Origin of the sequence: Shewanella livingstonensis (assembly GCF_003855395.1) — a bacterium.
Classification (GTDB): domain Bacteria; phylum Pseudomonadota; class Gammaproteobacteria; order Enterobacterales; family Shewanellaceae; genus Shewanella; species Shewanella livingstonensis.
This window is the reverse complement of record NZ_CP034015.1, coordinates 918,358-976,028: the sequence shown is the minus strand read 5'-3', so window position 1 is coordinate 976,028 and position 57,671 is coordinate 918,358. Positions and strand designations below refer to the sequence as shown.

47 protein-coding genes and 1 riboswitch (2 of these 48 only partly in view) are annotated in these 57,671 nt (G+C 41.0%); of the genes, 21 read left to right on the top strand and 26 right to left on the bottom strand.

Features of this window, described 5'->3' with window-relative positions; translation table 11 throughout:
* Positions 1-303 carry the start of an ATP-binding protein gene (locus EGC82_RS04280; protein WP_124729658.1) on the bottom strand. The gene continues 4,251 nt to the left of window position 1, outside the view, so 303 of the gene's 4,554 nt are visible here — the first part of the coding sequence; it begins with the start codon at positions 301-303; its stop codon lies beyond the left edge, outside the window.
* Between the two features lie 129 nt (positions 304-432).
* Here EGC82_RS04280 and EGC82_RS04275 point away from each other — a divergent pair, with 129 nt between their 5' ends.
* On the top strand, positions 433-1,344 hold the full coding sequence (locus EGC82_RS04275; protein ID WP_124729657.1) for a LysR substrate-binding domain-containing protein: 912 nt from the start codon (positions 433-435) through the stop codon (positions 1,342-1,344).
* 113 nt (positions 1,345-1,457) lie between these two features.
* Here the strand turns inward: EGC82_RS04275 and EGC82_RS04270 are convergent, their stop codons facing one another.
* From EGC82_RS04270 to EGC82_RS04245, 6 genes are all read right to left on the bottom strand, one after another.
* Complete coding sequence (locus EGC82_RS04270) at positions 1,458-2,777, bottom strand: transporter (RefSeq protein WP_208646924.1); 1,320 nt, start codon at positions 2,775-2,777, stop codon at positions 1,458-1,460.
* A gap of 29 nt (positions 2,778-2,806) precedes the next feature.
* The gene (locus tag EGC82_RS04265; RefSeq protein WP_124729656.1) at positions 2,807-3,520 is read right to left on the bottom strand and encodes a hypothetical protein; all 714 of its coding nucleotides are present in this window, start codon (positions 3,518-3,520) and stop codon (positions 2,807-2,809) included.
* Positions 3,521-3,530: 10 nt separating this feature from the next.
* Positions 3,531-4,235, bottom strand: a complete 705-nt coding sequence (locus EGC82_RS04260) for a C39 family peptidase (protein WP_244212533.1) — start codon at positions 4,233-4,235, stop codon at positions 3,531-3,533.
* A 55-nt stretch (positions 4,236-4,290) separates the two neighbouring features.
* The gene (locus EGC82_RS04255) at positions 4,291-5,361 is read right to left on the bottom strand and encodes a hypothetical protein (RefSeq protein WP_124729655.1); all 1,071 of its coding nucleotides are present in this window, start codon (positions 5,359-5,361) and stop codon (positions 4,291-4,293) included.
* Positions 5,362-5,386: 25 nt separating this feature from the next.
* Positions 5,387-6,004, bottom strand: a complete 618-nt coding sequence (locus EGC82_RS04250) for a hypothetical protein (protein ID WP_124729654.1) — start codon at positions 6,002-6,004, stop codon at positions 5,387-5,389.
* Between the two features lie 222 nt (positions 6,005-6,226).
* Positions 6,227-7,552, bottom strand: coding sequence for a sigma-54 dependent transcriptional regulator (locus EGC82_RS04245; RefSeq protein ID WP_124729653.1), 1,326 nt, complete (start codon positions 7,550-7,552; stop codon positions 6,227-6,229).
* 623 nt (positions 7,553-8,175) lie between these two features.
* On the opposite strand from EGC82_RS04245, the gene EGC82_RS04240 reads away from it, so the two are divergent.
* From EGC82_RS04240 to EGC82_RS04195, 10 genes are all read left to right on the top strand, one after another.
* The gene (locus tag EGC82_RS04240; RefSeq protein ID WP_124729652.1) at positions 8,176-9,360 is read left to right on the top strand and encodes a C15 family peptidase; all 1,185 of its coding nucleotides are present in this window, start codon (positions 8,176-8,178) and stop codon (positions 9,358-9,360) included.
* Positions 9,361-9,442: 82 nt separating this feature from the next.
* Positions 9,443-10,054 (top strand): SprT family zinc-dependent metalloprotease, encoded by a 612-nt coding sequence (locus EGC82_RS04235; protein ID WP_124729651.1) that lies wholly within the window; start codon positions 9,443-9,445, stop codon positions 10,052-10,054.
* A gap of 90 nt (positions 10,055-10,144) precedes the next feature.
* A complete protein-coding gene (locus EGC82_RS04230; RefSeq protein WP_415837664.1) occupies positions 10,145-10,912 on the top strand; it encodes an endonuclease in 768 nt (255 codons plus the stop codon).
* A 49-nt stretch (positions 10,913-10,961) separates the two neighbouring features.
* On the top strand, positions 10,962-11,702 hold the full coding sequence (gene rsmE, locus EGC82_RS04225) for a 16S rRNA (uracil(1498)-N(3))-methyltransferase (protein WP_124729650.1): 741 nt from the start codon (positions 10,962-10,964) through the stop codon (positions 11,700-11,702).
* Positions 11,703-11,745: 43 nt separating this feature from the next.
* Complete coding sequence (gshB, locus tag EGC82_RS04220) at positions 11,746-12,699, top strand: glutathione synthase (protein ID WP_124729649.1); 954 nt, start codon at positions 11,746-11,748, stop codon at positions 12,697-12,699.
* A 101-nt stretch (positions 12,700-12,800) separates the two neighbouring features.
* Positions 12,801-14,060, top strand: a complete 1,260-nt coding sequence (locus EGC82_RS04215; RefSeq protein ID WP_415837666.1) for an alkaline phosphatase — start codon at positions 12,801-12,803, stop codon at positions 14,058-14,060.
* Between the two features lie 118 nt (positions 14,061-14,178).
* Positions 14,179-15,216, top strand: a complete 1,038-nt coding sequence (locus EGC82_RS04210; protein WP_124729647.1) for a class I SAM-dependent methyltransferase — start codon at positions 14,179-14,181, stop codon at positions 15,214-15,216.
* A gap of 186 nt (positions 15,217-15,402) precedes the next feature.
* Positions 15,403-17,070 (top strand): DUF342 domain-containing protein, encoded by a 1,668-nt coding sequence (locus EGC82_RS04205; protein ID WP_124729646.1) that lies wholly within the window; start codon positions 15,403-15,405, stop codon positions 17,068-17,070.
* Between the two features lie 38 nt (positions 17,071-17,108).
* On the top strand, positions 17,109-17,477 hold the full coding sequence (locus EGC82_RS04200; RefSeq protein ID WP_124729645.1) for a DUF4144 domain-containing protein: 369 nt from the start codon (positions 17,109-17,111) through the stop codon (positions 17,475-17,477).
* Between the two features lie 217 nt (positions 17,478-17,694).
* Complete coding sequence (locus EGC82_RS04195; RefSeq protein ID WP_124729644.1) at positions 17,695-18,831, top strand: site-2 protease family protein; 1,137 nt, start codon at positions 17,695-17,697, stop codon at positions 18,829-18,831.
* A 93-nt stretch (positions 18,832-18,924) separates the two neighbouring features.
* Here the strand turns inward: EGC82_RS04195 and EGC82_RS04190 are convergent, their stop codons facing one another.
* From EGC82_RS04190 to EGC82_RS04180, 3 genes are all read right to left on the bottom strand, one after another.
* The gene (locus EGC82_RS04190; protein ID WP_124729643.1) at positions 18,925-20,043 is read right to left on the bottom strand and encodes a succinylglutamate desuccinylase/aspartoacylase family protein; all 1,119 of its coding nucleotides are present in this window, start codon (positions 20,041-20,043) and stop codon (positions 18,925-18,927) included.
* A 4-nt stretch (positions 20,044-20,047) separates the two neighbouring features.
* On the bottom strand, positions 20,048-21,343 hold the full coding sequence (gene lysC / locus EGC82_RS04185; RefSeq protein ID WP_244212571.1) for a lysine-sensitive aspartokinase 3: 1,296 nt from the start codon (positions 21,341-21,343) through the stop codon (positions 20,048-20,050).
* 257 nt (positions 21,344-21,600) lie between these two features.
* Positions 21,601-21,775: riboswitch (Lysine riboswitch) on the bottom strand.
* Between the two features lie 275 nt (positions 21,776-22,050).
* Positions 22,051-22,494: a DUF3293 domain-containing protein gene (locus EGC82_RS04180; RefSeq protein WP_124729642.1), complete on the bottom strand. Its 444-nt coding sequence runs from the start codon at positions 22,492-22,494 to the stop codon at positions 22,051-22,053.
* Between the two features lie 676 nt (positions 22,495-23,170).
* On the opposite strand from EGC82_RS04180, the gene arcA reads away from it, so the two are divergent.
* On the top strand, positions 23,171-23,887 hold the full coding sequence (gene arcA, locus EGC82_RS04175) for a two-component system response regulator ArcA (protein WP_124729641.1): 717 nt from the start codon (positions 23,171-23,173) through the stop codon (positions 23,885-23,887).
* 90 nt (positions 23,888-23,977) lie between these two features.
* Here the strand turns inward: arcA and EGC82_RS04170 are convergent, their stop codons facing one another.
* Positions 23,978-26,275, bottom strand: coding sequence for a S9 family peptidase (locus EGC82_RS04170; protein WP_124729640.1), 2,298 nt, complete (start codon positions 26,273-26,275; stop codon positions 23,978-23,980).
* A 174-nt stretch (positions 26,276-26,449) separates the two neighbouring features.
* On the opposite strand from EGC82_RS04170, the gene EGC82_RS04165 reads away from it, so the two are divergent.
* Both EGC82_RS04165 and EGC82_RS04160 read left to right on the top strand, forming a co-directional pair.
* Positions 26,450-27,442 carry a class 1 fructose-bisphosphatase gene (locus EGC82_RS04165; protein ID WP_124729639.1) on the top strand — a complete coding sequence of 331 codons (993 nt, stop codon included), beginning with the start codon at positions 26,450-26,452 and terminating at the stop codon, positions 27,440-27,442.
* Between the two features lie 206 nt (positions 27,443-27,648).
* Positions 27,649-28,833, top strand: a complete 1,185-nt coding sequence (locus EGC82_RS04160) for a tetratricopeptide repeat protein (protein WP_124729638.1) — start codon at positions 27,649-27,651, stop codon at positions 28,831-28,833.
* Positions 28,834-28,947: 114 nt separating this feature from the next.
* Here EGC82_RS04160 and EGC82_RS04155 read toward each other — a convergent pair whose 3' ends face one another.
* The 9 genes from EGC82_RS04155 to EGC82_RS04115 form a co-directional block, all read right to left on the bottom strand.
* A complete protein-coding gene (locus tag EGC82_RS04155; protein ID WP_124729637.1) occupies positions 28,948-30,207 on the bottom strand; it encodes a dicarboxylate/amino acid:cation symporter in 1,260 nt (419 codons plus the stop codon).
* A 425-nt stretch (positions 30,208-30,632) separates the two neighbouring features.
* Positions 30,633-31,637, bottom strand: a complete 1,005-nt coding sequence (locus EGC82_RS04150; protein ID WP_124729636.1) for a DUF7281 domain-containing protein — start codon at positions 31,635-31,637, stop codon at positions 30,633-30,635.
* Positions 31,625-32,845: a phosphoenolpyruvate carboxylase gene (locus EGC82_RS04145; protein ID WP_124729635.1), complete on the bottom strand. Its 1,221-nt coding sequence runs from the start codon at positions 32,843-32,845 to the stop codon at positions 31,625-31,627. Before EGC82_RS04145 ends, EGC82_RS04150 begins: the two co-directional genes overlap by 13 nt.
* A complete protein-coding gene (locus EGC82_RS04140; protein WP_124729634.1) occupies positions 32,842-33,495 on the bottom strand; it encodes a hypothetical protein in 654 nt (217 codons plus the stop codon). The genes EGC82_RS04145 and EGC82_RS04140 overlap by 4 nt, the downstream gene beginning before the upstream one ends.
* Positions 33,495-37,214, bottom strand: a complete 3,720-nt coding sequence (locus EGC82_RS04135) for an ATP-binding protein (protein WP_124729633.1) — start codon at positions 37,212-37,214, stop codon at positions 33,495-33,497. Before EGC82_RS04135 ends, EGC82_RS04140 begins: the two co-directional genes overlap by 1 nt.
* 349 nt (positions 37,215-37,563) lie before the next feature.
* Complete coding sequence (locus EGC82_RS04130) at positions 37,564-39,183, bottom strand: methyl-accepting chemotaxis protein (protein WP_124729632.1); 1,620 nt, start codon at positions 39,181-39,183, stop codon at positions 37,564-37,566.
* A 501-nt stretch (positions 39,184-39,684) separates the two neighbouring features.
* Positions 39,685-41,250: an alkyl hydroperoxide reductase subunit F gene (gene ahpF, locus EGC82_RS04125; RefSeq protein ID WP_124729631.1), complete on the bottom strand. Its 1,566-nt coding sequence runs from the start codon at positions 41,248-41,250 to the stop codon at positions 39,685-39,687.
* Positions 41,251-41,360: 110 nt separating this feature from the next.
* Positions 41,361-41,930, bottom strand: coding sequence for an alkyl hydroperoxide reductase subunit C (ahpC, locus tag EGC82_RS04120; RefSeq protein ID WP_124729630.1), 570 nt, complete (start codon positions 41,928-41,930; stop codon positions 41,361-41,363).
* Between the two features lie 255 nt (positions 41,931-42,185).
* On the bottom strand, positions 42,186-42,929 hold the full coding sequence (locus EGC82_RS04115) for a spermidine synthase (RefSeq protein ID WP_124729629.1): 744 nt from the start codon (positions 42,927-42,929) through the stop codon (positions 42,186-42,188).
* 311 nt (positions 42,930-43,240) lie between these two features.
* Here EGC82_RS04115 and EGC82_RS04110 point away from each other — a divergent pair, with 311 nt between their 5' ends.
* A complete protein-coding gene (locus EGC82_RS04110; RefSeq protein WP_124729628.1) occupies positions 43,241-43,798 on the top strand; it encodes a mechanosensitive ion channel family protein in 558 nt (185 codons plus the stop codon).
* Positions 43,799-44,352: 554 nt separating this feature from the next.
* On the opposite strand, the gene EGC82_RS04105 is transcribed toward EGC82_RS04110, so the two are convergent.
* Positions 44,353-45,090, bottom strand: coding sequence for a dienelactone hydrolase family protein (locus EGC82_RS04105; RefSeq protein WP_124729627.1), 738 nt, complete (start codon positions 45,088-45,090; stop codon positions 44,353-44,355).
* Between the two features lie 112 nt (positions 45,091-45,202).
* The gene (locus EGC82_RS04100) at positions 45,203-46,192 is read right to left on the bottom strand and encodes a 2-hydroxyacid dehydrogenase (RefSeq protein WP_124729626.1); all 990 of its coding nucleotides are present in this window, start codon (positions 46,190-46,192) and stop codon (positions 45,203-45,205) included.
* Positions 46,193-46,775: 583 nt separating this feature from the next.
* On the opposite strand from EGC82_RS04100, the gene EGC82_RS04095 reads away from it, so the two are divergent.
* The 5 genes from EGC82_RS04095 (at position 46,776) to EGC82_RS04075 (ending at position 52,769) form a co-directional block, all read left to right on the top strand.
* On the top strand, positions 46,776-47,195 hold the full coding sequence (locus EGC82_RS04095) for a hypothetical protein (protein ID WP_124729625.1): 420 nt from the start codon (positions 46,776-46,778) through the stop codon (positions 47,193-47,195).
* Positions 47,196-47,227: 32 nt separating this feature from the next.
* A complete protein-coding gene (locus EGC82_RS04090) occupies positions 47,228-47,518 on the top strand; it encodes a hypothetical protein (RefSeq protein ID WP_124729624.1) in 291 nt (96 codons plus the stop codon).
* Between the two features lie 94 nt (positions 47,519-47,612).
* The gene (gene rluA, locus EGC82_RS04085; protein WP_124729623.1) at positions 47,613-48,290 is read left to right on the top strand and encodes a bifunctional tRNA pseudouridine(32) synthase/23S rRNA pseudouridine(746) synthase RluA; all 678 of its coding nucleotides are present in this window, start codon (positions 47,613-47,615) and stop codon (positions 48,288-48,290) included.
* A 101-nt stretch (positions 48,291-48,391) separates the two neighbouring features.
* Positions 48,392-48,853, top strand: a complete 462-nt coding sequence (gene asnC / locus EGC82_RS04080) for a transcriptional regulator AsnC (RefSeq protein WP_124729622.1) — start codon at positions 48,392-48,394, stop codon at positions 48,851-48,853.
* 289 nt (positions 48,854-49,142) lie between these two features.
* The gene (locus EGC82_RS04075) at positions 49,143-52,769 is read left to right on the top strand and encodes a S8 family serine peptidase (protein ID WP_124729621.1); all 3,627 of its coding nucleotides are present in this window, start codon (positions 49,143-49,145) and stop codon (positions 52,767-52,769) included.
* 106 nt (positions 52,770-52,875) lie between these two features.
* On the opposite strand, the gene EGC82_RS04070 is transcribed toward EGC82_RS04075, so the two are convergent.
* Positions 52,876-53,574, bottom strand: coding sequence for a hypothetical protein (locus tag EGC82_RS04070; RefSeq protein WP_124729620.1), 699 nt, complete (start codon positions 53,572-53,574; stop codon positions 52,876-52,878).
* Between the two features lie 225 nt (positions 53,575-53,799).
* Complete coding sequence (locus EGC82_RS04065; protein WP_124729619.1) at positions 53,800-54,744, bottom strand: IS1595 family transposase; 945 nt, start codon at positions 54,742-54,744, stop codon at positions 53,800-53,802.
* A gap of 587 nt (positions 54,745-55,331) precedes the next feature.
* Here EGC82_RS04065 and EGC82_RS04060 point away from each other — a divergent pair.
* The gene (locus tag EGC82_RS04060; protein ID WP_164839086.1) at positions 55,332-56,615 is read left to right on the top strand and encodes a tyrosine-type recombinase/integrase; all 1,284 of its coding nucleotides are present in this window, start codon (positions 55,332-55,334) and stop codon (positions 56,613-56,615) included.
* A 583-nt stretch (positions 56,616-57,198) separates the two neighbouring features.
* On the opposite strand, the gene EGC82_RS04055 is transcribed toward EGC82_RS04060, so the two are convergent.
* Complete coding sequence (locus EGC82_RS04055; protein ID WP_124729617.1) at positions 57,199-57,447, bottom strand: hypothetical protein; 249 nt, start codon at positions 57,445-57,447, stop codon at positions 57,199-57,201.
* Positions 57,434-57,671, bottom strand: the 3' portion of a protein-coding gene (locus EGC82_RS04050) for a hypothetical protein (RefSeq protein ID WP_124729616.1). It continues 80 nt past the right edge of the window; 238 of the gene's 318 nt are visible here — the last part of the coding sequence; its start codon lies off the right edge, out of view; its stop codon occupies positions 57,434-57,436. The genes EGC82_RS04055 and EGC82_RS04050 overlap by 14 nt, the downstream gene beginning before the upstream one ends.

The window sequence follows — 57,671 nt, the reverse complement described above, 5'->3', positions numbered from 1 at the left end:
ATGACTTTCGGCAATAATTTTGCCTTTTAAGTCAGCTATCATTCGCTTCGCGCCGGGGCGATTTTTATCCAAGGTTGGTTGGATAACTTTATTGACATAACCGTCAACGTCTAAAGATGCCAAACTTTTCAAGTTTGATTGAATTGCATCTTCTGTTAATAATCCTTTTACTTCCCCAGATAAACTCTGTTTGTTATGAGCAGGAAATAATGAAAAATCTTTAGCCAAGTGTTCAGCTTGTAAGAAAAGTGGGTCAGCCGATAGTGCTTGAGTCTTGTTAGCGGGCTGCTTTTTGCTGGTCATCCTTAGATCCTCTGCTTTTATAGCCTCTGAAAAAATTTTTTAGCTCGTAAATATAACTTTGTTAATGGGTAAATTACCATATAAACTAGCTTGGACGCTTTGTTCCATAAATGAGACAGTGAGGTTTTAATGCCCGATTTGAACGGTATGATGCTGTTTGCGGCCGTTGTTAGGGCAAAAGGATTCTCTCAGGCAGCACGAGAGATCGGACAACCTAAATCAACTATTAGTCGTAAAGTAGCTCAATTAGAAGAACAACTCGGAGTGCGATTACTCCAAAGAGATACCAGAAATTTAAGTCTGACTCAAGTTGGAGCATTATTTTATCAGCACTGTGATTCCATTAGCCATGAAATTGAAGCTGCAAAAGCGACCATAGAAAATACTCATAATGATATTTCAGGATCGCTACGAATAGCCATTCCAGTGTCATTTTCGCAAGATGTTATCGGTCATTTATGCTCAAGTTTTATGCGTCTTTATCCCAATATAGAACTGGATATTCAATTTACTGACAATGATGTAGGTCTTGTAGGTGAAGGTTATGATATTGCCATTAAATACGGGCCATTACAGTCGTCTGATCTGGTAGCTAGATTATTGTTTGAACGTCAGCCTATTTTGGTCGCAAGCCCTGGTTATATTAAAAAATTCAGTAGCCCTGCAACACCACAAGAATTAGCCCAGCATAGCGGTATTTTACTCGGCACTACCTTATCGGCACCTATTTGGCCATTAGGAAAGGGGAACCGTAAAATAATGACAACCTTTAAACGCAAAGTCCGGGTTAATAGTGCCAGTATGGTAAAACGCTTAGCGATGGATGATTATGGAATTGCCATGTTGTCTAACACCAGTTGCAAGCAAGAACTCGCAAACGGAAGCTTGGTGCCTATTTTACAAGAATGGCCAATGGAAACCTTTAAAGTTTATGGGGTTTATTCAAGTAGACGCCAGTTAGCCAGTAATATTAGTGCATTTTTAGACTTCTTTACCAAGCGCTATACCAGCCAAGAATCATTGCATTCAATGATGGGCTAATGACCGTATCTACAGAAACTCATTGATTATCGGTTTGGTAAATACAGTCCCCCTCAAACAGCCTAAAATACATCAAGACTTAAACAGTTTGAGAGGAATAGCAAAACGTTGCTCTAAAAACGGTAAGGAAAACGTAAGCTAATTTGATAGTCTGGAGAGTCTTCCGTCAATCCTGCACCTATAGAGGTCACCATCGATAAATTAGGTGATAGCGCTAACGTAGCACCAATACCTAAACTCGCGGTATTGGTGTCAGTACGAGGGATTTTCTCCCACTCCCCACCTTCTGGTCTTTGTTTTGTTTTACTGTAAAACCGCTGATTAAAGCTCATGCTCAAACTCATTCGTTCTGAAACCGCAAAAGCCAATCCCACGCTGTAATCGAGGTAATTACCTAAATCAATTTCACCAGGACTTAACCCGCTCGAACCGGACAAGTCATCAAAGCTTTCTTTAAAACTAGCACCGTAATTTAAATTAAAAAATACAATCGCAGGATCAAAAGTTTTTGCTAAACTAAACCCTGTCGATACCCCCCAAACACCTGATCCCGTAGCCATTTCTGTAGGGTAGGTTAAATTACCTGTAGCGGATGTTTCAAGCGGGATCCCAAAAGGATTCTTTCCAGTTGGCGCGCGAACCCTAAAGTTCCACACCCAATCGGGCCAGTCTACAGATTCAGTATTAATGCGGTAATAAACAGCACCACTAACATCACCAATTTGACCACCACTAATTTTAGCCGTTTCATATCGCTGACTAGAGTTCCCCTCTCCCACTGAGTCATACTGAGTCCAGCGATACAGGTACGGTAAACCAAGCTCAAACTGCCAGTTTTCATTTAATGTGTAGCGGGTAGTAAGATCGAGTCTAGTCGTATTAGTGCGGATACGGTCTAGGTTTAAATTACCCAGAAAAATAGCATCAAGCGCTAAGAACCCTCTAAGAATTAGATCTTTACGGCTGTAATAGCTATAGGTAAATGAGGGTTCTACGGTGAACTTCCGAGAAAAGACGTTATGTGCTTCTTGCAAAACATCATCAGTACTTCTTGCTCTATCTGGGGCTTTTTTCCGTTTCGTTGTATCACTCGCGATTGCAGCTTGTTGAGTTGATTGTACCTGGGGTCTTTCTACTGGTTGTTGAGTTGTTGGTTGAGTAGTTTGTTGAGTTGAAGATGCGACATTTTCCGGACTACTTTGCCGGTTTAACGCCTCTTGCTTAAGCACCTGTTGTGCCATCTGATTAATAGTTTGTTGCTGTAACTTAATTTGTTGGTTTAACTGAATCAACTTTTGTTTAAGTTCTGTAATATCTTGTTCAGATAGCGTCGATTGAGAGGTTAGTTGAGAATCAGTCTCTGCAGCATACGCAGGTACAGCCAATATTCCAGGCAGTATTACTGCGACAGCTGAGGTCCATTTCTTATTCATATATACATCCTTGGCTTGTACAGAATGAATTAAAATCCTATTGCGGTTAAATCACTGATTTGCCTTCCAAGTATATTTGACTGTATTGGTCCAACAGGCATACCGTCATACCTTATTGTAGACTGGTTTATTACTCCGTGACTGAGTCCATTAATAAAAATGCTCTGCACCAACTGGCCATTGCCATCTTGGTAGCTAATACCCTGGCTTGCCTTACCCGAAGCCAACTGAACCTGATAACCAATAGTGTTAGCGTTAGCCGAAAACGTAGTGTTGCTATTATCACTAACGAGTGTTGTTCCCACTGCAATATTAATACCCTGTAACATGGGAGTTAATCGGCCTTGGGCCATATCAAATTCATTAACGGCCAGGTTCTCATCTCCGGCAATTTGAATTCGTTGTTGTAATCCTGCCGCTTGTCCTAAGGTATCCAGCTGAAAGCCATTTTGACTATCTATAACATTGGGATCGCTAATGGTAATACTTATCAAAGGTTGATTATCAACTTGAGCAAATTCGATTTGCATACCAACTTGTTGTTGAGTGCCATTGTCTTGAATAAACTGAGTTTGCATTTGTAAGCCGAAATAATAATCTTGGCCATTATTAGTGTATTTACCTTTCATGGACTCAAGTTCAAAGTCTGTCAGTATTTGGCTGTGTTGAAATACAGACAGTGAGGGTGAACTAGCCATCACTGGTGTAGTGATAGTTAGCAATAGCATCATGCTTAATTTCATACCTTCCTCCTTAAAGCATATCTGAATAAGAGAAACCAAATTCGAGTAGCTCGGCATCGGTCATTGGTGAAAGCGGATCGAGTGCTTTAAACGTTAGTTTTGCTCTTGGATGTAGTAATGGATTATCACGTTGATACTCTTGTCCAATAACCACAAATACAACGCCATTCCACTTCTGATTAAACTCATCCATTGTCATAATCCGGTTACCCAAAGCAGGATCGCCTAAATAAACTTCTCCGCGCTCATGACGACGAAAAACCACAAAGTGGCTATAGCCACCATCATTAAGTAACACAATGGCAGGAATTTTAAGCAACAACATTTCGGCTTCGCCCACTTTATATCCTCGACCTCTTAACCCTTGAGATTGTAGATACCGTTTCATATTAAGCAGCGAAAATCCTTGCTCTTGTACTAATGTCAGATCGGCATGTTCTAACATGCCAATTAATACTTTTTGCTCATTCATCTCATGTCGGTCATAAGCAAATTTCAGCAGACTAGCCAAACTGGCAGCACCACATGAAAAATCAGTTTTTTGTTCGATAACGTGTTCAAATTTACGTTCACGAATACTTTGAATCGACTTAGAGTATGTGCCCATTCCTGGTACGACACCGGTTAAGGGAATATCTGCTGCGTAGCAATAATAAGTGAGACTAAAACTGGACATGATCAGCAGTGCGATCATTAAATTGGTTATGTCGCGCATAAGATGAATCAGGGGGGTTGCCCCCCTGCCTTATTCAGAACGTATCATTAGGTCTTTATTCACCAGAAATGATATCTGCAGGACCCGTAATGCTTGTTAAAGCAAGGTTATTTGACTGAAGGTTACCCGTACCACTTGCTAAGTTAACACCAATGTTACCCGATGCATTTTGGAAAGCGCTACCTGCTAATAATGAAGTGTTATTAGACTTCTGAACCACCGTTTGTATAAAGAATGGCAATTGGCCACTCACGGTGCCATTAAGCGCTAAATCGCCTTCTTCATCAAAGGTCATTACTTCAGCACCAGATGGGTTTTCTGTATCAAAATCAACATGACCCACTACAGTTCCTGTCCCTGAATTATGCTCCCCATCCCCTTCTAAAATAATTTCAGGATAATAAGCATCATTTAACGCAGACGTACCTTCATAAGTTCCTCCGCCATTAAGGGCAAGATTCACATCGATGTATTCAACATCATTTTGAACGACACCTATATTCATAGTGCCGTTATGTCCAGTACTTTGCACATTAGACACACTTGCTTCGCCTAAACGTCCATTGTACGAAGACGCAGCCATATTATTAGCTTGAATATTGTTGTTACCAGCAGCAACATTGACACCAATATTACCTGTGGCATTCATAAATGAAGCACCATCAATAGTTGATGTGTTAGTTGATGCCTCATTCCACACACCATTAAACCCACCCATTTGAGTACTAAAGATTTCAGCATCACCAGAGCCGAAGGCAAAACCGGCATCAATAGAGGCTAACGCAGCAGAATTACTTTGAGCATTAAAATCACCTGCCGCTTGGTTAACACCAATGTTACCGCTAGAGTTCTCAAATGCGTTACCAGATATCTTAGCGTCATTATCGTGATAGTAGTTTTCAACCATATTCGCGCTAGTTTCCTGCACGTTTTCAACTACAGCCATGCCTAAACCATTTGCAGTGATATTACCTTCAATGGTCACTTTACCTTTATATTTTAGTTCTTTCGATACATCTATTTTTTTGTCTAGTTCGACACTACTGTCTGTATCTGACATTCCATTTGCATATGCAGAACCACTCATTATTGCTGCAATGCTTAGCACTAAAGTTAGCTTTTTCATCTTCCATTCCTCCGATCGATGATTATTAATTCCCGCTTGGTAACTGCAACGAGAACTGGTTAATGGCAACATTGTTATCGCCAGAAATTTGATTAACTTGCATCACGCCTTGTGCATCCAAAAAACTGTCTGGAGCAATTTCGGCCTGATAGTGTGATAATTGATAAGATGATGGCGCCAACTGACTCGATACTTGAGTTAACGCTTGATCATTTAGCCCCAGGCCCATAATGGTTTCGAGGGTCGAGTCCATGGCAATACTGCCAATATTGGCTTGCATGTTTAGCTCACCACTCACTTGGTTAATACTCGCTAGCCCCTGAAATAACGCAAAAGCTTGACTGTCTATTACCGTAAGGCGTTGCTTATTGGGCTCTGATGGTGAGGCCGATTGAGGTAACTGACTATAATTAATAGTTTCTATGGATGTGCTGTAACCTAAAGCGTGACTATTAGACTGAATATTAAAATCGCCAGCGGCTTGATTGATACTTGCTCGACCTGCTCCTTGCATTACATGTGAGCCAATCACACTCGAATCATCAGCGTAAGAATGGGTAGCCAGCAATAACACACTTAGCTGTATTCCTCGTTTCAATGACAATTGCAATAAGTTGCAATATGGTCTGCTAATGATATCCATAAGATGTTCCTTTCATACTTGATACAAGGGTGTAGCAACCCTTATGCCAACAATGAAAGTTTATATATTTCAAATAGATAGTTTTTTTGATGATTTGATATTCTTAAAATTAAGAATATAAATGACTAGGATATTGATATACATATTAATTTTAAATATCAGCTTAATCTTAATATTAAGACTCGATAAGTAAACGGAGTGGGGAACACCATATTAACAAGATTAGATTAGTGGTAAGTCATGCTTATCCATGAGCCGATAAAAGGTTGCTCTAGAAATATCTAAATAACTTGCTGCTAGCTCAACTTGACCGTCGGCAATCATGATGGCTTGTTGTAATGCTTGTTTTTCAGCATTGTCTTTTAAGGTTTTCAGCGACAGAGCGATATGACGTTTTTTATCGATATTAGCGAGCTCTAGGTTTTGCGCACTTATTTGCTGCGTATCGCACAATACAACAGCACGACGAACACGATTAATTAACTCGCGCACATTGCCAGGCCATGGATAATTTAACAATGCATGGCAAGCAGATTGCGACAACGGCTTAATAGCAAGTCCATATTCATTGGAATACACCCGCACAAATCGATTAGCTAAACTGATAATATCATCACGTCTTGTTTTTAAACGTGGGGTTTCAATGGTAATGCCATTTAAACGATAATAGAGATCTAACCTAAAATTACCCTGATCGATGGCATTTTCTAAGTCAACATGAGTTGCGGCTAAAATACGAACATCAGCAGATTGTGGTGTACCACCACCAACAGAGTCGTACAAGCCTTCTTGTAAAAAACGCAGTAAATTAACTTGCAGTTCAGCGGGTAAATCGCCAATTTCATCTAAAAATAATGTGCCACCATCTGCCAATGCAATTTTGCCTTTTCTGGTACTAGTCGCCCCAGTAAAAGCTCCTTTCTGATGACCAAATAAATCTGACTGAATCAATCCTGCCGCCATAGCGCCACAATTAACGGTAATAAAAGGGCCATCTTTTCTAGCAGACAGTTGGTGTAGTTTGGTAGCGACTAATTCTTTACCTGTGCCAGATTCACCTCGGATAAGCACTGGGATATCAGTAGGAGCAACTCGATCAACTTGACGGAATAACTGTTGCATTACATCCGATTGGTACGCAGGTTGTTCGGGGTCTTTATTCGATGGCTCAAGCTGTGGAGCGTGATGCTGTTGCTTTAATTTAGATAAGCCGATGCCATGACCCAAGCACTTATCTAATCTTTCAGGATCAATTGGGCTAGTGCAAAAGTCCCAAGCAAATTGGGCAATAAAAGTGGTAATGTCGGTATTGTCCAGCTGAGCTTTATTGATAAGTACAATAATATGGATCCCCTGGTCTAACTCTCTAGCCAGGTAATTGATTTCATTAATAGTATTTTCTTTTCGTAGATCGATTAAGCATAGAGCACAATTGATGGGTATTTTATTTTTATCATATTTGTCAATATAGTGAAGCTCAAAGTGTAATCGAGAAAGTACATCATTTAGCTCATTACACTGAGAACCTGCCATTAATAATGGTTCCATGTTGATATCCTTTCAATATAGTGAACACAATAGCGCCAACACCAGCGTGCTAACACAAGAATAGCCTGTGCATCTTATCTATAGGTATAACTGGATAATGTGACTTAAATATAAACCCCGAATAACTTAACTATCAATCCAGAGTATTGCCTAATTGCTCATATCATCGGTAACTAAGTACATAGAAGGAAGCGATTACTTACAACAATATTATTATTTGACTCAATATCAATATACAAGCAGAACCACACTTCGCTCACCTTCAATCATCTTTGCATTCGTTTCTAAGCCTAGATTAACCGCAACAATGACCAAATTCAGTATATCTGTTATCTCAGCTATATCTTTTTATGGTCTTAGTATGGTTGAGAAGCATCAATAGTATAGAAAAAATCAGTAATTAAATTAACATCACGATAAAGTTTAACCGCCCAAACACATTATCTAAATAAATTCATCACTCAAAAAAAACTTACTAATATACAAGTATTAAAAGGGTTATTAAATCGGCTAAACATCTGTGTTATAACTGTAACTTAGACTTACCTAGAGTCAGTCTAGTGGGCAATAAAGTTGTTAAACTCGACCCCAAGATGGGTATTTAGGGTCCTAAAGGAACCGTTATGATTAAACACAGTGCTTTTATAATGTTAAGTTCATTGGCATTAGTCACGTTATCGAATGCAGTTATTGCAGGGCAACTCCCAAAAAACGTCGAAGAGATGCGTGTATCGAAGGCTGGGCAAACAATGCCTCATGTAGTTAATCGCTATCAAGCTATCAGTGATACTCTGGAGGTTGAGTTAAGCCACTCCACAGATGAATTAGCTGTGACTGAAATGGCGGCGCATCAAGGGCATAGGTTATGGCAGCAAGCTGTGCGAGATGTACAATCTGGTCACAGTGACGATCGCTCCTTATACTGGAGTCGTTTAAGTATGCGTAACGTCTTAAAACAAGAACGAGCTGGATTTAATCTGGCCGACTGGCAACGAGATATCTTGGTCAAAGCGGTAGAGAAATCCTCTCGTGGTTTTAGCGATATTGAATTCTCACCCGACAGCCAAATTAATATTTTAGTAACCGGTTTTGACCCGTTTTTTCTTGATAGAAATATTGGCCAAAGTAACCCGTCAGGTTTAGCCGCGCTAGCATTAGACGGGTATCGTTTTAAAGTGAATGGCAAAATGGCTCAAATTGAAACGGTAATGATCCCAGTTAGATATAGCGATTTCGACAATGGCATTATTGAATCATTACTGACGCCTTTTTATCGAGACCACAGTGTCGACATGGTATTTACCATTAGCATGGGTCGTGACAATTTCGACATTGAGCGTTTTCCTGGACGTAACCGCAGTGCAGAAGCTCCAGACAATTTAAATGTATTAACCGGCGCCAGTCATAGCAACCCTAAAGCACCATTATTTAACGGTGGCACCTCAAGTGATGGTAAATTAAATGGTCCAGAGTTCGTGCAATTTTCGCTGCCGGTTGAAGCTATGGCAGCAGTAAAAGGCCACTGGAGTGTTAATGATAATAACCAGATTAACACGTTATCTAGAGGGCAATTTAAGGCGTCATCACTGGCTGAATTACAAAATGAAATTTCAGTAGAAGGTTCTGGTGGCGGTTATTTATCTAATGAAATTTCCTATCGCAGTATTTTACTTCGTGACCAATTTAACTTGAATTTACCGGTAGGGCACATTCATACTCCACGCATTAAAGGCTACGATTCACAAGTAGAATCGGATATAGTTGAACAAATAAGAGCCATGATAGCCGCAGCGGCCAGCACACTGTAATGCCAATAGACTAATATAAAATGTCTATGCTTTACTTGCTTGAGTCTGTTATTGAATATTCCTGTAAGTGAAGCATTTCAGCATGTTTAAAAGTATTTCTAATCTCACCCAGCGCGCGCACCGAGCGCTAACGCAAAACGTTGACACAAATAGTTCCTCGTTATCAACGCCACCACAGTCGAACCGAGCGCTTAATGTCACCATCAATAATCCACTTCAATTACAAATTTTAGCCAAAATAGAAACCGACTATCAATTAGCCGAACACTATTTTAAACGCCCATTCTCACGCCCTAGCGTTCATTTTAGCTTGCGTGGTAAAAGTGCCGGCACAGCCCATTTACAGGCCAATAAATTACGCTTTAATCCTGTATTACTGGCCGAAAACCCAGAAGTGTTTGTAAATGAAGTGGTACCACATGAAATCAGCCATTTATTATGTTTTCATCTATTTGGTAAAGTAAAACCTCATGGTAAAGAATGGCAAAGCGTGATGCTAACAACATTTAATATTGCTCCAAAAACTACTCACCAGCTCAATACTCAGTCTGTCAGCGGCCAACAATTTGAATATTTTTGTGGCTGTGGCAGCATCCACTTAACCATAAGACGTCACAACAGAGTTGTCCGCGGCCAAACCCAATATCGCTGTCGCCGCTGTCAACAAACATTAAGCCCTTTTAACCCTAAATAATCTTTGCTTGGAATAATAAACGGTATCAATTGCGTCATCGCATTCGATGGCTTAACATCAGCCAAAATGACAGGCTAAGCCTGCGCTGTAATGATATTTTTATTAATTTTAGGGTTTATTTTGCGCTTATCATCCACACACTCTTGGCTATTTGGGGTGTCGCTTTTTTGCGGCATTTTTTCATCAACACTTATTGCTGCAGAACATCCCAGCAGCTTTGGTAAAGCAAAAACAATTGCCAAAAAGATTTACCAACAATACTTACCTCTCAATACTTTTTATTGTGGTTGCGATATCGCTATAGCAGGCAAATTATGGCAAGCAGACCATGCTAGCTGTGGTTATAAAGTCAGAAAACAAATTATTAGGGCTAACCGTATTGAGTGGGAGCACGTTGTACCCGCATGGGAATTTGGCCATCAATTACAATGCTGGCAAGACGGTGGCCGAAAAAACTGTGGTAAAAACAACAAACAATTTAAAAAAATGGAAGCCGATTTACACAATCTGGTTCCTGCTGTCGGTGAAGTAAACGGGGATCGCAGTAACTTTCGTTTCAGTGATTGGGGCGGAAAAGCCAATCAATACGGACAATGTGAGATGATTGTCGACTTTAAAGGCCGTAAAGCACAACCACCACAACGTGCAAGAGGTCCTATTGCTCGAACTTATCTGTATATGCAACAAACATATGGTTTGCAAATCAGTAATAGCCAACAAAAACTGTTTGCTGCCTGGAATAAAATGCAGCCGGTTAGCACCACAGAATGTCAACGTGATACCTTAATCGCAGCTAACCAAGGTAATCATAATGATTTTGTATTCAAACAATGCCAAAATAACGGCTTAGTTCGTTAATTAGCGATCTAGCAACCCTTGAATAATTGGTTAAAAAAGGTCAACACTGATGAGAGTACCACGCATTTTTCAGCCCCTAGACAATTTACAACAAGGGCAAACGCTTCAATTAGATGAAGATGGTGTTGCCCACATTGGCCGAGTATTGCGAATGGGAATGGGTGACCACATCATCTTGTTTAACGGTGATGGTAATGATTATTTAGCCGAAATAATTGAAACCAGTAAGAAATCTATTTCTGTCACGGTCCTAAGTTGTGAAGCTAACAATAGTGAATCGCCATTAAACTTGCATTTAGGTCAGGTGATTTCACGCGGTGACCGAATGGAGTTTACGGTTCAAAAGTCCGTAGAGCTTGGCGTAACCACCATTACACCGTTATTTTCTGATCGTTGTGGTGTCAAACTCAATGGTGAGCGCTTAGAAAAAAAACTGCAACAATGGCAAAAAATTGTGATTAGTGCCTGTGAACAATCTGGCCGCAGTATCGTACCGGTTGTCCGCCCAGCAATGACATTAGCTCAGTGGTGTGAAGAATCAACCGAAGCGTTAAAACTCAATTTACATCCAAGAGCTTCACACGGCATTAATGGCTTGCAGTTAACCGGTCAACACCACAAAGTAAGATTACTCATAGGCCCTGAAGGCGGTTTATCCGACGAAGAAATTGCCATGACCGAAACCCAGCATTTTACCGATATATTATTAGGGCCAAGGGTGCTACGTACAGAAACGGCATCGTTGACAGCCATTACCGCATTACAAGTTAAATTTGGCGATATTGGTTAATTAAAACTAATATTTTCTCTACACATTATTTAAGGATATACACATGATTAAGCTCGGTATTGTTATGGACCCTATTAGCGACATTAACATCAAAAAAGATTCGAGCTTTGCGATGTTATTAGACGCACAAGCACGTGGCTACCAATTGTTTTATATGGAAATGCATGACCTTGCGATGGTTAACGGCAAAGCCATGGCCACTATGCGTGAATTATCGGTTAAGCAAGATGCTGATCAATGGTTTACCTTAGGCGAGTCTGTTGATACTCCTTTGGCCGAACTTGACGTGATATTAATGCGTAAAGACCCACCATTTGATACCGAGTTCATCTATGCCACTTATATGCTTGAACGTGCCGAAGAAGAAGGCGTATTAATTGTTAACAAGCCGCAAAGTTTGCGTGATGCCAATGAAAAATTGTTTACTGCATGGTTTTCTGAGTTCACTCCAGACACCATAGTGACTCGCGATGCTAAACGTATCCGAGCCTTCCACCAGCTAAAACAAGACATTATTTTAAAACCATTAGATGGCATGGGCGGCACTTCTATTTTCCGAGTGAAAAAAGATGACCCTAATGTTGGGGTTATTATCGAAACCTTAACCAGTTATGGCCAACAATACGCTATGGCTCAAGCATTTATTCCTGAAATTACTCAAGGCGATAAGCGTATTTTAGTGATTGACGGTGAACCAGTACCTTACGCACTCGCGCGTATTCCAATGAAAGGTGAAACCCGTGGTAACCTGGCCGCTGGCGGCAGCGGTGTGGCACAGCCATTGTCAGAAAGTGATTGGAAAATTGCCCGCGCAATTGGACCTGAATTAAAAAAGCGTGGCCTTATTTTTGTCGGCTTAGATGTGATTGGCGATAAGTTAACCGAAATCAATGTAACTAGCCCAACTTGCATTAAAGAAATTGAAGCAGCATTTGACGTTAACATTACGGGCATGCTCATGGATGCCATCGAAGCCCGTATAAGCCAGAAAAAATAGGATTATTCATGCATTATTTATCGACCTGCCAACAAATAATCAGCAGATTAGTATTGGTATCTAGCTTAGTCGTAACAGGTGCAATGGCCGATGAAGTCATTATGTCTCCTGTAGTAGACAACACCACTAGCAATAATGTACCAACAATTGGTCCATCAAGGCCGACAAACATTATCATTATGATTGGTGATGGTATGGGACCCGCCTACACCACAGCCTACCGTTATTATAAAGATAACCCTGAGACCGAAGAGATTGAGCAAACGGTTTTTGACCGCTTACTCGTTGGTATGGCAAGTACCTACCCGGCTTCTGTCAGTGGTTATGTTACCGACTCTGCGGCATCGGCAACTGCATTATCTACTGGGGTTAAAAGCTATAATGGTGCAATTGCAGTCGACACTGAAAAGCGTCCATTAACGACCTTAATGGAGAAAGCTAAAGCATTAGGCTTATCAACAGGCGTTGCGGTGACCTCTCAGGTAAACCATGCTACACCGGCTGCATTTCTCGCTCATAATGAAAGCCGCAGTAATTATATTGATATTGCAGAGGCTTATTTAACGTCCGATGCGGATGTAATTCTTGGTGGTGGTCAGCAATATTTCACCCCAACATTACTTGAGCAGTTCAGCGCGAAAGGTTACCAACACATTACTGAGTTCTCCCAGCTTGAATCGGTTACTAACCCAAAAGTATTGGGACTATTTGCAGATGTGCAGCTGCCTTGGGTCATTAACGACAAAAAGGCGCATAAGCTTAGTCATATGACCCAAAAGGCATTAGATTTGCTATCGCAAAATAAGCAAGGTTTTGTGTTACTAGTGGAAGGCAGCTTAATTGATTGGGCTGGCCACAGTAACGATATTGCTACTGCGATGAGTGAAATGGATGAATTTGCTTCTGCTATTGAAGTGGTTGAACAATTTGTTCGTCAAAGTAAAGACACACTTATGATTGTAACAGCAGATCATAATACTGGTGGCTTATCCGTTGGCGCAAACAACAAGTACGAGTGGAACCCACAGGTTCTGCATAAGGTTAAAGCCAGTCCAGATGTTATTGCAACTCGTGCTATTGCAGAAGATAATTGGCAGCCTTTAACGGCAACATTATTAGGTTTTACCCCAAACGAAGCACAATACAGTCAATTACAAACGGCTCGTATGCAAGGCAATGAACCATTGTCTGTTGCACTGCGTAAATTAATTGATATTCAGTCAAATACCGGTTGGACAAGTGGCGGTCATACCGCTATGGATGTTCAGGTATTTGCAGCAGGTCCTGGCGCCAGATTATTTAGCGGCCATCAAGACAATATTGATATTGCGATTAAAATGTTCAGTTTATTACCTGAATAGGTAAAAACGCCTTAATTAATACCTGCGACTATAACGACACAATCCCTACCCTTATGAAGGTGGGGATTGTGTTAATATCAGCGTGTTTATCTTACCTCTAGCATTATGAGCATCCAACGTGTTAACAAATCCTTCTCAAGCCTTAATCAGAAACAGCCAATATTTTGATCAGCAGAATGTATTAGTGCTTAATTATGAAGCAGATATTTTTGCACATCATTGTCTTGATTTTGCTCACAATGTCACCGCCCTAGCACTTGATTTTAATCATCACCTTATATTGTCATCTTATGCCAATGACAAACTCCAGTGCCACTTTGGTCATCAGCTGCCAGAGTCATTTGCGGAGACAAAATTTGATACTGTCATTATTTACTTTCCAAAAGCAAAGCCGTTAATGGGTTATTTATTACAACTCGCCGCGCAACATTTATCTATTGATGGTCAATTAATCATTGTTGGTGAAAATAAAGGGGGAATTAAATCGATTGCCAAACTAACACCAGATTATTATTCAGTCCCCATAAAACAAGATAATGCCCGTCATTGTTTAGTGTATATCAGTTATTTAACGCAAGTAGCACCAGCATTAACCCTCAGCGATTGGGTAAGCCAATACCCACTAGAGACTCCACAAGGACAATTACAGATTTGTAATATTGTTGGCGTCTTTAGCGAAAAACGTCTCGATCAGGGAACGGAATTATTACTGTCGCATTTACCTACTAACTTACACGGCAGAGTACTCGATTTTGGTTGTGGCGCGGGAGTCATTAGCGCAGCATTACTCAAAGCCAATCCAGAGTTAACCATTGAATGTATTGATATCAATGCAATGGCTTTACTTTCATGCGAATTAACCCTCGCAGCCAATAATATGCACGCTAAGGTCTACCCTTCTGACGGGTTTAACCAAATTAACGGTAAATTCGATGGCATTATTTCCAACCCTCCATTTCATGATGGGTTAACCAGCACCACCGATATTGCTACACAATTTGTTCAACAAAGCGCAACACGACTAACATCACATGGCATATGGCAAATTGTTGCTAATCGCCACTTACCTTACTCAGAGACTATTGCGGCTCATTTTGGCAAAGTGAATGTGTTAGCTGAAAACAATAAGTATAAGTTGTACCTTCATCAACGCTAACCTTAATAATGCTCTTCATATTATGCCGCTTCACTTATGAATGACAAAGCTAGCTTACTGCTGGAAATGCAGATAAATATCAGCTAAATTGGCTTAAAGGTAAAATAACGCACATTTTCGGATTCATTTGATTGGTATTCTATTTGCCTGTTATAAGCTGATATAAAAATAAAAACAAAGGATGTTATGTTAGAGCCTTCATTAGCCGCACTAAGCGCAGATAAAAATAAAGTGGAATTACGTATAATTCCCAATACCCATGGTCCGGTGTCAGCAGAGGATATCAACGCCTTACTAACACAGTCCGCCTTCGCCATGTTGTTTCCTATTGCACCGGCTATTAATAAAGCAGTAACTGAAGTTAATGCCCTTTGCGGTCAAAACCCTGGTAGTCACGAATTATTTTTTACCATCGCCGAGCGCAAAGATGGGGCTGTGAGCATCAGTGTCAGTGATGATAAAATGCAAGCCAGTATGAAAATTACCTCCGCTTGGGGTGGCAAAGATATCACCCTACCCGACATACTTAATACTCTGAAAAATCAAAAAATTAAAATGGGATTAAGTAAACCTAAGATCATGGCATTAATGCAGCGCTTGTCGATATTACCGCCAGGGGAAAGCTGTGAAGGTATCATAGCTTGCGGTAAAGCTGCCGTTAATGGTGAAAATGCCGTATTAACTCGAAAAGTAGCTTTAGCTCGTGAGCGCTTATTACAACCACAAGAACGCGAAGACGGCTCGGTCGATATGCGTAATTTAGGCGCACTTATTACGGTTAAGGCCAATGATATATTGATGGTTAAAATCCCCTCAACTCTAGGCAATCCAGGTTTTAATATCCACGGTGATGTGTTGCAACAAATTCCTGGTAAAGATAAATCTATGGAACCAGGCACTGGCACCAGCCTTCACTCCAAAGATCCAAACAAACTCATCGCCACAGTGTCAGGTCAGCCTGTTGAAAACCGCACCGGTATGCAAGTGGACGATATGCTGCAAATTAAGGATGTTGACGTTCGCTATGGTCACGTTAACTTTAAAGGCAGTATTTTAATTACTGGTGATGTGCACGAAGGTATGCAAGTAAAAGCAAGTGGTGATGTCACTGTAATGGGCTTTGTTGAGTCAGCTTCAATTGAAGCGCAAGGTGATGTTATTGTCAGTAAAGGCGTTATTGGTCGCTTAATTAAAGATCAAAAACTCAGCACGACAATTAAGGCGACCGGACAAATTTGCGCCCAGTTTGTACAATATTCACAATTAGAAGCTCTCGGCAATATTTTAGTGACTAAACAGTTACTTCACAGTCACTCAACATCAGGTGATAGCATTACGGTCAGCGACGCTCAAGGACGACGGGGTGATTTAGTCGGCGGTACAGCTACTGCTGCTAAAGGTATCAGAGCCATTGCATTTGGTGCAACAGCCAGTACCAAAACTGAACTGTTTTGTGCCATGCATCAAGGTGAATTAAAGCAACAGCTTAAAGAGTTAGATGACAGTATTAAAGGCATGGTTGTTGCGGGTTTAGCGCTAGAAGCGAGATTACGAAAATTGCCACCAAAAACCGAATGGCAAAGTGACGTTGGCATGATTGAGCAAGTTAAAATGATGCTCGACCAAAAAAATCAGATGGCCGAAGAACGCATTAAAGAGGAAGTAGAATATACGCAACACTTTAACGAAGTTGAAGGCTATTATAACAATTATGTCATCAGAGCTGAAAAGCACATCTTCACCAACGTCGAAATTCACATTGGTAACGCATTTAATCGTACCCAACGTGAACATGGTCCGTGTATTGTCAAAAACGTCAATCAAGAAATCTCATTCGATTACAGCAATCGTTAACGGGTAGATTAAACCAAATATGGGTAAATAGATAAACTATGCAACAAGTACATTGGCCTGCAATACTCAAGTTTGATCAAGATGATGAGTTAATGTATCTAGCTAATAAACAAGATTGGTTGAGCTTTATTTGTGCCAACCAATTTACCCTTCAAACCAGCGATAAACTTATCGATAGTGTCGGTCATGCCTATACTATTCAAACGCATGCGCAGCAATCTAGCAATACCTGCGTGGCTGAACTGCCTTCATTGGTTAAGCAGAGTCAAGATGTGAGTGTATTACAGTTGCTACCTCTTGTGCGTCAGTATGGTCAATTTCAAGGCCATTGTTGCAGTGCAAAAATAGTCTTTACCACCATTGAACAAGGTATCGCGACCATCGCCGAATTAGAACAGCTTTATTAAACTCGCTCCCAAAATGGAGTTAAGCATAAGTAACCTGCTGATTATCGTTACTGATATTAAATTTACCGATTATTGATGATGGCTAATGTTTATCTTAATCATCCGTTATACATTAACACCTAAGATGGCGAATATAATTGTTGAACCCATTGAGCAACACTCACCGCTCTGGCAAAATGCCATTATGCTCACCGTCCATAAACCCTGAGAATCCTTAATGGAATTACTAAATATTGAATGTCTAGGTAAACGTCTGCGACTAGAAGGCTCGATTGCGGGTTGGCAGCAACTTTATTGGGACAATCAACTGGTATCGCAAAAGTCTGCTAGTGCTACCGACCAAGCTTTTCATATCCATTCATTTGAACTGACAACTCAAACGTCCGCACCAATTGAAACCGATGCCAGCGAAGGCGTAATGGTTTCACCCAATATAGGTGCATTACCAGTACGATTAGAAATTGATGTCAACTGGCAACCATTTCAACTTGATTATTGTTTATTAATTGAAGATGAGCTTATTACCCAAGGAAAGCGAACCGTTGAGGATATTGAACGTCAGACACCTGAAGTTGTAGCCGTAAAAAATCAAAAAATCAGTGTAGTTGGACTTGCTTCATTAGGTTTTAAACTGTTAAAAAGCGCCAAAGTGGTAAAAGTCCTTTTTGCGGGGGCCAGTGTTGCCGCCTATTCTTGGCTATTTTCATTTGAATTTGCCTTAGCACTCATCGGCTGCTTAGTGTTCCATGAATATGGTCATATTCGAGCCATGAAGCATTTCGGCATGAAAACCAAAGGTATCTATTTAATTCCTTTTGTTGGTGGCTTAGCGTTAAGCGATGAGCGCATCAACACCCGCTGGCAAGATGTGTACATTTCGATAATGGGTCCCACTTTTGGACTGATTTTATCGATTATCTGTGTAGGACTTTATTGGATAACCGGTAACGTATTTTTTGCTGGATTAGCCGCATTTAACGCCCTACTAAATCTATTTAATTTACTGCCCATTTTGCCTCTTGATGGCGGCCATATTTTAAAAAGTATCAGCTTTTCGATGAATAGTGTTGTCGGTCTAGTTGCTTGTATTGCTGGCGCCGCTATTGGCGTATTCATTAGCTATAGCTTAGGCCTTGCTTTACTTGGTTTTCTATTGCTTATTGGCAGTGTCGAGATTGTATTTGAGTGGCGTGGGCGCCATCAAAGCCATTTATTACCCTTAGATCGCTACGGACAAATCTTCTCTACCGTATGGTATTTACTCACAGTAGCCAGCTTAGTAGGGATTATTTGGTACTTTGCAGGTTCAGGCGATGAAATGCTAGCCATTCCATTGCAAATTTTAGGCAGTTAATCCTGTTTTGTTGCTACCAATATAACCTAGCCTCATGAATTGCCAACTTAACACGCCTGCAAATTGCAGGCGTTTTTGTTTCAATATGGCCAGTTATGTTGAGGGTATAGCAAACACCTTAGTCATCACCTTATACAACTCTGTTCCTTGATGAACAGACGCTGAAGCAAAATGTAAAATAGGCACACAATCCATGGGAAAACTAATAGCTTGATAAACCTGCTCAGATCCATAAAGATCCATTCGCAAAATGTTCACTAATGGCTGCCCAGCCGTTAATGGTTTTCCTACCGCTGCGCAATACTCAACTAAGCCGGCTTTAGGTGCATGAAACTTTTTGTAATCTCGTAAGTAACAACCAAAGCGCACCATTTTTGCAGGGTTGATTTTATTAGCAATCACACCACGATAGCTTAAATACGCCAATATGCCTTTGGCATCTTCTAAGGCATCAGCTAAATCAATCCGTTCTTGGCTGGCCAACTCTAAAGTAAATGCCGACACCGGTACCGAAAATTCACGTCCCTGACTCAATGCATACTGAGTTAACTGCCACCACGGACAAAATATCGCTTCATCCATCGCACCACCAAAACTATTGGGGATAATCAAGGTATACGGGATAGAGAAAAATCTGGCCGCATCAATATCATACTCTGGGCAGTATAAGTGTTTGCACGATTTAGGCCCGGTATGCAAATCAAGCACGATGTCGGCTTGGTGCGCCATAGTCTGCAAACTAACCGCTAACCGATGACCCGTAGATATCCCAAAAGGATTATCCAACCTAGCCCGACACGCTTCAACTAACATCGAACGATAAGCCAGAAACAAGCCATCATTGGTTAAGTGTTGGTGATCGCTATACCAAGCATCAACATCGACTTGGTGATCAAAATACTCTCGGTTCCAATTAACGCCGGTAATAGGATCGAAGCGGCCTAAGGTAAATTCGCCACTTTTTTGATTAATCCCTAACGGATTAGCCAATGGTGCAAACCTTATATCACCCAGTACCTGGTAGCCTTCTAATAAGGTCATCAGTTGATAAATTACCGCATTACCCTGCACTTCAGCACCATGAACATTGGCCTGAATATACACGCTAGGCGCGGATGAATTGCTGCCTGAGAATGAAAATAACGGCACGGTCAATGCGTGCCCGGTCGCCAGCTCTCCGACCTGTACCGATGACTGGATAGCTTTAGTCATATCATCACTCAAACAAATTTTGGTGCAAAGCATTAACCACTTGCGCCGCCTCAGATTCGGCCACCAACACACATAAATTATGCGGACTGGCGCCTTGGCAAATCATTCGCACATTGTGGTTTTCAAGCACTTTAAACACCCGACTACAGATGCCAGCCGTCGAGGCTATCCGATTACCGATAATGGCGATTAACGCTAAATCTTCCTCAACTCTTACACGACAATGTTGCGATAACTCTTGTAGTAATGACTCACTGAGTAAACCCTGGCCGCTTGAATCAGAACCCGTTTTATCTAGGGTTAACGAGACGTTAACTTCCGAGGTGGTAATTAAATCGACTGATATTTTGTGCCGCGCCAAGGTCGCGAAGGTTTCAGCCAAAAAGCCCTGAGCATGTAACATTTGCAAGCTATGCAAGTTAAGTAAAGTTTGATCGCGGCGCAATGCCACCGCTCTAAACACTGGAGTATCTTCCACTTGATGGCGTATCCAAGTACCCCCCATTTCTGGCGCTTTACTTGAACCTACAAACACCTGAATTTTTTGTCTTACTGCCGGTAAAATAGTGGCGGGATGTAATACTTTAGCACCAAAGGTTGCCATCTCAGCTGCTTCATTAAAGCTAATTTCAGCAATCGGGCGGGCATTAGGGGCTATTCGTGGGTCGGTGGTATAAATACCGGCAACATCGGTCCAAATCTCAACCGCTGTAGCACAGAGCGCTTCGGCAAGTAATGCCGCAGAATAATCACTGCCGCCACGACCTAACGTGGTTGTTCTGCCATTATCATCAGCACCAATAAAACCTTGAGTGACAATCACATAATCTGTAAGCAGTGGTTGTAGAAAGTCACTAGCAAGTGTCGCTATCGCTTCAATCTGTGGTTCTGCACGACCAAAATGACTGTCGGTACGTAACACTTGACGCACATCGAAATAATTGGATGCGACGCCTTTTTCACGGATAACGGCAGAAAATAAAATCGATGAACATTGCTCGCCAGTAGACAGTAATTCGTCCATCACCGCTTTGCTGCGATCAAGTTCCAAGGATTCACTTAATACCGACATCCGGCTAAGAATTTTATCAATACTGGCAGCCACATCTTGCGGACGACCTAATTCATCTAAAATCGCATATTGAATTTTGGCAATTTGCTTAAGTAATACCAAGCGGCGCTCGTCATTAACGTTAGCCTGGGTTAACTCAACTAATAAGTTAGTTACGCCACTGGAGGCACTCACGACCACAAGACGAGTGGCTTGATTAACTAACACAATATCTGCACAACGGCTCATAGAGGCGTAATCAGCAACTGAAGTACCACCAAATTTGGCGACGACTAATTCAGGACGACGAATATCAGAAACAACGGTCTCGGTAACCGTTTTAGGGGCGACAGTTTCAGAAATAATACTCATATAGATGCCTCCGCAGTTTGCGAAAGACGACAAAACAAGATGTGATTTACTAACATGATATACGCTCCGAACACACTACGTTCGAAGAGCCTGGTGCTAAGATAACGCACCCTTATAGAAGGGAAACAGCAATCATCACCAGAAGCTCTCCACCAAAAAAATAGGTGACAATCGTTAGGATTCAGCCTAAACGACCGATATCAATGTTTGCCAAACAAACTGATACCTCGGCGCTAATCTCCATCATAAGTGGTCATCGGATTGGCATCCTCTCACTTACTACCTAGTTAACGCTCCTCTTCTGCTCCTCCCGAAGGAGGACGTTGAAAATAGCAATAAAAGCCCTAACAAGTCAATCAGCAAACGCAGTAAAAATAGACTATTTTATTAAAAAACAGTGTTGTTATTGAACATTCTGTTGTGAAAGTCACCCAACTACGATTGTTCTTTATTACGAAAAAAAGACAATAAAAAGACAATACGCATCACAAACCCAATATACATAAGACAATGGCTTGCTCATTGTCTCGAATATCGATCCAAATTATTTGTTAGTGCTTAAGCCGTTAGATTTACCTCATCACTCATCTGGTGGATGAACTAATCTCCGGTAGTTCACTCACCAGGCGCAATCGATTATTAAATACACCCATTTGAATTTCAGGCTTTATGGTATCAAGACAAGCAATCAAAGATAATAAACCTTGATTGACGTAGTAAATTGCATGTTGATTAAACTCTCTACCAAGCTCAACTGCCTGTTCTTTATCAATAAAAATAGCCCAACTCTTTTCCATGTATGACAGATCAGGTGCTGCACCAATTAATCCGCGATAGGGACTATTATATTGTTGAATTTTAGATTGAAGCTGACGATCAAGTAAACGATTTTGACTAGGCGAGAGGATAGAACCCCGGGGGTTATGAGCAGTAACAATAGCAAATGGGAAATCACCAGAAAGGCGTTGAGTGAACAAAAAATGAGTCGTTTGATACTCATTCCACAATGTATCGATAACATTTTCCATAATAAATTTTCGTCAATTAAGCCAAAATTAGTCTAGCAGATAGGTTGGACTTCGAAAAGGTTTGCGATCTAAATCACAAGTATGATATTTAAAAGCTCTTTACTATTATAGTGTTAGCCGTGTTAATCTTTCATATACTCGACTGTTATATTAATTTTTTAACATTTAATTTGTTAACAAATGCCTAAAACGAGTACAATAACCATTACGAACTATTAAATCAGTGTAGCAAAGATGGTTACATGCACCTCAAAAAATCAGCAAATATTGTTGTGAGTGTGATGATTTATTGAAGTAAAGTTTACAGTCGTACTAAATTTGTTCTACATTTGATAAAAGATTAATACGCATAAATAAGTTTGTTATAGAAGGAACTATCTTTCTAAATTGCATTCATAGTAAGTAAGCTTAGATACAACCAATTTTACACCACTTTTTACACCGTTATGCATAAGTGCAAACACGTATCTTGGCATAATAGTAATGAATCGACACAAGCAGGCTCAGTAACCAGTATTTAGTGTTACGTAATAGAGTTTATAGAGAGTGTTTAATTCAAGGTAGACATAGATAAACACCAAAAAATATCGGAATATTAGTGCATTAGCTAAAGCGCTATTGCAATTTATTAGCTCAACGTAGCTAGAATCGAATTTTATAAAATTAGGTATATATCATGCAAAGTCCGCACATTTTAATTGTTGAAGATGAAGCCGTAACTCGTAATACACTACGCAGTATTTTTGAAGCTGAAGGCTATGTTGTTACTGAAGCTAACGATGGCGCAGAAATGCATAAAGCCATGCAAGACAACAAGATAAACCTTGTTGTTATGGACATTAACCTACCCGGAAAGAACGGTTTGTTACTAGCACGTGAGCTACGTGAAATTAATAACATCGGCCTTATCTTTTTAACCGGTCGTGATAACGAAGTTGATAAAATTCTAGGTCTTGAAATTGGTGCAGATGACTACATCACTAAACCATTCAACCCTCGCGAATTAACTATTCGTGCACGTAACCTATTAACTCGCGTTAATAATGCGGCGGCAGAAACAGAAGAAAAAGGTTCTGTTGAGTTTTATCGTTTTAATGGCTGGAGTTTAGAAATTAATAGCCGCTCTTTAGTGACACCACAAGGTGAATCTTACAAGTTACCACGCAGTGAATTCCGTGCAATGCTTCACTTTGTTGAAAACCCAGGTAAGATTTTAACCCGTGCAGACTTGTTGCTAAAAATGACTGGCCGTGAATTAAAGCCACATGACCGCACTGTTGACGTAACGATCCGTCGTATTCGTAAGCACTTTGAAAGTTTGCCAGATACACCAGAAATCATCGCGACAATCCATGGTGAAGGCTATCGTTTTTGTGGTGACTTAGAAGCGTAATCTTTTAAGGTTAACCGCAATAAAAAACCAGGTGATTCACCTGGTTTTTTTATGTCTGCCTGTTGGCTAATCATTTAACGATACGAGAGATCACTTCAATTGTTGATCTAAAAATGCCGCTAATGATTTATATAAATGATTACGCACTTTCTCGCCACGCATAGAATGCTTAGACCCAGGATAATCCATCATCTGGAATAACTTACCTTCATCTTGCAACGCTTTGTAGACTCGAGTGCTGTTTTCAAACAATACATTATCATCAGCCATACCGTGATACATCAATAAGCCCGACTGATAATTTTTTACATAAGGCAGAATGCTACTAGCATCGTAACCTTTTTTATTGGCTTCAGGATTGCCCATGTAACGCTCGGTATAATGAGTATCATACAAACGCCAATCCGTTACTGGCGCACCCGATATTGCCGCTTTAAAATAATCAGGTGCCTTAAACTGACTCATCAACGCCATATAACCACCATAACTGTGACCATAAATAGCAACGTTGTCGCCGTCAATAAACGGTAAACTGCGTAGGTAATCAACACCCACCTTTTGATCGTCTACTTCTGCATCGCCCATATTTTGATAAATAACATGTTCAAACTCAGTACCACGATGCGCTGAACCACGATTATCTAATTGAAATACCGCATAGCCTTGCTGCAATAAATATTGAGTAAAATAATCGGCTTCGCTCCAACTGTTCACCACTAACTGAGCATGTGGCCCGCCATAGACACGCACTACCACTGGATACTTTTTAGCCGCATCAAAAGGCACAGGTTTAAATAAACGATACATTAATGGCTGACCATCTTCAGCGCTTAATTGACCAAACTCAGGCATTTGCCATAAAGCGGCATAATCATATAGAGGATGATTTTTATCAATTTCATTTTGCTCAACCCAAGCTAATTGCTTACCGGTGTTATTATGTAAACTGATTTGCGGCGGTTGTTGCAAGCTACTAAAGTAATCTAAATAGACTGGCTTTTTATTGGCAAATACGGCTTCATGCATACCTGCAGCCTGGCTAACTCGTTCAATAGAATCAATACCAGTATTAAAGTTAACCCGGTATAAATGACGCTCAATTACACTGTCTTTACGACCACTAAAATACACCCAGCCAGTTGCTTCATCGACAAACTCAAGTGCATCAACAGCCCAATCACCTTGGGTTAGTTGCTTAAGCGGCTTGCCTTGCAAGTCGAACAAATACAAATGATTAAAACCATCGCGCTCCGATCCCCAAATAAATGCTGATTGTTGCTTTAAAAAGTGCAAATCGTGGTTTAAGTTAATCCACGCTTTACTGCGCTCTTCAATCACGGTTTTAGCTTGTGTCGGTTGAGTTATCGAGGCAATACGAAGATCGAGTGTTTGCTGATCGCGGCTTTGCCATTGAAATGACACATGCTGGCTGTCTGGAAGCCAATCAACTCGCGGTAAATACATGTCTTTTGGGGTACCTAAATCGATCCAGTTTATACTTCGATCTTTTAGGCTAACCACCCCTAATTCAATCTCAACATTAGCTTTACCGGCATAAGGGTAACGCTGCTCGGTTAATTTAATCCCTTCTGCGTAAATTTCATTGCGTGTCACTAACTCAACACCCGTTTCATCAATACGAGTAAACGCAATCGCCGACTCATCTGGCGCCCACCAATAGCCTGTCATACGGTCCATTTCTTCCTGGGCGACAAACTCTGCCATGGCATTTTTAATTGGTCCTTTGCCGTCAGTGGTGAGTGCCGTTACTTTTTGACTATCCAATGACAATACAAATAAGTTTTGATCGCGCACAAACGATACAAAGTGACCTTTAGGAGACAAACGCGCATCGGTAGCAAAGCCTTCTCCAGTATCTAATTCGGCCACCTTATTATTGGCAACATTATATAAATACAACTTACCCGCGGCTGGAATTAAAATACTTGCGCTATCTTCTGACCAAAAGTATTCCATGATGCCTTGACCATAAATACGTTGACGCTCGCGGCGGGCTTTTTCTTCATCAGACAACTCCCCTGCGTCTAATTGGTCGGCATTAATCAATACACTACGTTTACCGGTAGCAATATCCATTTGCCATAAATCATACAAATGTTGATTATCAGCACGGCTTGATAAATAGGTGACTCGCTTTCCGTCTGGCGATAAAGCTAATCCACGCGGGCTTGAACCAGCTAATGCCGGAGAGGCATGAATACGCTCAATGGTGAGTGGCGTAGCGTTACCTTTTATTGCCGTCAATGTCGCGGTAGTCGATGAGTTCATGATGCTGCCTTTAGCGGTTGCTGAAAAAACCGCGCTGGTAAAAAGAAGTGGCACGGCAGACACTGCCGCTAAAGCATGATGCTTCCATGTTATGGTCATTATTATTAATCCTTGGGCAATTCAATCCGCCCACATTTTGCCTTAATTTACAGCAAAACCAAAACCCCAGATAACAATCGCTGAAATTAGCGTCATTGTGGGGTATGATTTGCACATAACTGATAAGAATGAATAACCTCGACCTTAACCTCGCAAAATCTCATAGGAAAAATCATGCAGACTTTGGCCCAAACCCTTAGCGCACAAGCCGTAAACATCTCTTTAACACAATTACTGTTAACCTTAGCTGACACTTCAAAAGCCATTAGTGTTGCCGTACGTCATGGTGCATTAGCGGGTGTTTTAGGCGCGACAGATCAAGAAAATGTTCAAGGCGAAACCCAGAAAAAGCTAGATGTAATCACTAATGACATGCTTAAAGATACTCTTAAAGCCGACGGTAATGTTCGGGGTTTAGCCTCTGAAGAAGAGGATTACGTGGTTGAGGTTAACGCAAAAGGTGAATATTTAGTCTGTTTTGACCCACTTGATGGCTCATCAAACATTGATATTAACTCACTGGTTGGTACTATTTTCTCGGTATTGCCAGCCCCAGCTGGAGAGCTAAACGAGCAAAGCTTTTTACAAGCGGGTCGTAAGCAAGTCGCGGCAGGTTATGTATTATATGGTCCATCGACTATGATGGCATTAACTACAGGTAAAGGTACGCAATTTTATACGCTAGACCCTAACAGCCAAGAATTTTTACTGACCGACAATAACGTGCAGATCACCCCAGATACTGCTGAGTTTGCGATTAACATGTCAAACCAACGTTTTTGGGAAGCACCAATTCAAACTTATATCGCCGACTTATTACTTGGAACTATCGGCCCTCGCGAACAGTCATTTAATATGCGTTGGATTGCGGCTATGGTTGGTGATGTGCACCGTGTATTATGTCGTGGTGGGATTTTTGCTTATCCAACAGACAATAAAAACCCTGAAAAACCATTTAAATTACGCTTAATGTATGAAGCGAACCCAATGGCATTGCTAGTTGAGCAAGCTGGCGGTAAAGCCTCAACAGGTTACGAAACCATATTGGACATTCAACCAACGGCAATCCATCAGCGTGTGGCGGTGATTTTAGGTAGCGCTAACGAAGTTGATACCTGCTTAAGCTATCATGGTATTGATTACAGTGAAGAGCCATCAATTGACTAATTGATTATGCTGTAGAAAAACCGCCAGTTGGCGGTTTTTTCATTTATGCGCTGCAGTTGAACTTATTGATAACCTGAATGCAGCAAATAAACACCGTTAATCAAAATACCAATTTGAACCATTAAATAATAGTGAATAATTATTTATTTACAACAACTTAAATTCATTTCGAGTTATTTTAAAGATATGAGTAAAGGACTATAACGATGCAGCCCGCTAGACCATCGAATAAAAATAAATACATTGCGGCTATTGTAGTATTACTGCTTGTTAGTATCAGTGTTTATGCTTATCTGATCTCAACTAAATCAACACCGTTGCCAAATGGCACTATTTTAGTGCTTCCGGTAAATATCACTCCTGACAACTCAGGTAACATCGACCCACAATGGAATCGTTACGCAGCAATGGATATGCTTATCTATCAGCTCAACCTAGGAGTCAATTACCCTTTGCTGCAAACCGAAGATATTATTAATATTATCTCACTGGTCTCTAATGAACAGCCAAATAAGACTATCGATATTAAGCAAATGATGGCTATTTCTGGCGCGGTGTTGGTGATTGAATCAAGTATTACAGGCGCGAATAATCAGTATCAATTAGCGTTTACTTTACATCAACAGCAGCACACTGAAACTGGAGTTGTTAACGCCTCCAGCATTGAGCAAGTATTACTCACCGCAGCCAACTTAATGGCCCAACAGATCCATCCACAGCAAAACAAAACCACACCCCAGCTCCATTCACGCTTTAGTCCTCCGCAACTGGTCAGCGCAATAGCACTACTGCAAGGTGGCGATACAGTGGCTGCTGAAGAGCAATTAACGGCACTGATAAACACCACGCCCGATAACCTGGTGGCTCAACGTCTACTTGCCAGCATCCAATTGCAGCAACATCAATATCAACAGCTTAATACAACATTGATAGCAGCAATCGATCTAGCTACGCATCAGCAAGATGAGCGAGAGCTAGCCAGACTAAGATTGTTATTAGCGCAAAGCTACACTGAAACCGACAGAATAGAGCAAGCATTAGGTGTACTTACCATTGCCAAAACCAATGCTGCGAAAGTGAAAGACTGGTTAACCCTGGGCTATATATCACAACTTGCAGGCATGATAAATCAACGTATAGGCCGTAATGATGAGGCCAGAGAGCAGTTTAAAAAAGCCATTGAATATCATCAAATAATGGGCTACCCGATTGGACAAACACAGGCGCTGAATGAATTGGCAGAACTTGAGGTGATTGAGTTCAACTACCCACAAGCTTATCGCTATATTAACCGCTCTTATGAACTGGTTGCTCATCGCGGTTTAGATGATTTAGAAAAGACGACATTCAAGCTGATGACTAAGATAGAAAATAAAATGCAGCACAGATAACATCTTATATATTCGACACAACAGGTGCGTCAATATAAAACCTTAAGCATATGACCTTAGACATAAAAATGGCCTGTATAGCAGGCCATTTTTATTCATACTGCTAAACGAGTTTTATACTTTCTCAGCTGCAATTTTTTCAGCCTCAAGCTGATGCGCTTGTTCAGTTTGATCAACAATGGTTAATACAGCTGTGTCACCGACCACATTGCATGAGGTTAATACCATATCAATAATACGGTCTAATGCGGCAACAATCACAAATGCCTCTGCTGGTAAGCCTAATTGGTAAATCAATACCCCAATCATCACCATGCCACCACCAGGAACACCACCAGCACCCACCGACAGTAAAAATACGCTAAACAATAATGACGGAATTTGATCATTACTGATTGGCATACCAAAGGCGTTAGCAACAAAGAAAATCGCAATAGTGATATAAATCGACACACCGCCCATGTTCATGGTTGCACCTAGCGGCACACCAAAACCAGCCACCGCTTTACTCACACCTAGTTTGTCAGTAAGAGTACGCATGGTTACCGGAATAGTAGCGTTTGAGCTAGCAGTAGACAATGAGAATAGAATTTGTTCTTGAGTTTTATCTCTGAAAGTTTTCGCTGAAATTGGAGTGAACAGGCTAACAGAATATGGGTATACGATAAAAATCCAAATCAATAATAAAGCCAAAATAAGCACTAAATATTCAACTACACTGACAAAAATCTCAGGCTCTAAGGTTGCGCCTAATTTAAACATTAAGGCGAATACACCGTATGGCGCTAAACTCATTACCACTGAAATTAAACGCATCATGATTTTATTGGCGGTTTGAAATCCTTTAACGGCTCCCTCAACCGATTGCCCCATTGATTTAATGACACCGCCCATTAATAAAGCCATAAAAATCACTTGCAACATATTGCCAGAGGTAAAGGCTGAAAACGGGTTGTTTGGTACAATACTCACAATTAACGACATTAAATCAGGCAGTTCTGTGGCGGTAATATCCAGCGAACCGTTGCTCGACATATCCACGCCTTTACCGGGCTCAAATATCATTGCGACGGTAAAAGCAGCTAAAATCGCTACCATGGTATTAATGATATAAAACCCAAAGGTTTTACCCCCTAAACGGCCAAAGCTTTTTAAATCTTGTAACTCACACACACCGCACACAATACTCACAAACACCAGTGGAACCACTAGCATCATAATCATATTGACGAACATGGTGCCAACACCACTGGCTAGGCTAACTAACGTGCCACCAAAAAAAGCATTATCTGCCAGTAAAAACTGCACAATACTACCAAGCAGAACCCCAAAAAACAGACCGATAAAGATCCGTGCTGAAAGTGATTTTGTCATCTATAAATTTCCCTTCGAAATGGCAACTTCTGTTGCTAATTATTGTTATACCAATCCTGGTGCTTATTCTTTTCGAGCGCTGAAATACTGAGACATAGCGCAATATATTTCAATCACCTTATGAACAAAAGTGATTACTTAATCGGCGCTTAACAAGCATGCAATATAAAAGCTAAAAATAACAATCGATTATAGACTTAGTTAATCATTAACGATGGTATAACCAGTAATAGATTTAGGACGAAAACAGCTAAAATCAGCGCGTATAGCGATAAAAATGAAATAGACAACGAGAGTAACAATCAGTTTGAAGGTTTTTCTTGCTGATTAAGTGAGCTCGACTCTGTTTAATAAATGGGGGTAGCTGGCTCAATCAGCGTAGTGTTTTTTTATTCTGCATAGTGGTTTTATTATGAAGAGTGGTTTTATTCTGAACAGTGGATATTAAGTAACGTCAGCGACATGGATTTGGCTAACATATGTTGTTGTTTAATGCTCACGCAATGTTGTCCGAGCCATTGCACTAACGCTAACCACTGCGGATTATATATGATTGATTGAGAGGAAGATTGATAACCAGATAGAGACTTTGATTGATCGTTAGAATGTGCATCTCGATGCAAGTTATTAAGGTAAGCCCATTGTTTATGTTGTTTATGAAAATCATTCGTCGAATTTATCTGGGTTAACGTTAATAACTTATCAGGCGACGCTAGTGCAAGTTGCGGCACTATTATGCTGCGACAAGACTCAAGGGTATTGGCAATCATTAACCCTGCAGGATCAAGATCCGTAAAGCCAATTACATTGATGTTGAGTGGTTGAAGTAAGTGTAAAAAACGCTTTCGACCTGCTGGCGAATAGTCATGACTACCACGGTATAACACCATGCAGTTATTGATTATTGCCTGTAAATCTGGGGTAAATGAATTGGCAAAAAAGTGATCAAAACTGTCGAGGTTCTCTACCACGATGAGGTTCGTTAGATTGAGTTGCTGACAAAGCGCAATCGCACTGTCGGCCTTTAATCGCAGTGAACAATTATGTACAGATAATAAATCGGCCACTGAACCTGGCGCTAAATCAGTCTCTAGGCTTTGAGATAAACTAGGCGCTAGCTTCATTAATACATAGTCAGCTTCAGGGCTGATGTTAGCGTATTTTTCATTAGCGCTGAGTTGCGACATCTGTTGGCGGGGCACATCAAAATCAAGGGCCAGAATATCTAAGCCCGAATCAATTTGGGCCATGTTACGCAGTAAAACATAATCGTTTGCAGTCAAATACAAGTACTTGTCAGTTCCATCGGTCTCACCTATTTGCCACAACTGATACAATTTTTTCCAATCGGCAGTGAACTTCACTCGCGGCAAGCGCTGCTTTGCCGCGTGTTCCATTAGCAGTAACTGTCTTTTGCTTAGGCTAGCCATAACTCAACATCGTTAATGATAAAGTTACCGCTATAAACCGGATCAGGTTTACCTATCGGTTCAAGCTCAAAGTAATTTTTATGCTCATCGGCTAAGCCTTCATAACCACCAATGACTTGATAAAGCCAGCTTTCTGCATCCCATTGCAGTTGTTTCTCGGTTAAATAACTAAGCGCTGATTGGCGCAAACCAGAATCAATCACCTCACAAAAATATTCATCCACGGCTATTTTAAGGGGATTTTCAGGGATATCGAAATCCTCACTATCGCCCATTTCAAAGGTCACGTTGTGCTCACGCAGCATGGCAGGTAACGAGTCGCGACTAATAGCTTTAACTTGTGCCACTAAGCTCATCAGTTCTAATTCGTGATGAGGGTTAGACACATCAACACTTGCAGGGGCTATCAGCGCTTCAGCACAATTAAATAATACCGGCACAGCTTTATGCATTACATGGTTTTCAGGTTGATAATCTGGATGCATGCTGGTGTGCAGTAACCAACCTTTTAGTAAGCGGGTGCGCCCTTGAATTTGCCTAAACCGCCCAAGTAACTCATATAATCTCGCTTGGACAATACTCAACTCTTGAGTACATTGACTTAAGGTTTCTTGCAAACTGGTCATCAATAAACGGCGCAGTTCACGGATATCACCAGCAATTTCACCTAACTCGCTAAATTGAAACATCTCTAAGCCATTAAGCAGCTCTGACACCTGACTTTGGGCTAGTTCGTTTTCACGGATTTTTGCGCTTATAGTCCCAACATAACCAAATTCGTTGTTAATTCGGCTCCATAACACCCGAATGGAATAACGTAAACTGTCGGTAAAACTGTACACATGCTCATTTAAATCGGCTAAATAGGCTTCAGCTGCACTGAAATCGACATCGCGACGTGCTTCTTTGTAATGATCGGCTAAGGTTTTTATTGTGGCTAGCGCGGAGCCGACGTTGGCATCTATTTGCCTGTTGCGCTCATCGCTTAATGCTTCTTCTAATAATGCCCGCACCGAACGCTTTAAGCGCAGTTCTTGATCGGGCTCTGGTCGCCATAAAATGCCACTTTTTCTTAGCTTTTCGATAACGCCAGCATCGTGAGCAGTGTCGCTTATCGAGCCTGCTAAATATGCATCCATAATGACGTCGGCATTTCGCCCGAGTTGTTTGAGCAGCTTTACCCCGGCTTGGTGTAAGTTACTGCTCATATCAAGTCCCTTTGGGTCGCGGTTTCGGCTTGTGCCTCAAGGCTTAAGCCTTCTGTTTCATCAATAAAGCGGATCACTTCGTATAAATAATCTAATTTACCGGTGGCGATATAAATCTGCTTTTCGCTGTTCGGTTTGGTTAAATAACCCAGCTCAACTAACCGTTTAAACACCAACTTAATTTGGCCATCAACGTTAGTACTGCTTGAGCCGAATAATCGGTAATGGCTCAACTTAGTGAGTTGCTCTCTAAAAGCTGGCGTGTCTTCAATACGCGCTTGTAAATCGGTTAAGCGGATCGGCGCACCTTCGCTCAGCGGAGCATCTTGACCACTGGCTTCTTGCACTAATACCAACCATTCCACTAATGGAATCAGTCCTGCACAAATGTCTTTAAATTGCGATGAAATCACTTTGCGCTCAACCTCGCCGAGCTGCAAATAACCACAAAAAAACACTTCACCCTCACCAGCACTGGCAATGGTGCGATTAATTTGGTTAAGGTAGGTTTCAACTCTGTCGCGAGTGCTGTTGTTTTTTAATGCCCGCCAACCGTCTTCATTGGTCACTCGGCAAATAAACTCACCACGCAACAATTGCTCTATTAATGCGCCGGTACCTACTAAGGTAGTTTCAGTCGATTCAGACATTAGATGTGCTCCTTAGCAGTTTCAGCGCGAGTCATTTCCGCCGTAGGCATTTCGGTTTTAGTGTTACGTTGCGATAAACGGGTCGCTAACGGATTGGCTTTAGGTTTAACGACCTGCAGCTTTTTAGTTTGCTTATTAATGATGTAACGGTTAGCAAATAGACTTAGCACTTCAGACTCAGGATTTGGGAAAGCCCCTAGTACACTGATATTGTTGTTCTCACAAGCATCGAAGATTTTCTTCACGTTAGTGTGATGCAGCGTACCTAACTCATCAATTGGCCAATGGATAGTGACATTGGCTTTGCCGCGCAATAAACGGGTGAAGGCCAATAAAAACTTACATAAAATAAGGTACGCCATACCATGACTTGAAGACTCGTTTAACTGACGGTCGGTACGAATAATTAAGTCGCTGTTACCTTCTTTTAGCCGTAGCTCAATTTCGAGCAATTTAGCAATACCGCCGGTTAATGCTGCACGGCCAATAATGTCTAATGCACGGCGCATTGAGTTAGTGTAATGCTCGTTCGGTAGTTGGCTGAAACCATCTGCTTTCCACGCCTTAAAGGCCTTAACAAACACTTCAAGTTCAGGCCAAAACTCCAGTTCGCTGATGCGAGAGCGAATTCGCACAGCCGATTCTGATACTCCTTCAAGGAATAACTCTTCACCCACTTCACGAGTTATACGTGCACTTTGGCTGGCTATACGGCGGTCAATATCGGTTAACACGTCATAAAACGCCGTTAAGTCGATACCAAAAATACGCCCTTGTTCGCGGATCGCCATTAACGATTGCGGTACCATCACATTCAATAACTGTTCAAGCTGTGGCACTAACTTGCGATAGTCGAGTAGACGAATACCTTTGTCGTTAACAAAGCTTGATTCATCGCGGGCGCGCTCCCAGAATTCGGCTAAACTAGAGCCCGATTTACTGGCAATGACCGAGTCAAAGTGTTCAACATATTGCTTAACTGAACCCATTAAGTAGTCACGTTTTAGCAATAAATCTTCGCCTTGGCGTAAACGCTCACCAATGCTACCCATGGCTTCGTCGTTATTGGCCGGCAACTTCAATTCTGCCAACTTGCGCATTACGGCACGCAGCTTAGTGAGGTTTTCAGATGCCTCAACTTGGGCTGCATCACAGGCTTTGCGTTCGGTTTCTAAACTGTCTCTACGGTGCTTTATTTCTGTCGTTTTCGCTTTTAGCAGTTGCTCCAATTCCAGCGTAGCACGCTTAACATCGGTTAATTGAGTTTGCACTTTAGGCTTTCGAACTAGCCAGGTATGTTGATACCAATCATCAAAACGCAACACTTCACTGCGCCGTTGTTCAGCATTACTGATGCAGGCTTCAAGATCGCGGATCTGCTTTTTAAGCGCCAAAATGGTGCCTTCATCAACACCACGTGACTTAAGCTCATTTTTGTACCAGGTTTCACCTGCTTTCTGCTCGGTTTTAGCATTAGCACGGCGTTGTTCAATATTGGCTTTAATCTGGCCTAATTGATTATCAATGGCGCCGACCACTTCTTGCCAATAGGCATTTTTTTCCATGCGCGCTTCAAGCGCCTGCTCTTTTTGCTCGCTTAACCAGCCAAGGTGCTGATTGCTAAGCAGCTTAAGTTCATTATCAAGTTGCACTAATCGCTTGCTCGAATCGGCTTTACGATCTGCCACAGCTTGATTGATTTTTTGCTGTTCGTTACGCTTCTCGTCAAACAGACGGCGTAAGTCTTCACGGCTATTTTTATACGCTGTTCGGGCAAAGGTCAGTTCGCGGGTGATGCTATCGAGCGCAGCATTCATAGCAACCAGTTGATCTTCCGCTTCGGCATGCATTTCTTGGGCACTTTTTAGTGCTTCTTCTGCTTTAGCTAAACGAATACGTAAATCTTGCTCTGTGGCGGCATACTCTGGCACATCAATGGCTTTAAGATCGAGATTAACCCCAAATAATGCTTCACTGCTGTCTTTGGTTAAACTTGGGTGTAGATCGCTGCGATGCAACAACTCTGGCGCGATAACTTTACCAAAGGTGTGCTCCCAACCGTGGGCTTCTTTGCGCAGAAACTCCAACAAGGTATGCGACTGTGGGAACAACATATGGTGCAGTTCTTCTTTGGCATTTTCTCGGTCACTAACGCGAATACTGGAGATGCGCAGCGCTTCGTTAGCTTGGTCGCGCTTGGCCCGTTGTTTACGCTCTTCTGTGGTTAAACGATCGACCTTTTGATTACAGGTTTCTTGCTCTTCATCAGCGAGGCTTATACGCTCATCGAAAATAGCTAAGCGCATTTTTTCATCTTCGGTGTAAGTCACACCATCAACTTGATGCTTAAGCTCGGCAGCGGTTAATTTAAGTTGATATTCTTGTTCGCTAAATTTAGCTTTGCCTGCATCAGTTTGCTCGCGCCATTGCAGCTCTAATTTAGCGATATCGTCATTGGCAAGCTCACGTTGCTTATCACGTGCTTCACGTTGGGTGTCTTGCTCGAGATGTAGCGTTTCAAGTTCGCGATGTAATTGCTCAGCAATTTTGCTACGGCGGGCATTAAAGGCGGCTTCAATATCTTGGTGTTTTTCGGTTTGTAATTTATGACGCTCGTTAAGGTTTTCAACATCACTGCGCCAATTAGGCAAATTATCTAAATCAGCTTTGGCTTGTTCAATGTCGGCATCTAAAAAGGCAGCATGCTGGTCTTCAATGGCATTAAGTTCATCTTCAAACTTGCCTGAGTCGCCTTTAGCTGCAGATAACTCTTGGTTTAACTCATCGCGAACGTCTTTCCACTCTTCGTCTAATAAACGCAACTTGAGGTTTAATTCTTTACCATGAGTTTGGTTACGATCTTGGCGTTCAGCTTCTAAGGTTTCGTCGGCGCGATAACCGCGCGATAAACTGGCTAAGCGTAACTCGGCGCTTAATAACTGATTAAATTCTTGTTCGAGCTTTTCGTATTCTGGGCGGATTTGTTCAAAACCTTGCACTAGTTGGCTTTCTCGTATCCACGTTTCTACTCGCTGTGGATTCAGTCTAGATGTCGGTGGGTTTACCCCATCTTCTTCTAAAATGGCTGCGATCATTGATTTAACCGTTTCCATTTTGCCCTCTTTCGAGTGCACTGCTTTGGCGAGTTTTTCGATATGACGCAAGCTATGTTCGCCGTCACACAACGAGAACTGACGCGCGTAAGTCCGCAGCTCATTGCGGTTGCTACCGGTATTTAATAAGCTACGATCGTTTTGAATAATTGCTCGAAATTCACGAGTATTTAATAGATTGGTATGGGCTACGCCATCACGTTTTACTTCACGGCCAAGCTCGGCCATTGAATGACAAATAATCGTGTCGCCATTACGCGACTTAATATAATGATCTAACTCAAAAGCGCGGCCAATAAAGCGGTAATTAACCCCTTTACCATCACCGGCAGAGGCTAAAACAGCTTGATAAAGTAAGCCATCATCTTTTTGATATTCATAAATAATGTAGCTTGAATCATGGGGTAAATACCAACGTTCGAAACTGTCACGCGTTGACGGCACAACGCGGCTTGGGTACTCGCCGTAAAATACTGGCACCAAGCGTTGTAGGGTTGTTTTACCCGAGGCATTGGTACCACAAATATTAGTGTGACCACTTAATAACAGTTCGACTACACCTGGTAGGTGGGTATTAATTAACACGATTCTAATCAAGCTTGGCATGATAATCCTTTTCCAAACAGCTCACATTACAGTGATAAAGAAGCAAAATACGGATGAAAAAATAACGTCTGTTTATGCAATGGCAATAAAGTAAAACAAACGCGGGCTAGAGGCAATTTTCACCCACAAAAATTGGCTTTATAATACGCTAAATAATTCAAAAGTGGCGGCTAACAATGCAGCAAACAAGCAGAAACGGTTTATGTTCTACATATGTCGCTCGGTAGAGGCTATCAACACAACGGAGCAGAAGGCTTTTGGGCGCTGAATAAAATAAAAAACGCACAGATTTCTCTGTGCGTTTATTTATGGTGTACCACTCACATTTGGAGCTGAATTGTCAGCAGTATTATAATTTAAATTGTGAAGTAGCGTGATTAAGCTCATTAGCAAAACCATCTAATCCTTCTGAAATACCCTGCACTTCTGCAAGAATACCCAATGTTTGTTCAAATGATGCATTCATTTCAACCACATTATTCGCCACATGTGCAGCAACCAAAGATTGCTGTTCAGTGGCTGAAGCAATATGCGTATTCATACTGTTAATACTGACAATTTTAGATTGAATTGAGCTTAAGACTTCACCGGTATCTTTAGCATAACGCTCGTTCTCTGATGACTTAGTAATCGCCACACCCATAGTACTAACCGATGATTCAGCTGCGATTTTAAGCTTCTCTAGTACACCACGAATTTCTTTAGTTGCATCGGCCGTTTTAGACGCCAGCGCGCGAACTTCATCAGCAACCACGGCAAAACCTCGACCATGCTCACCCGCTCGAGCCGCTTCAATGGCGGCATTTAACGCCAATAAGTTTGTTTGTTCTGCAATTGAGGTAATCACGTTCAAAATAGAGCCTACACTTTCAGTATCTTTGGCTAACTCATTAATAGAGTTCGACGCTAGCTCAATACCTGAGTTGAGTTCTTGTGAAATACTCACAGTACGTTGTACTACCGCTAAGCCTGCGGTCGCTTCACGCTCAGCAACTTGCGCCGCTTCTGCTGCTTGCTGAGCACTGTGTGAAATATCATTGACCGAGTGGCGCATTTCTTCCATCGACATATGTACGGTTTTAGCATCATGACTTTGCTGCTTGGTCGCTTTAGTCGCGACTGCCATCCGCTCTTTTAGCGATGAAGCACTGTCTAACAACGGTTTAGTCACACTAACAACACGTTGAATAGAGTCAGCTAATAAGCGTAAAAAACGGTTAAAGTTACTTGATACTTGTCCGAGCTCATCAGTGCCTGCTACGGTTAATTGATGGCGTAGATTACCTTTACCGTCGGCTAATTCTCCCAATGAATTAGCCACATCTCCCGCGGCGCCACTAATGGCACGTGCAATCGAAATCGTCGCAAGTGCCATAAACACTAATAACGCGATACCTATGCCAAACGAAAGGTATAAACTTTGCTCTGAACGGTCGCCAGCTTCTTTAATGGTAGAACTAAATTCTGCCACTTTGTCAGCTTTATAAACCGTTATACCATTAGTTAATTTGTCAAAAATCTTGGCTTTTTTCTGGCTAATTTGTCCTACATTGGCCATATCAATAGTGCCGTCAAGCATTCCTCTGGCCAGAGATAGTGTCATGGTATTGTATTCACTAAGGCTGTTAGATAATTGCGATAAAGCTGCACTTTCTTGTTGATCGATAGTTGATAGATTCGTTAAATTATCTTTCAGTGATGCAAAGGTTTTATTGGCATTACCCAATAAATCTTCATCGGCAAACGATACCGCTTGGGTATATAGCTCATCTAAGCGCTGCACAAATATGACGTTCTGGTTTGCCAGCTCCACTCGCTGCGCCACTTTGGTTTCCATAAAAGATAATGTGTCACGGTTTTTATTAATCGCAACAGTACTTATGCCAAGGTTAACGGCAAAAATAATTACTGATAAGACAAAAATAAGTCCTACCTTTTTAAAAATTGACATGTTACTAAACCAATTCATATTCCGCCCCCAAGCGATAATCAACGAAGATAAAACAAACGTAAAGCTTATCAATACAGCCACTGAGATATTTTATTAAGACAAGTAATACCTAACCTCAATCCTTGAGACTGTTAGGGTGCTACTACGCTTCCCGCTTAACGCTAATCTTTGGTTAATTTACTATAGCTAATATTATATTATTGTTAAATAAATCTTTTTTAATAAGATCATGCTCTTGTCTAATCATGGCCTTGCATAAATAACGATCGGTTTAAACGACTATGTTGTAAATGTATATCGATGTAAAAGGCTATCGATGTAAAAGGCTATCGGCCTAAAATTAATATACTTGAAATTTTTCTAATATATCCAGATTGTTTATCCATTATTGCTAAGCAACAGATTAATTGTCTCAATGGTTTAGATTCAATACGACAAAAAAATAGCCCGCAAAATGCGAGCTATTCTTAATTCAATGAGATTATGTTAACAATCTCATACAACGGGTTATACAATACCTTATGCAGCTTTTACATCCACTTCTTCAGAATGCCTGATGAGATAATCAAATGCACCCAGTGATGCTGTTGCGCCGCTGCCCATGGCAATAATAATTTGCTTATACGGGGTATTAGTTACGTCACCTGCAGCAAATACACCAGGGATTGAAGTTTGGCCACGCTCATCGACAATAATTTCGCCGCGAGGAGTCATATCAACCACACCTTTTAACCACTCGGTATTAGGTACTAAGCCGATTTGAACAAAAATACCCGCTAGTGTAACGGTATTGCTTTCACCTGTTGCTCTATCGGTATAAATCAAGCTCGTCACACGAGTGCCATCACCTTTAACTTCAGTGGTCATCGCTTGAGTAATAATCGTAATATTACCCATTGATTTAGCCTTACGCTGTAGCACCTCATCGGCACGTAACTTACTATCAAATTCAAGTACGGTAACGTGTTCAACAATATTAGCTAAATCGATAGCCGCTTCAATACCTGAGTTACCGCCACCAATTACCGCAACACGTTTACCTTTAAATAATGGGCCGTCACAATGTGGGCAATACGCTACGCCTTTATTACGGTATTCTTGCTCACCAGGGACGTTCATTTCTCTCCAACGTGCACCCGTTGCCAAGATTATCGTTTTACTGCTAAGGGTCGCGCCACTTTCTAGGGTCACATCAAACAGACCATTTTTGGCTAAACTCAACGCACGTTGGTTTTGCATAATGTCGACGTCATAATCCTTAACATGGGCTTCAAGGTTAGCCACCAATTTAGGACCTTCGGTTTTAGACACTGAAATAAAGTTCTCAATACCAACCGTTTCAGCCACTTGGCCGCCAAACTTATCGGCAACAATACCGGTGACTAAACCTTTACGAGCAGAGTAAATTGCCGCTGCTGCGCCAGCTGGGCCGCCGCCAACCACTAACATATCAAAAACTGACTTTTGGTTTAATTGCTCGGCTTGTCTGCCTGCTGCATTTTTATCTAATTTGTTTAGTACTTCAACAACGCTAATGGCGCCAACAGAGAAGGCTTCGCCGTTCAAAAATACTGATGGCACTGACATGATATTGCGATCGCTCACTTCCTGTTGGAATAAAGCGCCGTCGATCATCACGTTAGTAATATTGGGGTTAATAGCCGCCATCATGTTCAGTGCTTGAATCACTTCAGGACAGGTTTGGCAACTTAACGAAATATAGGTTTCAAAATGAAATTTACCCGGTAACTGACGGATTTGTTCAATGATATCCGCATCTAACTTAATCGGATGTCCGCCGCTGTGTAATAGCGCTAACACCAGTGAGGTAAATTCATGGCCCATTGGCAGTCCAGCAAAGATAATGTTGGTTGCAGCTTGTGGGTTAATCACACTCATGCTTGGTGTACGCTGACCTTGCTGATACGTGACTGAAACTAAGTCTGATGAGTCAATAATGTCTTGCGCTAGGCTAGTGAGTTCTTTACCTTTATTTGAGTCATCTGCAGATACGACAAGTTCAACTGGGCGCTTGAGGTTTTGCAGATAGGTTTTCAGTTGATTTTTTACATTCGCATCTAACATAATAACTCCTAAAATGGATAATAATCGGTGAGTTTAAAAGTGCTAGTCAGTGCCGGGGGAACACCGACTAGCTGGAGATGATATTACTAACCTAAGGGTGAGCTTAGTCGTTAGATTTTACCGACTAGGTCAATTGAAGGAGCTAGTGTTGCTTCACCTGGTTGCCATTTTGCTGGACATACTTCGCCATCGTGAGTTGCAACATATTGTGCAGCTTGAATTTTACGCAGTAATTCAGATGCGCTACGACCAATACCTAGGTCATGAATTTCAGCAACTTTTACTTGGCCTTCTGGGTTAATAACGAAAGTACCGCGAAGTGCTAGACCGTCTTCTTCAATCATCACACCAAAGTTACGAGTGATTGCGCCAGTTGGGTCACCTATCATTGGATAAGTAATTTTACCGATTGTGTCTGAACTTGAATGCCAAGCTTTATGAGTAAAATGAGTGTCAGTTGATACTGAGTAAACTTCAACGCCCATTGCTTGTAGCTTCTCATAATGATCAGCCATGTCGCCTAATTCTGTAGGGCATACAAATGTGAAATCAGCTGGGTAGAAAAATACCACTGCCCACTTACCTAATAAATCTTGTTCAGTAACTTCAACGAAAGCACCATTGTGGAATGCAGTTGCTTTGAAAGGTTTGATAGTGCTATTGATGATAGATTGTGTCATGTCATGCTCCATTTAGATTTACATTAAACCCGATACCAATATGGTTTCGGTGATGATAAACAAACTGTGCTCGTCATCTGATGTAGCTATAATAGCGATGGACAATCATTAAGTATAACGGATAAAAACTATCACCTTAATCGGTTTTTTGCATTGAACTATCTTTGAGGGCATATCTTGTATCGGAGATCTGAATCATCAAAACCGAATACCGTTAAAGGACGATAGTCGATTAATGATGTTTGTTGATGAATGTTATTCCCAAGGACCAAATCGTGTTAATACTCGGCTAACATTAATATCGAGCTTTTGTGAAAGGGCTTGTAGCTCTTGCTTATTATTTGCAGCAGAAAAACAATTGGCTTTGTTGGTGGCAAATACCACCCAATTTCCGCCGCCAGTTAAACAGGCAAAGACTTGACTAAAATGCTCATGAAGAGTGTCACGTAGCTGTAAATCTCGGCTGTGCTCCTTCCAACAATTTAAGACTAAAAAACCATCTGTTTTAAGTAGCTGCTTTGTTTGCTCAATAAATTGGTTTGACAGTTGTTGCTTGTCTACGCCTTTGTCACTGTAGATATCAGCAAAAATAACATCAACTTTTTTATGCTCTGCTTGGGCTAAAAACACATAGGCATCTTCATGTATAACCGTTAGTTTTTTACTTAACGGTAATTGAAAAAAGCGTTTGGCTACTTCAATAACTTGCCCGCGCAACTCAACCGCGGTAATTTTAATCGCCGCATCAAAATGCCTAAGGGAATGCACTAATGCTCCGCCACCTAAACCTAAAATAATCACACTTTTGGGTTGAGTAAATAGCAATACAGCTAACATAGCCTGAACATAAGTATGTTGCGGTACATGAGGTTGACTCTTATCCATCTTACTTTGTTCGTCATTATCACCAAATGACAATACTCGATAGTCACCATCATCGAGCACACAAAAATCACCAAATCTATCACCGTCGACGTGCAATACTTTATAATCAGACATACTTTACTCTGTGAGGAGTCTTGCCTATATACCCGTTCCACTTGAAGATGCTCAGGTTTCCCCAAAGGGCTGGTTTATAAACGCTTTATGCTACGTTATTGATTTCGACAATAGAATAACTATTCTCTTCAATCAATGCCTTGCCTAAAAGCGTTTATAATTCCAGCTGAATCCTGCATCTTCGGGTGGAACGGGTATGCATGACAGCAAGATTTTTCTACTTTAAAACCTTATTATACCCCAGAATGCACTAGGACGTGGCGGCGAAATTGTGCCTTCGCCACTCCATTTTAATCAGATAGGGAATCGACATGTTTAACCATTTATTGATGATCATTGTGTATTTGGCTGTGTTTCTTTTTGCTCAACGTCAGGTCAACAAATGGATCTATCTGCAAGCTGAAAAGAAACAGGTTAGCGAGGTTCGCAGTCGACTCATTACGCGTTTAATTTCTTATTTATTATTCTTTGTCACCTTATCAGTGATGGCGGTATCTTTGGGATTAGGCTATCAAGAGGTATCCCTATTTGTATCGTCAGCCTTTGCTGTTTTAGGGGTGGCTTTATTTGCTCAGTGGTCGATATTGAGCAATATTACCGCTGGTGTATTAATCTTCTTTGCGTTTCCTTACCGTATTGGCGATAGAATCAAAATTGTTGATAAAGAAGAAGATATGAGTGGGATTATTGTCGAAATAAGTTTATTTCATGTATTAATTAAACGCGATGTTGGCGATGTAATGACTTATCCTAACAGCTTAATGCTCCAAAAAGCGGTGATTAAGTTATCCGAACCAAAAGTGGCTAATACCATGCTTTTAGTAAGCAACAAAACCAAAGCGAAGATTAAGGCAAATCGGCCACAATAGTTTACATCATCTTACACTATGAAAACCGTAGTATTAATAACCTGTGGCTCATAGCGCCAATGATCGCTAGCCTTAAATTTTATATCAATTTAGACAGCAATCATTTGGATAGCAATACCTACTCAATCATAGGGATGTGGATAGGGGTTGTTGATCTTTTCTGGTTGAATTTTATTCGAGTTAAAAACGTTTTAATCGAGGCGAATGGATTGATGCCTAGTCATCTAAGCAAAGTTCATTCAACAAAGAGTAAAACGTTTTTAGCCGAACCCTCCGGGCAGCGTTTGTTGGCCATTTTTACTGCGTTATCGACTTTTTTATGTAGAATAACTACACCTCGAAGTCTCTGCCGCGCAGTTGTAAATGTGAGTAATGGCCAACAATTCGCTGCAAAAATAACCTTGAAAGATCAACAGCCCCTAGTAATAAATGCATAAACCTATGGCGGACCTATGACTAACATCGGGTTATATCGCCATAGCGGTTATGTATCAGATAGGTTGATATCTATTTTATTAAGCAGGTATTCAAGCTCAGCAAAGACACACTGCGGGTTAGTTTAATACTCGATGAAAAAACGCCACCGCTTGTAAGTACATTTGCAAGGCTATAGCGGCATCAAAGCGTTCACCTTCATCACGCATAAACGCATGCTGGGCATTGACTTCTAGCCAAGTAAAGTTGGCATTCACCTGTTCAAGTTTTTGATAAATAAGCTTACGCCCTTCTTTACTAACATGCGGGTCTTGCTTACCAAACACCATCACTAACTCGCCTTTTATACTACCAGTTCGAGTTAATGAATCATTACCCTCTTTGCAAGGTAATGTATTTGAATGGATATCTGTTGGATACAAGCAAAATGCTCCGCTAATATCAGGATTAAGCGCCGCACGATAGGCTAAATGACCACCAATGCATACGCCCATAGCGCCGACTTTGTCGCTGCAGAATGACTGTGACCGCGCAAAGTCGACAAGTGCCTGTGTATCGCTGTCATGTTGCTCTAATGGCTTTGCCCACTTATCCTCATTACCTTTATCTTTGCCTGCATCGTCATAGGCCAATACCGTACCCATTGGATTGAGCTCATGAAACACTTCTGGAACTAACACCACAAAGCCATGTCCTGCCAAAATAGCAGCTGAACGTGCAATAGGCGCCGTTTGCTGGAATATTTCTGAGTAGAAAATGATTGTTGCAAATTGGCCTTTAGTGTCTGGACGGTAAAGCGTGGTACGCATTAAGCCTGTAGGCGTTTTTACATCGTGAGTTTCAGTTGTTGTAATCATAATATTCCATTTATTTTCACTATGCCTAAAAATTATTAAGTTAACCATAGTGCGGCTATTCTGTGGATGGCTTGTGTATTAGTCAGCCTACATTTCAGCGAGTTAGAGCAAATTAAAACAGCTCATTATTACAAGCTTGCCCTGTGGTTAACTGCGTCACATTGGTTAGTGTTGTTGAGGCTATAGAGTTGAGTGCTTCTTCTGTTAAAAAAGCTTGATGACCTGTAAAAATCACATTATGACAAGCTGACAGGCGGCGGAAGATATCATCTTGAATAATTTCATTTGATTTATCTTCGAAAAACAGCCCCTTTTCATTTTCATATACATCGAGCCCTAATGAGCCAATCTGACCATCCTTTAACGCTTCCATTGCGTCAAAGGCATCTAATAATCCACCTCGACTGGTATTGATCACCATCACTCCAGGCTTCATTTGACTAAAACTCACTTTATTAAGCAAGTGATGATTATCTTTGGTCAATGGGCAATGCAAGCTGATGATATCGCATTGAGGATACAGGCTATCTAATGAAGCATACTCGACACCAAGATCAATAACCGCCTGGTTTGGATAAGGATCATATGCCAAGACTTTACAGCCAAAACCTAATAAGATTTTAATGGTGGCTAAGCCGATTTTACCGGTGCCAATTACCCCCACCGTTTTACCAAACATGTTAAAACCAACTAAACCCGATAAGGCAAAATTGGCATCACGAGTGCGTTGATAAGCTTTGTGAATTTTACGGTTCAACGTCAACATCAGTGCCACAGAATGCTCGGCGACTGACTCAGGTGAATATGCCGGTACATTGACGACTTTCATGCCTAAACGTTCGGCAGCGATAAGGTCGACATTATTAAAACCAGCACAGCGCATAGCGATAATCTTTGTGCCACCGTTGGCTAATTCAACTAATACTTCTTCACATAAGGAGTCATTCACGAAGGCACAAACGACTTCATAGCCTTCGGCTAATTTGACGTTTTGCATGCAAAGTCGGTAATCAAAGAACTCAATATCAACCTTAAAAGTTTGGTTAATATTCGTGAAATGACGAATGTCGTAAGGCTTTGCACTAAAAAATCCAATTTTCATAGGTATCCAAATTTACTAATAGCGGATTGATGAGCAAATCATCAATATGATCAGCTCCTAGAGATACGTTAATTGTATGTGAATTCACGGTTATTGTCGCCAATATCACACTGAATAACGATGAAATTGTGATCTAGATTCTCTCAGGTAAAGAGCAGCGGCCATAATCACAGAGTGATATAATTTCTCTGCTCGCTCCGATAAAAACCGACCCTATTCGTCCCCCCAAACATCATTGACACTTTTCGATTTAAGTGTCGACAAATCGTCATTTTTGTCTAGTCTTTACCACCACTGCGATAATATTATGGGCTAAAACAAGCGTACCGATTGGGCGTATTTGTGCATCAAAATATTATCATGGCGCACTGTATTTCAAATATTCAAAGTAGCGCTTCCCTTTTTAAAGGTATTACATAAACAAGATTGATCACCAAAGACTATACTTTTTAAAGGTTTATATTACTTAAAACTGAATAAATAGAGCAAACACATTGAGAATAAAAAGAACTGCTGTATACGTCACTGTTTTTATTCGTTGAAATTGCTAATGTTGCCGCAATGTTAACTTATCAATTACACTATGAATCAGAAAACAAATTTGCCTGTCTCCAATCGTCGATTTTGGATTGAACGAATAAGTAAAACGTCGCTCAGAGCACTACACATTATTGGCGTAGTGGGCAGTGGTGGCGGTATTATTTTCAATCTTGAGCTTTCTGTGTGGCTTAATTATTGGATTATCGCAATCACTTCTGGCGTATTGTTAATGAGTTGGGAGATCATCAGAGATTGGCGTTGGTTAATTCAACTTAAAGGAGTGTTAACTCTATTTAAAGTCATATTGTTAGGATTTTTTATTCAAATAAGCCAATGCCATTCTGAATTAGTCATCTTTATTATTTTATTATCTGTTATTGTATCTCATGGACCTGCTGGTTTGCGCCATTACTCAATCGTGCATCGGAAAGTGATCCAGAGTAAAAAAGAAATAAAAGGCTAACACGCCATAATAAATGACTTTAAGGACATGGGATGTTCCCTTACCCAGATCAATATCGCGTAGCAATACCGCCTATAACAACCGCTTTTATGGTGGCTTGGGCACTCATTAGTCACGCCGTTTTTGCTGATGCTAGTCCGTTTTCGCTTTACCCTCTGCTGGGGTTGTTTCCCGCAGTGATAGGTGCACACCTTTATTTAATTTGGTTAGCCAAAGGCATGAGCCGTCTTGATCAATGTTTTTATGCATTAGTGCATATCCCACTCGCATTTGTAGTGTGGACATTCACTATCATGCACGTCAACGGTCACGCATTCTCTTAGATCGACGTTTTCGTCTTTCAGCAATATAATTCTATACTTGCACATCATAAGCCCTAACGGTATCTTGGCCGCGAATTGACTCACGAGGGCTACCATGGCTGATTTCATATACAACCCACCAACGACTCCTTGGCTAGATATTTTGTATCAAGATAAAGACATTTTGGTTGCAAATAAGCCCTCAGGGTTGTTATCTGTTCCAGGAAGAGAAGCTATTTACCATGACAGTATTTATTCTCGAGTTTTAGCTGAACATCCAAATGCACAAATTGTACACCGATTAGACATGGCAACCTCTGGAGTCATTGTCGTCGCATTACGACGCAGTGCTGAACGCGAATTAAAACGGCAATTTCGTGATAGAGAAACAGCAAAAACCTACTTCGCTCGGGTTGCCGGCCATATGAAACCTAATATCAATAAAGTCGATTTACCACTCATTTGTGATTGGCCTAATCGACCAAAACAAAAAGTCGACCATTCTGTCGGCAAAGCTTCGGTGACATTAGTTGAAGTTGTCAGTTACGGTGCTAAATCCACATTAGTCAAACTGACTCCAATTACCGGACGGTCTCATCAACTTAGAGTCCATATGATGGCCTTAGGCCACCCAATACTTGGCGATGGTTTTTATGCCGATGCTTTAGCAAAAAGCTTATCACCTCGACTACTCTTGCACGCAGCAGCATTATCAATCACTCACCCTTACTCACAACAAGCATTACACTTTGAATCTCCGGTCACATTCATGGCGCCAACAGCCGACCAATAATCAAAATTAAACATTGTTAATACCCATACTAATTTTAGTAGCTATTATGCAATGAAAGTCGTAGATTTATGGCCAATTAAGGGTTTTTAAGGCTTCATACCGTGGATAGCTCATTTCAACGAGACGAATTAGACAATCATATTCTTACCGCACTTATGCAAGATGCCAGAACACCTTTTGCAGAACTGGCAAAACGCTTTAATGTCAGTGCTGGGACTATCCATGTTCGCGTTGAAAAAATGAAACAGGCGGGCATTATTACTGGCGCGCAAATTACCGTAAACCCTAAAGCACTCGGTTATGATGTTTGCTGCTTTATCGGCATCAATTTAAAGAGTGCCGGCGATTATCCAGCGGCTATTGCCAAACTAAATGAACTAGAAGAGGTGGTAGAAGCCTATTATACCACTGGTAATTATTCGGTTTTTGTAAAGGTAATGTGCCAATCTATCGATGGATTGCAGCATGTGCTGATTAATCGTATTCAATCTATTGATGAAATCCAATCTACTGAAACACTTATTAGCCTGCAAAACCCCATTATAAGATCAGTAAAACCCTAAACCACAGAGGGCTTAATCTCCCTCAAGCCTTATAATGCCTTCATAATTGTCAAATGCCGCAAGTCATTATCACGACACAAATCACAAACTCACACATACTTATTAACAATTAATTGCCACTTTTTTAAATCTCATTGTTACTTTTGTTAACACTTTGTGCTACAAATGCTGTTGATGCGCCATAGAGTGCAACATAATTACTTAAAATATTATAAACACATCACTTAATATTCATCGTGTTACTGCGATATCTCCAAAATTGAGTGGTGTCTAAAACAAGGAAGAAGTTGTGAAGACAAAATTAGCACTAGCCATTTCGGCTGTATTAGTCTCTGGCGCTTGCTTTGCAGAACCTGCAAATAAGTACAATACAACAAACCAAGCAAACGATGAGTATGCTGGTTTAAAAGTCAGCAAAGCAGAAAAACAATCAACCGTTTCGGCTTGGATGATCAAACTTAATACTCAATCTGTATCACAGCAAGCTCGTTTATCTAAAGTTTCTTCTACTCAAGCTTCAATATCTATTAAGCAATCTCAATCGCGAGTATTAAGCGCAATTGAAAGCTTAGGTGCTGATATTCAGGTTGTTGGCCAAACGTCTAACTTGGTTAACTCAATTTTAGTTAAAGCTGATAAAAACCAATTGATGGCACTTCTTAATAATTCTGAAGTTGCTGATATATTGCCTATATATGACTACGAACTAGACGTAGCTGATAGTGCTGATTACATTGGTGCAACAGCAGTAATTGAAGCAGGAATTGCTTCTGGTAAAGGGCAAAAAGTAGCGGTACTAGACACTGGTGTTGATTATACCCATAAAGCATTGGGTGGCTCAGGTCTTATTGCTGACTATCAAGCTGCTGTTGCAGCAAAAGCTGACATGCCAAACTGGCCACAAGGTAAAGTTGCCGGTGGATATGATTTTATCAATAATGACCCAAACCCGATTGATGTTGATACCAACCACGGTACTCACGTTAGCCATTCAGTTGTTGGTATAGCGCCTGATGTTGAACTATATGTTTACTCAGTATGTAACTCAGGTTGTCCAGGTCTTGCTCAGCTTAATGCACTAGAAGCAGCAATGGATCCAAACGGTGATGGAGATATAACTGACCGTGTAAACACAGTTAATATGTCATTAGGTGGTGACTTTGGTGATACCAAAGGCGGTGCAGTTCAAGAACTTATCGATGAAATGGTTGAGCTTGGCGTAAACCTTGTTATTTCTGCGGGTAACGATGGCGCGACACCATTTGTTGTTGGCGGCCCAAGTACATCAGTTAATGCATTATCTGTTGGCGCAATGACTCACCCGACCACACCCGTTGGTAAAATTGATGCGACAGCTGCTGGTGTTGAATTAACAGCGGTTGCGGCGAGTTTCAATACTACAAATACTTACTCTTTCGACAGTACTACAGCAAAATTAGTTGTGCCTACAACCAATTTGAACGGCTGTACTGCATTTGCTAGTGACGTAGATTTTACTGGTCTAATCCCTATTATTGATCGCGGCGCTTGTAACTTTACGAGTAAAGTACTTAACGCTCAAGCCAAAGGCGCACCTTTTGTTATTGTTGCAAACAATGCTGCTGGGGCTGGGGCATCCGCAATGGGCGGTTCAGATCCTCTAGTGACAATTCCATCTGTAATGATTTCTAAAGAAGAAGGTGATGCTCTAAAAGCGGAAATAGCAAAAGGTGATGTAGCCTTCTCAATTACATCTGTAGAAGTCACTACTGCTGGTGCCATTGCTACGTTTACATCACGCGGTCCTTCTATTGCCGGTACATTAAAGCCTGAAATCACTGCTCCTGGTACGTCAATTATGACTGCACATCCGGGTCTTGGCGACGGTTTGTCTCCTATCAGCGGCACATCTTTCTCTAGCCCGATTACAGCTGGCGCAATGAGTATTGTAAAAGAGGCATTGCCAAATCGTAGCGCGCTTGAAATTAAGGCTACTATGATGAACGCGGCAAACTTGAATGTCACGATTGAGCCTATTGGATTAAATGCAGACGCTGAATTAGCGCCAATCAGTTATATTGGTGCTGGTCTTGTTGATATTGAGAAATCAATCAATCTACCAGTTATCGCTTATGACAAAACGACTATGCAAGCAGCTTTAGCATTTGGTCTTGTTTCATTAAGTGAAACAACATCAATGACTAAAACTATTTCGGTGAAAAATTTCTCTTCAGAAACGAAAACTTACACGTTAATGGCAGAGCAACGCTTCCAAAATGATATCGATTCTGCGGCTGTATCTTTTGATATGCCAGCAAGTATCAAAATCCTTGCAGGTCAAACGAAAATGTTTGACGTAACAGTGACAATCGACCCAACTAAGTTACCTGAATGGACGTTAACATCATCATATGAACTTGACGGTGATGCAGAAGATGCTTCAACTGCATTAACATTGTCTGAATACGACGGTGCTATTAAGTTCATGGATGGAGAAGAGCAAGCACTACATGTTGTTTATCATATTCTACCAAAAGCTGCCGCTGCTGCATCTGTTTCAACAGAAGTGACCGCTGACGGTATTGTAAGAACATTAACTAACGTGGGTGCTACAGCAATCACTGCACCATTCAGCGCGCCACTTATTGCTACCAGCCCTAAAAACATGGCAATACGTCATGACTTAATCAATGCATCAAGTGAACTTTCTGGTAGTGGATCATGTGACGAAGGCCTAGCAATTTGGAATACCTTCCAAATGCGAGATCCAATTGTTCATGGTTTAGTTGCAAGCTATAACGTTGATTACGACCTAGACAATGACGGCTCTTGGGATTACACCTCAACTACAGTGAATCTACAATGGTTTAATGACGCATATCCACGCGCTTTTTATGGTTTTGTAGCTCCTTTTGGTAGTGGTAACGGTACTTTAGAACCGGCATATCATGTTACTGGTAATAATTTCTTAACCACTAAAGTTTGTTTTGAAGATATGGGCTTAACAGCTGCTGATTTAGGCAACTCTGTTGGCGTTCGTTTCCGTGTTGAAGAAGCTGATTATTCACCTAATCCAACAGGTTCAGGTGATGAAACTGAAGGAACGTTAGCATTAGTAGGTCCAGATGCAAGTGCTGGTTTAGTTGATGCTGAAGGCGAAGCGGTCAGTGAACTTCAACCAGGTGAAAGCGCAATGCTTGTTAGCCAAGTTGGCGATAACTCATTAGGTTATATGCTACTGTCAGAAAACGGTGCTATGTCAGTAGTTGCTAACACTACAGATGCAGGTAACGTAGCCCCAACGGTTGAAGACTTAGTCGTTTATGTCGACAAAGGTGCTGCTGCAGGTACTGAACTTGGTCAAGTAATGGCTACAGATCCTGATATGCTAACGAGCCCTGTGTCTGAATTTATTGTTATGAGCTCAAACTCAAGCATGTTCATGATCGACAACAAAGGTAAAGTAAGCTTAAGTGCTACTGCTGTTATCGACCAAATGAGCGAAACCATGGAAGCGCAAGTTATTGCAATTGATACCATGGGTAATCGTTCAAAACCTGCAATGGTTTCAGTTATGATTAACAACACCAAGCCAACTGTTGCGCCTACAGGCATGACAAGTACTGAAGGTTTTGTTGTTACAGCTAAAGCCAATGGTAAAGATGCTGATGGCGATACCTTAACATATAACTGGGTTCAAACTAGTGGTACTACTGTTGCGTTCAGCAACGGCGGTCCAGCAATTAGTTTTACTGCGCCATCTGGTGATAACACCATTAAGTTCTCTGTTACAGCATCAGACACTCGTTTAGAGAGTGATGCAGGAACAGCAACTGTTACCGTCACCAAGAAAGAAGAGAAATCTTCTGGTGGTTCTATGGGTTGGTTAACTGCACTATTACTTCCATTAGCGGCATTGCGTCGTCGTAAGCACTAATAATAGTAATCATTAATTTGGCACTGCCAAAATGATATAAAAAAAACCAGCTGTATTATTCAGCTGGTTTTTTTATTAGGTAAAACAATGAAAATTATAAAGCTAATTATTCTTCTTCATCAGATTCATCTGCATGAGAAGAAGCTTCAAATTGCTCTGTATTAGCCAGCTTTCCAAACCAAAAGTCTGAGCTGACCACCTTAAACTGACGAGATAAACCTTCACTTGATACGGCTTCTAATTTCCACAATATCCCTGCGGCTTCAGGAAATTGGGTACCGGTGATTTGATCTTCAAATAATCGATGTAATAACGCATCAGGGGATAAACCTGACGCTAAAAGACGTACCATTGAGGCATGCAATGACTCATCGAATATGGTTAAATCGTTTGCATCTGTTGCGGTGACATCAACCATAAACTCAACACCGGTAGGCTCGGCGAAAACACCATTAAATGCTTCTCTCAGTAATGCATACGCACTAAAAAAACCTTCATGAAGTAAGCAATCAGAATACTCCTCCCACATTCTATCGCCAATCATATCATTACTTAACTGATCAATTTTGCCTTCAGCCAACTCACTGAATAAATGGGTTAAGACGATTTTAGCTGCTTCATTAGCCTCTAAATCATTTAGAGACATCATGCACATCTCTCTAAGTTCAGTGGCCTCCATGTCTTCCAAACCATCATTTAAGCCCATAATAGCCATCAATTGAAGGTAATCATTATTTGACCAAGCATTCGGGATCTTGTTGATTTTACGAAAAGAACCAATTTGGACATTAAATTGTACTGGCATGGAAACTCCTTCTTATCAGCGTCAAAAATTGACGAATATAGGTCAAACTAAAGCCCTGCATGTAAGATCGCAATACTGTATAGCGATGAAAAACCAAACATGCCACACAACAACCCTAAAAATAAACATAACCAATTGATAATATACTATTTATTTAATATAAATAATTTCAGATCTTATATTAAACTTTGTTTACATGCACTTAACTTAGTACAAAAATAATGGCTATGTTCCATAATACTGTTGTCTACCGTAAGCGGACAACAGTATTTGCCGTTTATCTAGCTTTGCGCTGCTTTCCTTAAACCAAGCGAGATAATTCGATAAATATTTTGTAGCTACTCCCTTCATACTTCCGTTTACCCAGGCTTTAAAATTCGCTATTGCACCATTGACAGTCTGAATGTGATAAATATTATCCATCACTCTGATTTTCCCATTTATCAATCGCTTATGGTCACAGTGCTTTAGTTTGGCTATCTTCACATATGCCCATGCACCATCGCTGCAAAGCACTGAATTTTCTTCAATGTTTTCAGTAAGATTAATGGATATTTCTGAAGACGTATCAGCAGATAAAATTGGCGCTATCATGTGTTTACTGCGGTCAATGGAAAGAAGCACCGCAACTTGGCCTTCTTTAGTACGTTTATCAATATCACCACCGCGCTTTCTGGCTTTTTGACCTGAACCGAGTGTTTTATTACCTTTTTCAGAATAGGCAAGAAAGAATTCATCAACCTCGATAATGCCCGATAGTTTGTCATCATTTTTCCCTGCCTGAGCCTGAAGAAATCGATGTCGCCATAAAAAGGCTGTTTTAAGATTAATACCACAGACTCTAGCCGCCTGCCTCAGCGTTAACCGCAACGCCATACAGTGGGCATACTCGACCCAAATGCAGCTCTTATGCAGCCTAGCTAGCGGGGTATTAGTCTTGTTGTTAAACGTTTTACTGCAGCTATTGCAGCGATATCGTTGTACTCCACCTGCTTTCCCCCACTTTTTGAACTGGCTTGAATCAAAAAGTGGTTGGAACAGCTCATCTATAGGGATTTCGGTATCTAATGCTTGAATTGACTGGTGAACTACCTCTCTCTGAGCTGGAGTCATAGAGATAAGTGCTTTTGTTATCTGGTTAAGTTTACTCACAAATAATTTTGCTTTCATTTACTTTACCCTCAATCAGTTAGCTTCACTCATTAAGTATAGACAACATTTACCTACAACAGCGCCAAAATAATACAGGTTATATTTTAAGCTATTTATTTTGGATCAAAATTGAATTCGCAAGGTAAAGACTATTGATAATGATTTAAGGCTGCATTCACATAACATAAATAGTTATCGTTATCCTATTATAGTTAACTGATACGCACTGAAACGAAAATTGATGACTCAAGCTATCCATAGATGAGTGAGATGACTTTTATCTCAATAGTGGAGCATATATAGGTTTTATCAGCTGAAGCGCCTAAAGCGACGTTAGCTACTATCACCAGGTTAAATAGTAATTAACAAACCATTATCTATATAATTAATCTATAAAATCAATAAATTATACACATTAAAAAGCCCCGTTCAATTAAGAACGGGGCTTTTTAAATAATGGTACCTGAGGTCGGACTCGAACCGACACGCCGCGAAGCAGGGGATTTTGAATAGATAGTGTGTAAAATGGCTATTAATTATCAGCTAGTTACGTTATAAATATCTTACTTTGCAAATTCTTTGCAAAACCACTTCAGAATCAGACTATGAGCAAACAGGTTGAAAGACACGATATTTCAGACGAACTATACGTCTACCTACAAGACAATAGCAAGCGTTGGTATGCCCGCATCAAAGTAGCTGGTAAGTGGCATTCTAAAGCGACTAAGCAGAAAGAAAAAGAGAAAGCCATCGGCATGGCCTATCGGCTTCAAATGGAATACCAATTCATGGCTGACCGTAATATTCTGGTCAGCACAAAACGCTTTCGCGATGTAGCTGAAAAAGCAATTATCAACATGCAAGAGGCTCTGGATAATGAAACTGGGGCACTTAACTATAAGACTTATATTCAGGTATTGCGTAAGTACCATATCCCTTTTTTCGACCGTATTTACATTACCTCAATTGATAGTGAAAAGCTGCGTGAGTTTGATAAATGGCGTATTGAACAATTCCAGCGTGTCCCTGCCAAATCAACGCTGCTGAATCACAACGCCGCCATGCAGTTGGTTTTTAAAGAAGCAGTAGATCATAAATGGATGTTAGCAGCTCAAGTCCCTCCCCTATCGACCAAAGGTGCGGGATCGCAACGTCGAGCACATTTCTCTCATGAGGAATATGAAAGAGCCTTCGATGCGGTATTAGCACTTGAGCAAAACAGTATTAGGGAAAAAACCCGCCAAATTCGTGAGCTACTTCTCGACTACATGGAATTTGCAGTTAATACGGGTATTCGACCCGGTACGGAGATGGAAAGCCTCACGTGGGGTGACATCAATATCGATACTAATGAACACAACATTATCTTCTATATCACTGTGAGAAAAGGCAAAACGGTCAAGCATACAGGTATCCGAGAAGTCGTATGCCGTGATGAAATATTCTCCAGCGTTCAATCATTACGAGAACGATTTCCTAATAGAAAACCTTCAGACAAGCTATTTAAACTAGCGGATGGAACTTCGAGCAAAGAACTCGGTAAGGCGTTTGAAAAAGCGATATCGGAAATTGGTTTGAAGTCGTCACCACATGGTGTCAGAACGTTGTACTCCCTGCGTCATACTTACATCACATGGCAACTAATGTCTGGTAACGTCAGCATGGAGGTATTAGCTAAACAGTGTGGAACCAGCATTGCCATGATTGAACAACACTACAGCCATGTTACCCCGAAGATGTACAGTAAAGAGCTATCGGGTGTTGACCTAGGTAAAGAAAAAACCAAAGTAAAAGACAAAAAAGCATCTGGCAGTAAACAAAATGAAGCTAGGCTAACAGAGCTGTTTAAAGAGTGGCAAGCCAGCTATAAGCGCCGAGGCTGTATTTAACGTTTAAGAGCAGTTCGAGTAGGCAATAGTTCATGCGGCTCACCCTCCAGAACTTCGGGGACTCACTGCTGTCAAAGTATGAGCAAGATCTATGGCTATGCAGTGCTGAATTATCTACTTGTTGCCAAAGAACTTGGCGTTATCAGTTCAGTAAAAAGAAAGCAGCTTTATTTATATTGATAATTCAGAGGTGGCCTTCAGCTCATAAGCGAAGAGTTAGCACTAGCCTTCAGTGATCCTGATTTTCGTCTCCCAGACTCTACAATGGGTCTAAAAAGGCTCATCACCACCTGACAAAAAATCAACAAGTGAGCATAATGCAGTGAACTAGTGGCCAATCTCTAACGGAATGCTGGCAAGATTGTTTTGACTATCATGACCAAAGAAAAACGGAACGCTGGTCAAACAAGGCGAAATATACAGGTGTATATTCCGCCCTAACGTTGCTTCGGTTCCGAAAAAGATTGGCCAGTGTTCCGCTGAAAAATAACCAATCAATCCGGCAACAGAACAAACAAGATACGAATCAAGACTAACCAGAACGCAAAATTTCTTAAGCCCTGTGGATCATCAACATGTGTTCTTATTTAAATCTAAATACCTTATGAATTAAGCTAAAAACTAGCCCATATGCGGCTGCGGCTTCAATTGCAATAGTAATCAAAAACAAAATGACATTAATGTACCCGATTTCGTCAATCGGTACATTTTCATTTTGTTTAAAGCCGAAATATTGCCCAGTGATGTTTAGAAGTAATACGAATATAAAACTAGCTAAGCCAGCTCCAATTGAATAAATAGTATATTTAAATAAATCATTACTGCTTTTCATTTAATTTTTCTGCTCCTAAATCACCTGCAGCTACCCCTGTCCCATACGCCGCACCAGCTTTAACCTCAGCCACAACACGATTTCCAGGAGTTGAACTCAAAGATTTTGAACCAGCTAGAACTCTTTGAGATGATGATTCAGACATATTATGTGCAGCTTGTGTTGTTGAATTATTAGGGAGCCCCCTTCCAGCAACAGCAAGTTTCGCAGCGGCTTTACCTATA

Excerpts from the sequence above, each read along its gene's own strand:
- EGC82_RS04250 (WP_124729654.1), bottom strand. The coding sequence starts at position 6,004 with ATGGATATCATTAGCAGACCATATTGCAACTTATTGCAATTGTCATTG.
- arcA (WP_124729641.1), top strand. The coding sequence starts at position 23,171 with ATGCAAAGTCCGCACATTTTAATTGTTGAAGATGAAGCCGTAACTCGT.
- EGC82_RS04135 (WP_124729633.1), bottom strand. The coding sequence starts at position 37,214 with ATGCCAAGCTTGATTAGAATCGTGTTAATTAATACCCACCTACCAGGT.
- EGC82_RS04160 (WP_124729638.1), top strand. The coding sequence starts at position 27,649 with ATGCAGCCCGCTAGACCATCGAATAAAAATAAATACATTGCGGCTATT.
- EGC82_RS04145 (WP_124729635.1), bottom strand. The coding sequence starts at position 32,845 with ATGAGCAGTAACTTACACCAAGCCGGGGTAAAGCTGCTCAAACAACTC.
- EGC82_RS04235 (WP_124729651.1), top strand. The coding sequence starts at position 9,443 with ATGTTTAAAAGTATTTCTAATCTCACCCAGCGCGCGCACCGAGCGCTA.
- EGC82_RS04195 (WP_124729644.1), top strand. The coding sequence starts at position 17,695 with ATGGAATTACTAAATATTGAATGTCTAGGTAAACGTCTGCGACTAGAA.
- EGC82_RS04140 (WP_124729634.1), bottom strand. The coding sequence starts at position 33,495 with ATGTCTGAATCGACTGAAACTACCTTAGTAGGTACCGGCGCATTAATA.
- EGC82_RS04165 (WP_124729639.1), top strand. The coding sequence starts at position 26,450 with ATGCAGACTTTGGCCCAAACCCTTAGCGCACAAGCCGTAAACATCTCT.
- EGC82_RS04155 (WP_124729637.1), bottom strand. The coding sequence starts at position 30,207 with ATGACAAAATCACTTTCAGCACGGATCTTTATCGGTCTGTTTTTTGGG.
- ahpC (WP_124729630.1), bottom strand. The coding sequence starts at position 41,930 with ATGACACAATCTATCATCAATAGCACTATCAAACCTTTCAAAGCAACT.
- EGC82_RS04130 (WP_124729632.1), bottom strand. The coding sequence starts at position 39,183 with ATGAATTGGTTTAGTAACATGTCAATTTTTAAAAAGGTAGGACTTATT.
- EGC82_RS04115 (WP_124729629.1), bottom strand. The coding sequence starts at position 42,929 with ATGTCTGATTATAAAGTATTGCACGTCGACGGTGATAGATTTGGTGAT.
- EGC82_RS04150 (WP_124729636.1), bottom strand. The coding sequence starts at position 31,637 with ATGGCTAGCCTAAGCAAAAGACAGTTACTGCTAATGGAACACGCGGCA.
- EGC82_RS04270 (WP_208646924.1), bottom strand. The coding sequence starts at position 2,777 with ATGAATAAGAAATGGACCTCAGCTGTCGCAGTAATACTGCCTGGAATA.
- EGC82_RS04245 (WP_124729653.1), bottom strand. The coding sequence starts at position 7,552 with ATGGAACCATTATTAATGGCAGGTTCTCAGTGTAATGAGCTAAATGAT.
- EGC82_RS04110 (WP_124729628.1), top strand. The coding sequence starts at position 43,241 with ATGTTTAACCATTTATTGATGATCATTGTGTATTTGGCTGTGTTTCTT.
- lysC (WP_244212571.1), bottom strand. The coding sequence starts at position 21,343 with ATGAGCCGTTGTGCAGATATTGTGTTAGTTAATCAAGCCACTCGTCTT.
- ahpF (WP_124729631.1), bottom strand. The coding sequence starts at position 41,250 with ATGTTAGATGCGAATGTAAAAAATCAACTGAAAACCTATCTGCAAAAC.
- EGC82_RS04070 (WP_124729620.1), bottom strand. The coding sequence starts at position 53,574 with ATGCCAGTACAATTTAATGTCCAAATTGGTTCTTTTCGTAAAATCAAC.
- EGC82_RS04205 (WP_124729646.1), top strand. The coding sequence starts at position 15,403 with ATGTTAGAGCCTTCATTAGCCGCACTAAGCGCAGATAAAAATAAAGTG.
- EGC82_RS04215 (WP_415837666.1), top strand. The coding sequence starts at position 12,801 with ATGTCTCCTGTAGTAGACAACACCACTAGCAATAATGTACCAACAATT.
- EGC82_RS04240 (WP_124729652.1), top strand. The coding sequence starts at position 8,176 with ATGATTAAACACAGTGCTTTTATAATGTTAAGTTCATTGGCATTAGTC.
- EGC82_RS04090 (WP_124729624.1), top strand. The coding sequence starts at position 47,228 with ATGTTCCCTTACCCAGATCAATATCGCGTAGCAATACCGCCTATAACA.
- EGC82_RS04100 (WP_124729626.1), bottom strand. The coding sequence starts at position 46,192 with ATGAAAATTGGATTTTTTAGTGCAAAGCCTTACGACATTCGTCATTTC.
- EGC82_RS04055 (WP_124729617.1), bottom strand. The coding sequence starts at position 57,447 with ATGAAAAGCAGTAATGATTTATTTAAATATACTATTTATTCAATTGGA.
- rluA (WP_124729623.1), top strand. The coding sequence starts at position 47,613 with ATGGCTGATTTCATATACAACCCACCAACGACTCCTTGGCTAGATATT.
- EGC82_RS04060 (WP_164839086.1), top strand. The coding sequence starts at position 55,332 with ATGAGCAAACAGGTTGAAAGACACGATATTTCAGACGAACTATACGTC.
- EGC82_RS04105 (WP_124729627.1), bottom strand. The coding sequence starts at position 45,090 with ATGATTACAACAACTGAAACTCACGATGTAAAAACGCCTACAGGCTTA.
- EGC82_RS04170 (WP_124729640.1), bottom strand. The coding sequence starts at position 26,275 with ATGACCATAACATGGAAGCATCATGCTTTAGCGGCAGTGTCTGCCGTG.
- EGC82_RS04180 (WP_124729642.1), bottom strand. The coding sequence starts at position 22,494 with ATGGAAAATGTTATCGATACATTGTGGAATGAGTATCAAACGACTCAT.
- gshB (WP_124729649.1), top strand. The coding sequence starts at position 11,746 with ATGATTAAGCTCGGTATTGTTATGGACCCTATTAGCGACATTAACATC.
- rsmE (WP_124729650.1), top strand. The coding sequence starts at position 10,962 with ATGAGAGTACCACGCATTTTTCAGCCCCTAGACAATTTACAACAAGGG.
- EGC82_RS04190 (WP_124729643.1), bottom strand. The coding sequence starts at position 20,043 with ATGACTAAAGCTATCCAGTCATCGGTACAGGTCGGAGAGCTGGCGACC.
- EGC82_RS04065 (WP_124729619.1), bottom strand. The coding sequence starts at position 54,744 with ATGAAAGCAAAATTATTTGTGAGTAAACTTAACCAGATAACAAAAGCA.
- EGC82_RS04255 (WP_124729655.1), bottom strand. The coding sequence starts at position 5,361 with ATGAAAAAGCTAACTTTAGTGCTAAGCATTGCAGCAATAATGAGTGGT.
- EGC82_RS04265 (WP_124729656.1), bottom strand. The coding sequence starts at position 3,520 with ATGAAATTAAGCATGATGCTATTGCTAACTATCACTACACCAGTGATG.
- EGC82_RS04095 (WP_124729625.1), top strand. The coding sequence starts at position 46,776 with ATGAATCAGAAAACAAATTTGCCTGTCTCCAATCGTCGATTTTGGATT.
- EGC82_RS04275 (WP_124729657.1), top strand. The coding sequence starts at position 433 with ATGCCCGATTTGAACGGTATGATGCTGTTTGCGGCCGTTGTTAGGGCA.
- EGC82_RS04200 (WP_124729645.1), top strand. The coding sequence starts at position 17,109 with ATGCAACAAGTACATTGGCCTGCAATACTCAAGTTTGATCAAGATGAT.
- EGC82_RS04230 (WP_415837664.1), top strand. The coding sequence starts at position 10,145 with ATGATATTTTTATTAATTTTAGGGTTTATTTTGCGCTTATCATCCACA.
- EGC82_RS04260 (WP_244212533.1), bottom strand. The coding sequence starts at position 4,235 with ATGCGCGACATAACCAATTTAATGATCGCACTGCTGATCATGTCCAGT.